We start from the raw sequence: 57,671 nt of genomic DNA, 5'->3' as shown, positions 1-57,671 counted from the left end.
GCGGCGTAGAATAAGGCTTCTTTGCTTGGGAAATATTGAAAGATGGTTCCAGCAGTCACTCCCACACTCTGCGCAATAAGAGCTGTTGTGGTATTAGAATATCCATTTTCTGCAAACAGGACAACGGCTTCTTTTAGGATACAACTACGCCGCTCCTGTCTTTTTTCTTCATTGATTGGTCTTGCCAAATTCATTCCCACTCTCTATAGATTTATTTGTAATTAATTAAATGATCAATCATTTAATTAATAATATATCTTTAATTACGAATTATTGCAAGCGTGAATTTCATCTTACTCATAAGTAGGATGAAACTTCACAAATAAAAACAAGCCAGAGCGCTGCCCAACATGCGCTCTGGCTTGTTTTTTTATATTACTTTGTACGAGTACACGCTCCGACTTCCTCGAACCGCAAGTCGATCAATTAGCGCACATCTAGATCCAATAGCACCTTCCAACTCGATATATCGTACATGCTCTAACACATCAAAAAAGCGACCCATTCGCGAAGTTATCTCCGGAATGGCCGCTTATTTTCAAATATAAAATATTAATTATTGCGCATTGAATGTATCTGTCAATACAGGTACGATCTGCGACTTACGAGATACAACGCCTTTTAGAACTGCTTTGTTGTCCGACAACGTTACGTTGTAAGCTTTCTCCACGATGTGTGCCGATGCGCCTAGGGCTAGACCAACGGAATCATTGTTCAAGATGTCTGTTACCACAAGCAGGAACAAGTCTAATCCTTTGTCCGCGATGATTGTGTTCAGCGCCGCTTCCAGCTCGACTTGACGACTAAGAACATCGTTCACATCAACCGCATTCACTTGCGCGATTTCGACTTTTGCATTACCCATTTGGAATTCTTTCGCATCCAGAGAGATCAGTTGCGCAATCGTCTTGTCGCTTAGGTCTGCACCAGCTTTCAACATTTCAAGACCATATGCGTCTGCATCCACACCTGCGATTTCAGCAAGCTCACGCGCTGCAGCTACGTCTTGCGCTGTGCAAGTCGGGGACTTGAACAACAAGGAGTCCGAGATAATCGCGGACAACATCAACCCTGCGATTTGCTTGTCGATGGCAATGCCGTTCTCTTTGTACATTTTGTTCAAGATCGTCGCTGTGCATCCTACCGGCTCAGCACGATAGTAGATCGGACCGCTTGTCTCGAAGTTCGCGATACGGTGGTGGTCGATAACTTCGATGACACGCACCTTCTCAATGTCGTTCGCACTTTGTTGACGCTCATTATGGTCGACGAGGATAACTTCCTTCGCTCCATCCGCAACATTCTCTACAAGACGCGGCGCTTCCACCTGAAAATGCTGGAGCGCGTACGCTGTCTCGCCGTTCACTTCACCTAGACGAATAGCCTCAACGTTCGCGCCAAGCTTCGTCTTCAAGTCTGCATAAGCAATTGCAGAGCAAATCGTATCTGTATCAGGGTTTTTGTGTCCGAAAATCAATACTTTTTCCATCATCGTACTCCTTATTGATCGAATTTTATTATGTTCAAAGTATAACGTACCACTTCCATTACAATCAAGATTATAACGTGAATCACCTTATATTCCAATCCATTTAATAGGAATAAATTGTGAGATTGCTAGGTTTGGGATGAGAATGCAAAAGAGCCGAATGAATCGGCTCTTTTGTTGTGCTTTTTATTATGATTGCGGTGGATTCACCGGATCAGGAATAGGAATCGAGTTCGGGTTGTTTGGCATCACGAACTTAAATCCATTGGAAGAAGTGGATAAGTTGTTAATTGACACGACTTTTCCGTTCGCAACCGACAACACGTAAGCCTGGTACTCGACACCATAGGCAAGTTTGTTGCCAAAAGCATCGTTATCCGCCATCGTTAGCGTAGCGGAGTTGCCTCCAGGATTGACGATTTTATAGTTGGCTGGACTGACTTGGTTCGCCACGGATAAGTTCCAGTTGCTGTTCACTGGTACCAACATCACTTCATAGTATGCAATGTTGCTCTCGTTGGCTGCGCGATCATAGGTTACTCGAACCGATTGTCCGTCTGCTTCAACGTTGCTGTATACTTTGCCTACTGCCGGAACCGACTGATCAATCAGCGTGAACTCTCTGGAAGGAGTAGACAGCACGTTATTCGCGCCAATCCTACTATCCGCCGTCGTAAGCACGTATACGCGGTAAGGTACCCCTTTGATCAATTGGTTGCCTCTCACATCTCGCGTTTGATCCGATATCAATTGTCTGATGTTCGAGTTTTGCTTCGTAACTCTTGTATAATTCGATGCATTCACATCATTGGCTGCCGATAAGTTGAAGCTGCTGGCCAAATCTACCGGCACGAACATAATGCGATATTCCGCCACGTTCGTCTCATTGGACGATTTCGTGAAGGTCACTTCAATGTCGCTGCCACCGCTTTGATTGTTCACGACATTGCCTGTCAAGTTCGATGCGCCGTCAATCGTTACGTTCGTTGCAAGCGTAATTTCCGAAGAGAACGGAGATAATGCGTAGCTACCTGTATAACTGCCTCGCCCTACAGCCAGCACGAAGATCCGATAGGAAACGCCGTTGCGGATGGCTGCGCCATCTACATCACGCGCATTACGATCAAGCGTCAAGCTATAGTTGCCGCCTGTCTTGCTTACGTACGTATAGTTCGAGCTCGAAATGGAGCTTGCGCGGGACAGAGTAAAGCTCGATGCATTACCAGCCTTCACGACCATCACGCGATAGTGATCAATGTTAGATTCATCGTTCGAACGGTTGAACACCACCTGCAGGTCGCGTCCATCGTTATAGTCCGCTACGTCCGTACCTACGACATATGTCGGCGCGGTAATATTGTAATTGTCCGCTAGGCGAATCGTCGAGGATGCATTCGATAACGTATTGTCGCCGTAGTTCCCTACCGAGAGTACGAAAACTTGATAATTCACGCCGTTGCGGATCGCAGCACCGTCCACGTCACGGGCATTGGAAGCCAGATTCGTGCTGATGTTGCGGCCTGTTTTGCTGACAGACGTGTAATTGGAGCTCGATACCCGATTCGCATCGGATAAACTGAATCGGCTAGCATCCGAAGATTTGACAACCAGAATCCGGTAGTGGTTAATGGAAGACTCATCCGTTGCACGCGTGAACGATACGGACATGTCGCGGCCGTCGTTGTAGTCGCTCACGTCGCTCGCACTGACATTCGTTGCACCTGCACCGACGTTATTCGATAGGCGAATCGTCGATGACGACGAAGATAATGCATTGTTATAGGCGTTCTTATCGTTCGAGATCGCCATGACGTAGACGCGGTAGTCTTCGCCATTGCCGATACTAGAGCCATTCACTTCTCTTGCATTCGACGGCAGCGTCGTGACGATATTGTAGCCTGTCTTCGCTACGTCATAGTATCTACCGGAAGCGACGGCATTCGCATCGGATTGCGAGAAGTTCAACCCATCTCTTACACGCACTATAAAAATGCGATAATGGCTGATCTTCGATTCATTCGATGATTTGTTGAAGCTCACTTGCAAGTCACGTCCGTCATTATAGTTGTTCACATCTGCAACGCTAGTAATGACAGGTGCACCAACAGTGCTGCCTAACGTGATCGAAGTCGATGCGGCAGACAATCGGTTCGTATTCTTCGAATTGTTGCCCTCCGCAAGCACGAACACCGTGTAAGACACACCGTCTTTAATATATTCGCCAGACGTATCGCGCGCTGTGGAGCTTAGTGTCGTCGATACGTTCTTCCCTGATTTGTCCACAAGGGTCGAGTTCTGCGAGGATACCGCATTCGCAGCCGTAAGATCGAATTTGTACGCGTCCTTCGTCTTCACTACAAGAATACGATAGTTCGCAATACTCGTCTCGTTGTCAGGCTTCGTGAAGCTAACGTATAGATCGCGTCCGTCGCCGTAGTCGCTCACATCGCTTGCTTTCACATTCGTCACGGCCGATACAGGCGTACTTGCCGTTACCGTAACCTTCTGTGAGCCGCTGGAGAGCGCGAATTGATTGCTCTTGCTAGCTGTTAGAACATAAGCAACGTATGATTGGTTCGCACGAATTAAATCGCCGTCCACATCCCTTGTTTGCGATGTTAGCGAGATATATTGATCCCCGCCAATACCGAGTACCGTCGTATAGTTTTTCGAAGATACAGATTGTGCCGTCGATGTTGAGAAATAACTGGATTTCTCTGACTTCACGAGCATGACACGGTAATGATCCACGTTCGACTCTTTCGCAGCTTTGGAGAAGCTCACCTCGATATCGCGACCGTCACCATTCTGCCCGGTAATCCGTGCATTGACGTTCGGTACAGACGTTACTCCGCCTGAAGATGTCTTGATGTATACTGCTTTGGACGAAGGGTTCCAATCCACCTCTTCCCCCATCGCTTCGCTGACGAAACGAACTGGGATCATTGTACGGTTCTTGATGCTCTGTGCGGGAACATCCAACGCTACCGACTCCCCATTAACCATCGCCGTTTTGGATCCTAACTTCAGAACGACTGTTGTGTCATCCCGTTTTGCCGTAACCACTTTGGTCCGCTCATTCCAATCGACACTAGCGTTCAATCCTTCAAAGATCGCCCGCAGCGGCAGCAGCGTTCTGCCCCCGATCGAGACGGGCGGCTGATCTGTATACAACTGATTCCCATCGATATAAATACTAATTGAATTCGTAGGCGCCGCTTTGACGTTTGCCTGTGGCGTGAACGTAACAACCAGCGCGCCAGCTAGTATTGCAGACAATAACTTTCTCACATTTTCATCCTCCCAATCACATTTCAAAACGACATGTCGAAACATGGTCTAAGAAGTTTGACGCAGTACACCCTGTAAAAGTTCCAAGAATTATATGAAAATTGTTTGTCATTTTTATAAAGATTGCAAAAAGATGGGAACCAAAACATGATATTCTGCATAGTAGAGTCAGAAAGGATGGTGGATACATGCTGCCCGATGAATTAGAGCAATGGGCTGATCTCTACGCTCAGCGCTTGGTTCGATTAGCTTATACATACGCGCGTGATTACGGACATGCCGAGGATCGTGTACAGGATGCCTTTCTCAAAGCGTATACGATGCAGCACCAATACAGATCGGAACGCGGCACCCTCTTCTCCTGGCTCGCCAAAATCGTCATTAATGAATGCCGAATGGCCTATCGCCGCAGCTGGCGCGAGAAAGTGATGGAGATCCTTCCTGAGCGCGCTACCGAGAGTACGGAAGAAATGTACCTATCGAACGTAAGCGCACAGCTTGTCTATCAAGCCGTTCTTGAACTGCCAGAGTTCCTAAGAACGCCTATCGTCCTGCACTATTATGAAGATTTATCCGTGGAAGAGATCGCATTCATTCTCGCCAAGCCCGCAGGCACCGTCAAATCCCGCCTATGGCGAGGACGTGCAAGATTACGTCATATGTTAGAGGAGGAGTACGATGAACAATCCCATTCGTCAATCGAAAAGCTGTCATGAAGAAGGAACGATCGATATGGTCGCGTTTAAGCAGCGGTTGGTGGAGCGCGTGCGGGCTGAAGGAGGGCGTAGGGGTGTTGGGCATTGGTCCACCCGTCGTAAAATGATTCTTACGACCCTAACAGCAGTTGTTCTTAGCGGCTGTATTATGGTGAGCAGTTTCCCTTCGATTGCGAGCTGGTTCTCGACCCTAACAGACCCAACCCTCCTCGATTCAGGTGTAACCTCTGCTGCTAAGGAAGGGTATAGCGTGAATGTCGACGCTTCTGTCAGCGACAACAATATCACCTTACATATTGTCGATGTATTAGCCGACTCGACTCAGTTAGTCGTATCGTATTACGTAGAACGGGATGGCGGGAGATTCGCAGATTATTTACATGGTGATCTATCCGTTATGGACGCTACAAGTCGTACCTTGACGAACAGATTCTCTAAATGGCAGCGTGATGTACAAAGCGAGTATGGCTATTTAACGTTTGACCTGCCTGAATCGCCCCAGAAGCTTACTCTTCAGCTTCATATCAATAAAATTCAAATTCCTGCGACTGGCAACAAATCGTATCAGTATCTGTATGGGAAATGGGATATTCGTATTCCTATCGATATTAGCGACAGTAAGTCCGCTACAAAGCATGTAGCAATCCCTCAGAACACGGATTTTACTATCCCGCAGGGAGATTCGTTTGCGCTTCAGCAGATTACATTCTCCCCTAGCATGACACGGTTTGAATTTGACGGTACAACCCAACGAATCCTGTCAATCGATTACATCATTAAAGATGGCGATGGAAATATCATTCTGTTGTATAATGCCAATTCTAAGCACAATAATATGCTCTCGTATGCTCCACAACCCCAGCAGCAGGCCAAGATTCATTCGAACAAATACTTTATTAGTATGGACCCACTTCAACAAGGAAGAGAATATGCCTTTCAAGCAAACGGCATATGGATCGTCGAACCTGTTCATTTTGCTTTTCCGATAGATAGAGGGGCGCTACAACAGAAGCCCTTGGAGAAGAAGTATGAGGAGACGACGTTTCAAGTCAAGCGTTTCGCACTTGAAAAGGATCCTGACAATCAGAAAGCTTATACTGCCAAGCTTCAAGTTCACGCTGACCGAATAACACATCCCTATATAGGATTGCGAAAATGGGAACTTGTAGACGATGAGGGCAATCATTACCTGATGGATGCGCATCCAGAAACCCCGCTTGGACTGAGGCAGACAGGTGAAGACGGGTTCTATGAACTAAATCAATCTATCGTTTTCCGCAATCTGCCGAAGGATTCGAATACGAAGCAATTTACGCTTGTTCTCTCCAGTTTCCCGCATTACTACAAGTTGAACTGGTCCATCCCTTTCACCGTACCAACGAAATAACAAGAAAAGCCAAGAGGGGCGCATTCGTCATGCATCCTTCTTGGCTTGTTTTATTGAAAAGCAACTAGAATGTCTGTGCACCGGCGCACCCGCCGCACGTCTACCCACCAGCTATAATGGATTATCGCAGTAACTTGCACCTCAAACGCCACACATCACAAGCTATCGTGGATATCTGTAGTAACTCTGCATAGTTCGGGCCAAAAAGCGAGAATTCTAGTCGGCTATCCTGCAAAAATCCACTATCGTGCGCCGAATGACCGATATTTCGCCAGCTATCATGGATGAAATCCAACATAGATACGAACTGCAGCCCATCACGAGGAACTAGCCGTTAGGCCACATGCCTCGCCACTACGCACACTACCGAATCTTGAACTCCACCATCACCGCCGCATGATCCGAAGGATAGCGAACCGCATGCGTGTTGATCCTCCGCGCGGCCTGCGGTTCAAGCTTCGCACCATGCGCATAGATGTAATCGATGCGGTCGCCGATGCACCCGCACTGCTCTTCTGCCGGCCACGTCACGCAAGGATTGGCCGCCGGATCCGGGCACACCTCGCGGTAAGAATCGCGATAACCCGCTTCCGCGAGCGCCATCGACTGCGGGAACGCAAAGACGTACCCATTGTGCAGCGCGCGCGTGGCGTCGATCCAGTCGAGGTGCGAGCCGCTGTTGAAGTCCCCGCATAAGAGCAGCGGCTCCTGCTCAGACTTCGCAGCGAGCGGGCCCAATGCCTTCATGATCTCCGTGAGCTCCTTCGTCCGTTCCTGCTCGCCCTCGAGTAATTGCGACTGAGACATCCCGGCATCCCGGTACAACTCACCCCAATAATCCGCGAGGTAATGAAGCCAGATCGAGAACACGTTGACGTGAAGATCCTCGCTCAGTTGCAGCCGCGCGCCTCCGCAATGGAACGCTTGATAGTAGGGATACGTGTCCCCAATAGGATACCGGCTCATAATCGATAGATTCGAGCTGCGCAAGTAGAAATAATAACCCAGCGCGTCGGCAATCATGGGCCCGGAACCATACGTCTCCTGCATCGTGATGACATCGGCGCCACTGTCGCGAATGACATCAATCACGCGCTGCACGCCAATCTGTGCGCCCATCTCGCGGCCGCCGTTCCAGATGTTGAAGGTCATGACCTTCAATGAAGATACATCCTCTGCCCACGCCAATGTCGGCTCCACAGCCCCGTTCTTCCGATAACGCTCACCGATCTCATCCGCCGTCAATGCCCGGTCGTCAATCCATACCTCATCGATCCAACCCGGGAAAGTCTCTCGGTCGCAATCGTTCTGGGGCTCGCCGCCGATCCACAGCGTATCCGCCCGATTCCATGCTCCGGTCGGCGGTAGCGATACACTATAGATCCCCACATTCAATCCATCATAATACAGCCGAACTTCCGGCTGCCGTGACGAGTATGTAAATGCGAGTAAATGCCATGCGCCATCCCGAATCGACTGCCTTGCTGCCGTTGGTTCATAGACATGGGATTCCTCACCTAACGTTCGCCAACTCCAGGCGCCGCTCGGCTGAACACTAAACTTCCAGCCTATCTCCCTGACGTCTTCCGTATACGCCGCCGATACCATATCATAGGATCTATGCCCAAACCCAAGCAATGGATCACCCTTCACCCATACGCTAACGGTAAAATCCCCCACATACGTCTTCAGCGGGTTCGGCTGAGCGACTGCTTTTCGGATCGCGGCATTCAGACTGAAGTCGAGCGCCTGCCCATGGTTCCCTTCTCCTCGTGTGGCCTCAGCTTGCTCATAAGTCACTTGCCAGCGAGGCTTTTCATTCCCGATTATTTCATCCCGATGGACCATATTTATCCCCCGCCCTTCTCGTTCACAACGATTGTCACCGCTATTTTAGCACATTTATCCAATCCTTCAACCGTTGTATTTATAGAGAAAACCCCTTGTAACTACAGGTCATTTCAAGAATTGCAGAACTTCTTAAACCATGCTTTCCTAAGGCAAGAATCCGGTCTATAATAGGGGCAAATACGACATCAGGAGGCACCAGACATGCTCAATGTACTGCTCGTCGATGATGAACCCGGCGCAATCAAAGCGTTAAAATATGCCATAGACTGGGAACGGGAAGGATTCCGCATTGCAGGGGAAGCGACGGATGGCGACCAAGCTCTTGAAATGATTAAGGAGCACAACTACGCCGTCATCCTCAGCGATATTCGTATGCCCGGAATGGATGGTCTCACACTCCTCAAAGAACTGCGATCCTATCCGCATACGCAGACCATCGCGATTAGCGGCTACGACGAATTCGAATATGTGAAGCAATGTCTCAAGCTCGGCGTCAAAGATTATTTGCTCAAACCCGTCAAAGAAGAAGACCTGTTAACCCTCGTCCGCAAATTGAAAACCGAAATTGAATCCGATCGGATGCTGGACAAGCAGCGTATCCTCGGCATTCAAGCCATTCGTAACGATGCAATCAAGCAATGGGCGCAAGGGCGAATCCCTTTTACAGAGGCAGATCGCATGCTCCGTTCCTGCGGTATCATCCTACCGTCCAGCGCCACATGGACCGCCGTGACCGTTGAGATGGATGCGCTGGATCTAGATGATTCAAGCTGGACGGCAAGGGAATGGCAGACCGCCACCTTTGCCATACGCAACGTGCTGGAGGAGCTCATCATGCCGGCAGGTGGCGTCTTCGAAGATGAACAAGGCCGCATCGGTCTCGTGCTCGCCTCAGGTCACGCATCGCTTACCCAGATTACTGAGTTAGTGCGCTCCTACCACGATACCGCGCTGAAATATACCAAGATCCCGCTCACCTTCGGCATAGGGACCCCCGTTCATCATCCGACAGAGGTACCCGTGTCCTATCAGAGCGCGTTGGCGACGCTGGAGCGCAAGTTTTTGCTCGGAGCACAATCCGTCATGACCCCCACGACGCTGCAGATGGATAGCGACGATATCAGTGATGCGAATCGGCAATTCGTCGCAGACATGCTGGAGGCCATTAAGCATGGGAAGAATGAATACGCTACGCTGCGTCTCCATGAACAAGCGGAGATCTGGAAGCGAAATGGGATGTCCAAGTCCGATGTCCAAGCCATCATCGTCGAATGGATGGTCGGCCTCTACCATTATGCAAGCCAATACGGCGAACAAGGCGAACTGTTCTTCCGCAGCAGAGCCGCTGCTTCCTACCGGAGTATCCTCGCCTGCCGCAATTTCGACCAGCTCATTCGTATTGCCCGTCAGACCGGTGAAGAATGGGTAGATTTCTTGGAGGCAGCCAAATGGAAGCAGCCTTCGAATCCCGTCTTCGAACTGAAACAGATTGTAGAAGCGCATTATTCGGAACAGATCAGCTTGAAGAGTATCGCCGAGCAAATTCATATGAACGCCGCGTATCTAGGCCAATTGTTCAAGGCTTCCGAAGGGACCACCTTCAACGACTATCTCCTGCATCTGCGGATGAACAAAGCCTGCGCCCTGCTCGCTAGCACGGACATGAAAGTCTATGAGGTCGCCTTATCCGTCGGGTACAAGCAGCTCGATTGGTTCTATAAGAAATTCAAGGAAACATTCGGTGTCAGCGCCAATGAATATCGCAACCAGTCCAGATGAATGAGAAGCGCCTCCAACGTCCTATGCGGACGGGAGGCGTTCTTTATTCATCCTTCATATGTTCTTGAACGGGATATTTCCGTAGTCGAAGCGTTACCTTCGTTCCAGCTCCAAACTCACTGTTCACTATCACGCCATAGCTCTCCCCATAAATCGAGAGTAGACGCTGATGTGTGTTCCGAATGCCGAGATGCAGCGCCTCCGCATCGCTTCGTTCTTCAATGTGCGTACGGACTTCCTCCAGCCGCTGCTCAGTCATCCCTGGACCGTTGTCCGTGACGGACAACATATAGTTCTCTTCATCATCTTCACGTGCTTCAAGCAGGATTCGTATCGGTGTCTTACTGCGATCTACCGCATGAATAACGGCATTCTCGACGACCGTCTGCAGCGCGAGCCTCGGGATCAACACTTCCTGTAGAGCATCCGGCATCTCAATCTCATATTGCATCCGCTCCCCATAACGGAACCGCTGAATCTCGAGGTATGTCTCCACAATGTTCCGTTCTTCCTTGAGCGGAATCAGATGTCCCGCTTGCCGCAGTACATTGCGGAACGAATCCGCGAGCAGCATGACGATTCGGGCGTTGTCGCGATCCCCGCGTTCGAGCAGATTGCCGCGAATCGCATTAAGCGTATTGAACAAATAATGCGGGTTCACCTGCGTCTGCAGCGCGTACATCTCGGCTTCTTTGCGCCGAAGCTCTAATTCCTTCTGATGGAGTTCCGCCACGTAAACATCCGAGATGAGACTTTCAATGCGACCCATCATATTGTTAAATCTCGTTCCCAGCACACTGATCTCGTCCCGTCCGTCGGTATCCGCCATCCGTTCCGTCAGCCGACCGTCATCCACCTTCTGCATATGCCTAGCCAGCGTCATCAGTCGCTTCGTCAGCCGTGAAGTACTCGAATAGATGAGTAGTGCCGATAATCCAATCGCAATGACACATAATACCACCGCGATCCGCTCCATCTCATGCACATTCGCTGATAGCTCTTCAAGCGGCGTCATGACGAGGATGCGCATGCCTTGGACACTGCCGCGGGAATGCAAGGTACGCTGCGACAGCCAAAAGCGATCACCGCTTGCAGGATCCGTATATTCGAAGCTGTCACCCTGGTTCTTCAGCGCCTGCTCGAGCTCCGGTTCATCCGTGAGCTCCCTAATATTGTGGGTTTGATCGAAGTTATCGACAGCAATCTGCCCATTCGGCAGCACCATCATGAACCGTTTGTTCTGGTTCTCCCAATTCGTGAGATTGTACAGCTCCTTCTCGCTCAAATCGATGGCGACGAATAGATTATGATCCGATTCCACCTTAATGCGCTTAATCAGTCGGAACGTCTTCAGCTTGAAAAATGTGTCGTAACCGTTATAAATCCACTCGCTATAAATGTCCATGTCGCTCTTCAGACTGCGGTCGTACCATTCGCTCTTGACCATTTCCGAATCAAGCAGCTTCACATCCGCGAATTGGAAGGTCGGATTATCCGTATAGATCGTTAACCGAATTAAGTTATGGTTCGCCTTGATCCATTTCGTAAACGGTACAAAATAATTAAAATACGCCTCCTGCGCCGCCAGCTGCGACGGGTAATGAATGAAGAACCGATGCTGAAGCTCCACATTCGAATACAAGGAGTCGACCAGTTGTTCATATGACAGCAGCATATTGTCCACATTCTGCGCCAGCTGCGAGACGGAGAAATGCACATCCTGTACGGTTTTATTATAAAAAGCCCGGCTCGTATAAACACTCAACCCATAGGTTAAGGAGCCGAGCAAGAGTGTCGCGATCAGTGCGTTCACCATAACCAATTTCGTTCGTATCCGCATATTCTCACCTGTCTTCTTCATCGATGGGAGCTCCTGATGTTCTCCAAGTGTTATGTCATCCTATCATAGCACACGGATTAGGACTCATTAGTTCTATAACTGCGCCAAACCCCTGGCAATTAGCACAATTTACGCCGATACCAGGGGTCAATGATTAGCTATTATTCTTTGACTGCGCCCACCGTTATCCCTTGAATGAAATATTTCTGCAGGAACGGATAGACGAACAGAATCGGGAACGTGACGATAATCGTCATCGTCGCGCGAATCGATTGTGGCGATGTCTGCCGCAATGTCTCATGATTGAGCGCAGCCTGCGCATTGCTCGTCACTTCGCTCGTCGACTTCGTCATAATTTTCATCAGCTCATATTGCAGTAGACTCAGGCTATCTTTACTATTGTAGAGATAATTATCGAACCACGAATTCCAGTGACCTACCGCTACGAATAACGTAACCGTCGCCAGCACCGGCAAGCTGCATGGAATAATAATGCGGAACAGCACACCGATGTCGCTCGCCCCATCAATCCGTGCGGACTCCACGAGCGCCTCCGGCAGCTGGTCGAAATAGGACCGCATAATGATCACGTTAAACACACCGATAAGCCCAGGAATGATATAGACGGCGAACGTATTCGTTAAGCCAAGATCCTTGATCAGCATATAGATCGGTATTAGACCGCCGTTCACATACATACTCACAACCAGGATCACATTGATCGGCTTGCGAAGCAAATATTCCCGGCGCGATAGCGTATAAGCCAGCATCGTTGTACATCCGACAGATAACACGGTGCCGATCACCGTACGGGCAATGGAGCGAAGTGCGGCGCCGAGCAAGGAATCATTCTGAAATATGATCGCGTAATTGTTCAGCGTGAACTCATTGGGCCAAAAGTACACCTGCCCCCGCATCGTATCGAGTGAATCATTGAACGAAATCGCGAGCAAATTCCAGAACGGATACAACGTTGCAAAGCCCAGGATGAACAGCAATACATAGTTGAGTAGTTGAAAGGTGACATCAGGTACACTTCGTCTTGGATTCATCGCGGTATCCCTCCTAGAACAGTCTCGTATCACTCAATTTACGAGCGATAAAATTCACAATGACGACGAGCATGATACTTACAAAGCCTTTGAACATACTAAGCGCGACACCGACGGAATAATCTCCCCCACCGAACGAAACCGACAAAGCATACAAATCCAATACTTCCGAATAGTCGATAACTAGCGGGTTACCCAGGAGCATCTGTGATTCATAGCCGGTATTGATCAAGGAACCTACCGACATGATGAGCAGCAGCGTCGCTGTAGGCATCAGACCAGGAATGGAGATATGCAGCATCTTCCGTAGTCGACTTGCCCCATCCACAGCAGCCGCTTCATACAGCTCGGAATTAATGCCCGCGAGCACAGCCAAATAGATGATGGTGCTCCAACCGAGCTCTTTCCAGAGGCCTGTGATTGTATGAATAACCCAGAACCATTCCCCTTTGCCCATGAAATAAATCGGCTTATCAATCCATCCCAAATTCATCAGTAAGTTATTAATAAATCCGCCGTCCGGCGACAGAAACATCAATACGATATTCGCGATAACGACCATGGAGACGAAATGCGGAATATACGTGACCGTCTGCACGATCCGCTTGAACCAGCGAACCTGAATTTCATTCAGAAATAGCGCCAGTGTGATCGCACCGACGAAGCCGGTAACCAGGCTCATACCGCTCATCACGAGCGTATTTCGCAGCACCACGAGGAAATGCGGGTCCGCGAACAGCACTTTGAAATTCGCAAGTCCTACGAACTCGCTGCCCGTCACTCCTTTGAAAGGCTTATAGTCTTGAAAAGCCGCAAGCCATCCCCAGAGCGGCACATAGTTAAATAGAATAACGAGCAGGACGAATGGAATCGATAGCAATACGAGCTGATATTGCCCCCCCAATCGCCGAATCCATGATTTGCGCTGGGTTTGTGTCTTCTTGACAGTATGAGGCGGAATTTGTACGGTTTGCTGCATCCTCAGCCCTCCCTTGATTGAACTTCGTGCCTATTATGGACAAGAGTCCGCCTGTCGGAAGCCAATCCGGTCCTTGAACCGATGCTTCGATCAGGCAGACTCTCCAGTTCCTGCTACTTCGATTGGACCGCCTTGTTGTAAGTCTCGAGATAGTTCTTCCACGTCTTCGTCCACAGATCTTCGGCTTTCTTCTGTCCCGCTTGATCCAGCTGCGTCACGAGCTCATTCCAAGACGATTCGAACTGAGCATCATTTTCCGCTAAAATAACACGCGGTGCGCCACGATACAGCACTTGCTCGATCTTCTTCCAGAGCCCTTTATATTCGCTCGGTGCATTCAGCTGCCATGTGTACGCTGGGATATACTCAGGTGCTGGCAAGAAATCAGCCCATACCTGCTTGCCATACTTGGCCAACACTTCCTTGGTAGCCGGGTTGTACAATTGCTCAACTGTATCCGGGTTCACAGGTGTAGCCCAGTCGCCATCCTCTAGCTTCGAACCGTTACCGAACGTGAACCAAGAGTATGAACCATATCCTTCTTGTGCATCCACGGTTGGATTCTCAGCGCGTTCTTTGGCATATTCCGGTTTGACGGCACGTTTGCCATCCACCTTCTCGAAATGCTTGCCTTCAATCCCCCAACGTGTCAGTTCTTGCCCTTTATCCGTGAAGAAATAATCGATGAACTGAATGATTTTCTCCGGATTCTTCACTTTATTCGTGATCGACCAGTTGTTCGTTGAGTTCGTTGGCGTAATCGTGTTCACATGATCCTCAATGCCATCTTGAATATGGATCGGGAACTTCGCATACAATTGATCGAACTTGCCAGCTGCTGTCAAGGAATTCTCAATTCCGCCCATAATCCATTGCGGAACGAAGCCTGATAAGATACGGCCTTGTGCTGCTTTGGCGGAGAAGCTCTCCCACGTCAAGCTGAACAATTCTTTATCGAGCATGCCTTCTTTATTTAAATTGTTTAAGAATTTGTAGAAGTCTTTCGTTAACGGTTCCGTCGCCGCCAAGTGAACGTTCTGATCCTTATCGATGATGAATTCGCCGTGATCCGGTTGACCTTGTGCCGCAATCGGTGCATTCAGGTACGTACGCGCCGGGTCCGGGCTGGAGAAAGGAATCACATCTTGTCCATCGAGCTTCGGATGCTTCTTCACGTAATCCTTCAGGATGGTGTGCAATTGATCCAATGTCTTGATTTCGGGATAGCCCGCCTCTTTCAATACCGCGTATTGAACGACGAAGCTTGCTTGAATATCTGGAATCTTCTCTACCAAATTCGGAGCAAAGATTGAATAGATGTGTCCGTCTGGATCGCGCAGCAGATCATAGAATTTACCGAATTTCTTCTTAATGTTCGGACCGTATTGATCGATCAAATCTTCCAGCGGAATAATAGCACCAGCATCACGGTATTTCGCCATAGAAGCCGGACTGAATGCGAGGACATCCGGGAAATCGCCAGAAGCGAGCCATACATCATACTTCTGAGTCGCTTCATCCGAACCGCCCACAACCGTCATATAATCAAATTTCACGCCCGTCTTCTCCGTAATGATCTTGCCGATCGGTGTGTCGAATGTAGCGTTAGGCGTCGTCGAGTTCATCGTAAATGTTGTAACCTGACCCGATGAAGCGGACTCTCCGTCTGTCTTCGAACCACCGCATCCCGATAGTAATACGAGCACCATCACGAGGGATAACAGCATTGCTGTATACTTTTCCATTTTCTCTAGCTCCCCTTTCGATTGTTCAGGTAAGCGATTTCATTACGATGCCCCCAAGATCGACTCGTTCATGTATCGCTACTATTTATTGTAAAGGGATCAGAAATTCATCCAACCCTTCGATGTATGGAAGAAGACCGTCTAAATTATGGAATCCCCATGCGAGCCCCTTATGAGCAGAAAAAAGCACGAGCCGAAAGAGTTCCCTCTCTTAGCCCGTGCCCGTTGCACGTTATGACGTTTACGGTATAAGTAATATTTTTCCCGTGCTCATGCGACTTTCGAGTAGTCGATGCGCTTCCGCACCCTTGGATAAGGCGAATCGCTTCGGCTCTTCGAGATGCAGCCGACCTTTGCTGATTTCTTCGAACAAGGCATTTGCCCGTCGAATCCGGTCTTCCCGCGACGTCACATGATTCCACAAATCTCCGCCAGTCAACGACTTCGACGTATCCATGAGCATCCGAGGATCGACAGGTACCGGATCGCCACCAGCCATACCGTAGAAGACGACATGCCCTTTAATCTGTACCGCCGCGAAGCTGTCCATTAAGGTCGAACCGACGGAGTCGTAAGCCACTCGAACGCCGTTCCCCCCTTGCGACCAACGGATCGCCTCCTCCACCCAGTCGGTGTCATACAGCAGGACTTCATCCGCTCCTGCTTGCAGCGCGATCTCACGTTTGGCAGCCGAGGAGGTCAGTCCCAAGACGCGCGCCCCTTTGCTGACACCCAATTGGATGAGGAGCTGCCCCACACCGCCTGCAGCCGCATGGACCAGCATGTCATCGCCCGGCTGTACCGCATAGCTGTCATTCACCAGATAATGCGCTGTCATCCCTTGCAGCAGCACGGATGCTGCTTGATCGAAGGTAATATCGGAAGGCAGCGGAATCGCTCGATCCACAGGAACTTGAACCAGCTCCGCATTGGCATAAGGTACATCAGCGAAAGCGATTCGGTCACCGGGCCGAATGCCCTGCACATCGTCAGCCACACGTTCCACGATTCCGGCTCCCTCGTAGCCGAGTATATAGGGCGGCTGCCCTGCCAGATGATAGTTCCCGCGCCTGCGATAGACGTCTGCGAAATTCAGACCAACAGCACACGTCCGCACGATCACCGTTCCCGGCGACAACACCGGATCCGCAATCTCTGCATAATGCAAGACCTCTGGTCCGCCAAATTGCTCAAATACCAATGCTCTCATGCTGTCTATACTCCCGTCCTATCGAATAATGAGGTCTTGATAACGCTCGTAATCCACCGTACGACATTCTAGGACTAACTTCGTCCCCTCGTTCTCATAGCTGGTCTCCAGAATATTCGCATGCTCATTGAAGTAGGACACCAGATTTCCTTTATCATAAGGAATGACCATTTCGCACTTGATGTAGTCTTTGAAAATATGCTGACGGATCACCTGCACCAGCTCATCAATCCCAATCCGCGGCTTGGCAGCAAGGTATATACGATCTTCTTGAACGCTTGGAATCGGGAAGTCAATCAGATCGGATTTGTTATACGCATAAATGGTTGTAATGTCTTGCACGCCGATGTCTTTGAGCGTATTGTTCGTAATCTCGATATGCTGCTCATGATTCGGGTTCGAGTTATCCACGACATGAATGAGGAGATCTGCCTCGGCCACTTCCTCCAAAGTCGATCGGAACGCCTTGACGAGATGATGCGGCAGCTTGCTGACGAACCCGACAGTATCCGTAAGCAGGAACGACTTATTATCCGGCAGCGGAATGTTCCGAATGGACGTTTCCAAGGTTGCGAACAGCATATCCTTCTCGAAGACCTGCTTCGCGGCGGTTGGATTAAACCGTTCCACGAGCGCATTCATAATCGTCGATTTCCCCGCATTCGTATACCCTACGAGCGAGACGACCGGCACATCGTTCTTCTTCCGCTGCTTGCGCTGCGTCTGACGGTGAGCGACTAATGACTCTAGTTCTTTATTAAGGACATTAATCTTCTCTTCAATCCGACGACGATCCAGCTCGAGCTTCGTCTCCCCGGCCCCTTTATTCTTCGTACCGACACCGCCGCCGCCCTGCCGACCTAGCGATTCACGCAGACCAACTAATCGCGGCAGCATATATTGCAATTGTGCAACTTCAACCTGAAGCTGCGCTTCCTTCGTTTTGGCCCGCTGGGCGAAAATATCCAGAATGAGAATCGTACGGTCAATGACCTTGCACTGCAGGTCCGCTTCCAGATTCCGAATTTGCGATGGCGATAGTTCATCATTGAAAATCACCATATTGGCCTCATGTGCTTCCATGTGCGCGATAACTTCTTGGATTTTACCTGTACCAATGTAATGGGAAGACGTAACCCTCTGCAAATTCTGCGTGACTAAACCTACAACCTCGACATCACATGCCTCGGCCAAGTTCCCGAGCTCTTCCATGGAATATTCAAAATCTGTCTGGTGATTCAAATTGACTCCGACCAAAATTGCTCTTTGAATGAGTTGTTCCATATATTTATTCCTCCATTATTCACACAAAATAAAAAACACAGACTCATCGCCTGTGTTCATCGCTAACGGGTGGAGTTCAGCAAAGAAACCGATCGGAATCTCAGGACATGCGCAAAAAAGCACATCCCTGGTTCACAACCAGCACATTTGCTCCTCGGGTAAGGATTATTGATTTGTCCATTGTTGTTACAATTGATTCCCTGTTACAAGGCAGACCAATCCCGTTCGCTCTGCACACACGCAGAGTCTTTGAGCACTATTCAGTTAGCGGCACAAAGCATTGAAACGTAATCTGACTGCGTAAATATTGTTCACAGGAAACCCTCCGTTCATTATTCGTTAATTTCGATTGTAGCATACACCTCTCACAGACACAAATAAAATCTGAAACCCTTGTCCCGTAAGCCTTTCGATAGCAGCGTAGTAGAACTTTATATTTCTAGTAATTATAGGAGGGCTATCTGGAATCCAGTAAACTCGTATTAAGACACAACAAGGGCTGCCGCAAGTCAATTTTCTGGAATGACTTGCGGCAGCCCTTTACGATGTCTCAGCTTCTCTCAAACCTTCGCATGCCGAAGCGATAGAAGGATGTGCTCATAACCGTAATCACCGCCATGACCGTAAACAAGGTTGCACCGCCGAAATACATGAGCAGCATCCCGCCCACCCATGGTCCAAGGAAAAATCCAAGACTATTAAACGATTGTGCCCCATAATAAGCTCCTCGCATCTCATCCGGTGCCAATTCGTCCACGAGTAGATTTGAAGATGGGAAATTCAATACTTCGCCAAGCGTAAATACGGCCATAGACAGCAAGAACGTTACGGCATTCCATGAGAAGGCGAACCCGATATCGCCAAGCGCGAAGAGAATATTGCCCGCCGTGATAGCAACAAGTGGAGAGCGTTTCTCCGCCCACTTCGCCAGCGGAAGCTGGAAGGCGACAACAACAATCGCATTCACGCTCATGAGTAGCGCGAACAGCGTCACCCCATTCGCAACGCTATTATTCACGTACTGTGACAACGTAACGGTCATCTGTGAATATCCGATTGCGCCGATTATTCCACCAATCAAGTAGTATCTCAGCGTAACGTCTTTCCTAATAACATGCCATGTTGCCGTAATTGTGACCTTCGGTTTCTTGTCTCCTTCAATCTGCTTAATACCAAAAGTCATGAGCAATCCGTATAATACCACCGCATAGATGAAATAAATAAATCCTGTAATCAGAAAAGGTGTTGTTCCGCTGCGCATGCCGAAATATGCTCCCAGCAGAGGCCCCACCGCAACACCGATATTAATAGCTAAATAGCGAAGCGAGAACATCTGGAACCGTCGTTCCTTCGGTGTCAAATCAGCCATCAACGCCTGAGAGACCGGTTCATAGAACGATCGGCATAATCCGTTCACCATATTTAACAACATAATAATGAGCGGTGTCTTGAAGATGGAGAACCCGACGAACGCGAAGACCCAGCCAAATAAAGCAGCCATCATAATGACCCGTCTCCCGAATCGATCGGATAATGCACCGCCAATAAAACCGCCGAACATGCCGGCTAAGGATCCGGCACCGATGACGAGTCCAATCATAACAGCACTCATGGACGTTGTTTTCGATAAATAAATCGCCAGGAACGGCATACTCATGGATGAAGCCGCTCGTGCTAAGACCGTTCCGACAAGCAATGAATTGACGATGGGATGCTGCGAACGAAGTGTGTTATAACTATTGGTCAATAATTGAATGATTCGATTCACACGATCCCTCCTTATAATGATAAGATTCTATTAAACTGTGGTAATCTATTATTTCCACAAATTGTTATCATAATTTATCAGAATTGGGATAGGGGTTCAAGTGCTTTTCGAAAAATCCAGAGATATTTTTGCTACTTTCAAGTAACATGGTGGAAGATAGAGCCTAATGGAAAGAAGCGATAACAATGGCATTTGGCATAAAAAGAAAAGAATTGGAGCAATGGAAAGCTTCTGTCTCGCGTGGTGAGATAGCGTATATCACCCATTATTGGGTGGAGCCGCGTTTCCCTGGGATCACGACGATCACGAAGGTCGGCTGTGCGGATCTGGATCGATTGCGGGCATGGTGTATAACGCACAAATTACCGCCAGAGCGTATTCATCAACGGGATGCCTTCCCGCATTTCGATCTGATTGGACCAAGACAATACGAAATTCTGAAGCAGGAGCAGCTATGGGATCAAATCGAGCGCTTCAAGCTGCAGGAATGGTACGAACAGAATCAGTAGCTAACGAATCGTTGCGTGCTTATTTGCGAAAAAGTGACCCGTTTTTCGAACTAACGAACCACAGCAGCGTTATTGGGCCTAAATTGGGTAGTTTGAGGTGCTTTTTCTAGAAATAACGATGCTGAAGTTCGTTAGATGAGATAAGGCCTCATTTCTCGAGAAATAAGAACCGTACGATTCGTTAGCGAAATCATGCGAATAGGTAATCCGCTCGAACATTAAAATGAGTGATTACTCACTTCTCAAGATGACAGAAGTAACATATAATAGGGGTGTATTGAAAATGAGTGATCACTCACTTTTATGAGGAGCGTGAATTCCTTGTCCAACATCTTAGAAATTCGCGATATATCCCGTTCTTTTCACGGGCGAACCGTCCTGCAGTCGATCCATCTTCAGGTCGAGCGCGGCGAGCTTTTCGGCTTACTCGGGCCATCCGGCTCCGGGAAGACAACCTTAATCAAGTTAATGACCGGCATGGACCGTTCCGACAGCGGGGAAATTCATATCCTTGGCGAGAAAGTCCCGAAGCTCTCCCTCCTGAAGCGTATCGGTTACATGGCGCAATCGGATGCACTGTATAATGAGCTAACCGCTCGTCAGAATCTGCAATTTTTCGCCTCCCTCTATGGACTGAGCGGGGTTAGACGGAACGAACGGATTGATGCGGTACTGCGTGTCGTCGATTTGCTCGATCATAAAGATAAGACCGTTGCAGCGTACTCCGGCGGAATGAAGCGGCGGCTATCACTCGCGATCTCTCTCCTGCATGAACCAGAATTGCTCATTCTGGACGAACCGACAGTCGGTATTGACCCCGTGCTTCGGCAATCGATTTGGCAAGAGCTGCTCGCCTTGCGCGATCAGGGAACGACGATTATCCTCACCACACATGTCATGGATGAGGCAGACAAATGCGACCGTATTGGCCTCATTCGTGATGGTCACTTAACCGCTGTCGATTCACCTGCAGCACTCAAAGAACGAAGCGGTACAACGACGCTCGAAAATGCGTTCATTGTCCTTGGGGGAGGTGTCCTCGCATGAGAACGCGTGCATTAGCCTTACGAATCATTCGCCAGTTCCTTCGCGACAAGCGGACACTCGCGCTTATTTTCCTAGCGCCGCTGCTTATCTTAACGCTGCTGAACTTCATCTTCAACGGTCAACCGATTACACCGAATATCGGTACTGTCCAGCTTCCCGCCCCGATCATCGAGCGGTTAAATAGCACAGATGCGAATGTTACAACCTATACCAATCAAGCGGAAGCGAAGCAAGCCCTAGAAGCTAGAGATCTCGATGCGATCCTATCGCTTACAGACGGCAAGCCTGACTTGATACTCGAAGGCAGCGACCCCTCTATGAATCAAGCGATTCTCCTTCGGCTTCAGAAGGTGATGCAAGCGAACACGCCGACCATACAACCGAACATTACCTATTTGCATGGAAAAGAAGGCATGTCCTCCTTCGACTACTTCGGACCTGTTCTGATCGGATTCTTCTCCTTCTTCTTCGTATTCATGATCGCCGGCGTCTCCTTCCTGCGCGAACGCACCACAGGAACGCTTGAACGGCTGCTCGCTACACCGATTAGGCGCTCTGAAGTCGTCGGCGGTTATCTATTAGGGTTCGGCATATTCACCTTGCTGCAAGCCACGCTTATCACGTGGTTCGCCATTGAAGTGCTCGGCATGTATATGGTCGGCAATTTTGGGCTCGTGCTCCTGATTAACCTGCTGCTCACCTTGACGGCACTGACACTCGGCACGCTGCTCTCCTCTTTTGCCAGCAGCGAGTTCCAGATCATTCAGTTCATTCCGCTCGTCATCGTCCCGCAAGTGTTCTTCTCCGGACTCTTCAATCTGGATGCAATGGCGCCTTGGCTGCAGAAGCTGAGTTATATCATGCCGCTCTATTACGGGGCTGATGCCATGCGAGGGATTATGATTCGCGGGGAAAGTATTGGCGACATTCAGCTTGATATCTATATCCTGCTTGGATTCTCGATCGTCTTCGCACTACTCAATATCGCAGCGCTGAAGAAACAGCGCGCGATCTAATCTAGCAAGGAGTTGACCTATATGACCAAATCGCTGGAGCCATGGATGGAGGAGCTCTTGCAAGGCGATCCTACCGCTCCACGAACCGCCAAGCAAGCGCGAATCTTCGAAGCAGCGATTGAGATATTCGCGGAAAAAGGCTATGCGGCATCTTCAACGAGCGAGATCGCCCAGCGGGCTGGCGTCGCAGAGGGAACGATATTCCGCCACTTTAAGACCAAGAAGGACCTGCTGCTCTCGATCGTCACGCCGGCCATGGTGAAGCTGCTCGCCCCCTTTCTCCTCCGAGAGTTCAAAGATGTACTCTCCAGAGATTACGATAGCTTCGATCAGCTCCTTCGGGCACTGATCGACAATCGCATTACTTTCCTGCAGCAGAATCGCAGGTTGTTCAAAATTGTGGTACAGGAATTGCCCTTCCACCCCGATCTCCAGAAGCAGCTACAGCAGCTCGTATTCAACGAGATGAAGGGACGATTCGAGAGAATTATTCATAAGCTGCAAGGCGAAGGAAAGCTGATTGATCTCCCCTCCTTCACGATTATGCGGCTCAGCGCCTTCTCTATCTTGGGTTATGTGCTGTTCCGTTCCATTTTGGAGCCCCAAGCAGGATCAGACTGGGATGATGCTCTCGAACGTGAAGCCACGATCCAATTTATTATGAAAGGGTTGGCACCTTAACAAAAGACGGGCCGCTTCCCAGCATCACGCTGAGAAGCCACCCGTCTTTTCTTTTCCATTTACTATGATGTTATTGGTTCACAGCCTTCATCGCTGGCTGCGACGCCGCCGAACGGCTTGCCTTCTGTGGGAATTGCGGCAGCTCATTCACCGAGACAATCGCATCCGTCTTCTTCTTCGGCTTCTTCCAATACGCTTCATTCCCCGGCAAGTCATCGAACCATGATGCATCCTTCGGACAAGGCAGCACCATAAATTTACCGTAATGGTCATCTCTCGATTGATGATACTTCAAGTAGGCTTTCCCATTCTCAATCGCGAGAATTTCAATTTTACCAGACGTATGACTCATCGATAGTCGGATTCTTTTGCCGAGGCCGGATGTCTTCGCTTTGGCTTCTTCAACGAGGCGATACACCTGTTCGAGCGGCAGGACAAAATCCCGATTGCCCGCAACAGGGCGGTTAATGAAGAAGTAATATGGCGTGACCCCCGCCCAAGACAACTTATCGAGCAATTCCGCTAAGACATCAGCGTTATCATTAATGCCCCGAAGGATCGGGGTCTGATTCACGACGATCGCTCCAGCTTGATGTAACGCCTCAAACCCTCGTCTTGCTTCAGGCGTTATTTCACGCGGATGATTGATATGGGCCATCACATAGATCCTGCGATCACTGTTCGAGAATGTCCGAATGGTATCGAGCAGTTCCTCATCCTCATAGATGCGCATCGGGTTGAACACGGGAATTTTGGAGCCAAGCCGAATAATCTTCACATGTTCAATGTCTCGCAATTGCTCAATAATCATTTTCAATTTGGGTGTTGCCAGAATCAAGCTATCTCCGCCTGTCAGGAGCACATTGTTAATCTCCGGATGCTGCCGAATATATTCGATGCCCGGACTCACATCCGACATCGCTTCTTTTACATCATTACGGAACAGACGTTTACGGAAGCAGTACCTGCAGTACGCACCACATACCTCGGATACGATGAGAAGTGCCGTCGTCTTATACTTATGCTGACAACCCGGAACCACGTAATTCGTGTCCTCATCGGACGCATCCCATCTACCGTATTCGGACAATTCTCCCTCATTCGGGATTACCAATTTCTTAATCGGGTCATTCGGGTCGTTCCAGTCAATCAGCTTCAAGTAATAATCATTCACGCGAAATACGAACTTCTCCGTTATTTGCTTCAACTTCGCCCGTTCTTGCTCCGGGATCTCCACAATTTTATCGATATTCGTGATATATTTCGGCTGTGCCATATTGTTGTTCCTCCTTGAAAGTCAGATTTATGGTAACGCTGTGTCCCTCCTCTCGCTCATCAACATAAAAAATGACCCGCAGTCTGCAAGCGTAAGCATGTGCTTCGTCCTTGCAGGCAACCGGGCCTCTCTCGATTAGACGCAAAAAGACCCGGTTCAACGGGTCAGGGGTGCGGCAAAAGTGTCTATGATTGACCCATCCACTGCTGACGAGGTTAGCTGTCGGGCTCGGGAAAGATGGTTCCCTACAATACATCCTTGATTCGCCCCAAAAAATTGGTTCCCCCGCTTTCCGATCTCATATCCGGAAATTAAGCGTATTTCCATTTTACAACAATTTATCTTAGATAGTCAAATATTAAATTATCGTATATTTCAAGAAGTCACATTTCAACCTAATTGGCGCCGGAAATGCTGCGGTGTCGCATGGTAGACCTTCTTGAACATTTTCGCAAAATAGGAGAAGTTGCTGTATCCAAGCGATTTGGCAATATCCGAAATCGGCATCGACGAAGTCGCGATCAATTCCTTTGCTACTTTCATTCTTTCATTCAGAATGTAATCCGTGATCGATTCGCCCACTTCGCGCTTGAATAGCCTGGATAAATACGCAGGATTCAGATGCACATACTCCGCGAGCTGTTCTCTTGTAATCACTTCGCTCAGATGATCGGCGATGTAACGTTGAACCTGTTCAATTACTGAATCGTTCTGATGCAAGGAATGGGACACCAGCCCGATGAGCTTCAATGCCCAAGCATGCATCTGATCCAGCGTTCGAGGTGCGGCCCCGTTCAATTGCCCCTGCCCCTCATACAGCAGTTCATGGGCGGACAATCCGTTCTTATGAAGAATGTAATGAATCATCTGAAGAAATCCATGATTGAATGCCTGCAGTGCGTTCGCAGATAGTCTTGCGTCCGACCGGAACGCTGCAATACACCGCGCCAGCTCCCTCTCGATCTCTTCCCGCTTCCCCTGCTCGATCAGAATCGTCCAAGCAGAGAAGAGCGGCAGCTTCATCATGCCGGTCTTCTCCCGGTTGCGCAAGAAGTACACTTGATTGGATTTATGCAAGTTGTTGTATTCCAGCTCGAGCAATTCATGATACATCTCGCTCACGTTAAATAACGAAGTGACTTCCCCAATATAGCAAGAGATTTGACAATTGAAGTACTGCTGACAAGACTGAATATACTCCTGGCACGACTCGGACAGCCCTGCAATTCCGCGATGCCCCTCGTCCAAATAACGAATCACGACATTCACGCCCTGACGTGTCTGAATGACAACCCCATTCGCCTCATGCAGCAGCAGCTCGGACGCCCCCTTCCGAATCGCATACTCCATCATTTCTTCATCTCTTGTACTGAACTCCCGTTGCCATGCTTCAACACTAATAAGAAGAGGTAAAATCTTGATATCCGGTTTGATCGTCAGATCATGCTCCTCGAGCAAACTCTGCACATTGGTCGGTGTACAGGTAATGCGATTGGAGAGCACGTCATTCCAGAATTTATCGGCAATGAGCGGCTTCTTCTTCGTCCAGAGATCATAATAGGGCTTGTATTGTTCGCGCAGCTGCAGCAATTCCTTCTCCTGCTCAATCGATTGCAGCATCTTGGCCAAGGTCGACTGCAGCACTTCATACTCCACAGGCTTGAGCAAATAATCGAAGCTATCGAGCTGGACCGCTCGTTTCACGAAACTGAAATCGGCATGTGCTGTCAAGAACACCGTCTCGGTCACAGGCGAGTGTGCATTCACCCATTCAAGCAGCTCAATACCCGTCCCCTTCGGCATCTCGATATCGCAGATGAGAATATCGATCGGTGTACGTTCGAATACCTTCATCGCTTCCCGCATGTTATAGGCTTCATAGACTTCCGATACTTGTAGCTCCTCCCAATTCACACCGCTCTTAATCCCCAGCACAGCATAAATCTCATCATCCACGATCAGCGCTCTATACATCGTTACCCCTCCCAAGGTTCACTATCATAAGAACTGAACTGCGTAAGCGTGCGATAAGGAAGTACAAGCCTCACTTTCGCGCCGGCACCCGGCTCATTTGCGAATTCAAGAACTGCCACTTGCCCGAAAATATGTTTCAATCGATGATGCACATTCCAGATGCCGAGATGCTCATCCTGCGGCTGCGTGAAGTAACTTCCATTCTGCAGCGATTCAAGCGCCTCTTCAGGAAAGCCGCTTCCATTATCCATAATGACGATTTCATATAAATCTGGCTCTGCTAAGGGAGCTATACGAATCTCCATGTGAAACGGACGATCCATAAAATCAAACCCATATTTGATCGAATTCTCAATGAAAGGTTGGATTAGCAGCGGCGGAATACAGGCTCTCTCCAGCCCCTCCGCAATATGGTACGAATACGTAACCCGCTCAGGGAAACGCAGCTGCTGAATCCGGATATAGCTCTCCATATGCTCCATTTCCTCCGCAATCATCACAACGACCTGATTCGTCTTTGTCGCGAATCGGAAATATTTCACCAGATTCACGCACATGACCTGAATCAGCTTGTAATTCTTAATCTCAACCAAGTTGTAGATGATGTTGATCGAGTTCAGCAGAAAATGCGGATTGATCTGGAGCTGTAGATGCTTCAATTCTGCCTTATGCGCCTTAATTTGCTCCTCGTAGACGTTAATCTTAAGCGCCTGAATTTCAGAAGCCATATCGTTATAAGCATCATTAATAATCGTGAACTCTCTCGTCTTCGGATTATGCAAACGGAAGGACCACTCGCCTTGCTTGATCTTACGCATCCCGCGGATGAGGTTATTCATCGGCTTCAGCATGATGTCATTCAGGTAGATCAGATAAATAATCAACAGGAATCCGGCCAGAATCGGGATAATAAAAATAAAACTGCGGAACTTCGTTAGATTCTGCAATAGTTTCTCTTCCGGGATAAAGGCGCTTAACATCATATCCGTATCCTTAATTGGATTGCTGACGACGATATAATCCTCTTGCTGCAGCCGAAACCGTTGATAGGTGTCATTCATCCCGGCAAGGAGCGAGGCATCTAGCTTGGCTTGCTGAATGCCCTCTTTGTTCGTCATAATGTCGCCTTGTTCTGTCAGGAATGCCGAGAACCCCTCTTGTCCGAGGCCAATGAAGTCTAGCGGAATCATCAGGTTTCGTAATCGTACACAGGCTCCTAGATAGACACCCGACCCCGTATCCACAATGCGGACCAATGCATATTCGTTAAGAACCGGGATGACTTTCCATTCACGAAAATATGGACTGTCGGGCTTGGCATCCTGCAGCAGGCTGCCTAACGTCGATTGCAGCGCTTCCATTTCCTCATAGCTGGTCGCCTTCATCGCCGTATTAAAGAAATCTTTGTTCTGAATCGTATAGATAAATTCAAAATCAACGCCACTATTGAACCGATGGTCACGGTTCAATATATTCAGAACACGTCCTTTATTGAGGAAATATTCATCCGGGTCATGAATCGACCGAGGCAGCGCGATAATATTCGGATCTTCAATCGCAAGGTTATAGAGCAAATTTACCTCACGGTTAAGTAGCGTCTGAATCTGATTCGAATAGAGAATAATCATATTCTTATTCGATTCAGCGACCTGCTCTCTCACTGTATTGGATGCATAGAAATTGTTATAGAGCAACAGCACCATCAACGGAATCGCGAGGGTAATAAATCCGATAATTAGCTTAAATCGAAGAGATTGGCGTATACTCATAGATTTCCTCCCGCTTCGGTCATGGATCTTCTTCATTAGACACGTAATCGATACTAATGTGATGATAGCACATAAGGAACCCCTCTCGGTTCACTTTTGCAAGCGCCCCGTGAAGGATTCCCTGTTATATTGTTAATTCATGCTTATTTTTGCGCGGCAGCCCACTCTTGCAACTGCTTGTCGACCTCGGCTTTGACTTTGTCAAATCCAGCCGCATCGCGCTTTTCTTTCCATTTCGCAATCGTCTTCTCTGCATCGACCGCACCGGTTCCAAGCGATGCCTCGAACTCCTTGTTGACGTTCTCGATCGCGGCCATCTCGGCTTTGACAGGCTCTTGATTGAAGGCAAAGCCTAGAATAATGGAACGCTCTGCGCTGTCATTGAACTTCTGGAATTGCTCCCATTTCTGTGGATCTTCATTAGCCCATAGGAAAGAATTGAATTGGTTCCCGAACATCCAGCCGCCTGGGCTTGGGTAAGCTTGTGTATCAGCCGTGACGCCTTCTGGGTAATCAATGACATTCTCAGATTTCTTCACGTAGTGCTTGCCTTCCACGCCCCAATCGAGCATATTCAGGAGCTTCTTATCCGTATAGAGCAAGTTCAAGAACATCATCGCTCTTGCTGGATCTTCTGAAGTACGGGAAATGCCGAGCATCGCGCCTTGTGCATCCCCTGTTGTTGTGAACGGACCGGCTGTCTCCATTTGGACAACTTCAGTCCCCGACGTGAGGCTCATCTCTTTATCTTTGCCAGGCTTGAGGGATGATGCAACGGCGAACCCTTTACCAGCTTTAATCATATTCATCGCTTGATCCGTGTCGGATGTCAGAATATCTTTGTCGAACCATCCATTCTTATACCAGACATTCATCCGTTTGTAGAAATCGATATACTTCGGATCTTCCAGCTTATCGATCGCTTTGATCTCTTTGCTGCCGCGCGCCACAGCGATGTGCGCAATAATATTGTCGTAGTTAGCCGCTTCCCAGACATTCGTGAATTTACGGCTAATGATCGGTGTTACGCCTGGCTCATTCGCTTTGATTGTGCCGAGCATTTTCTCTACATCTTCAATCGATTTAACCCCGTTAACATCGAATTTATATTTATCGACCAGCTTCTTGCTGAGTAAGAGTCCGAAGCCTTGTCCGAATTCTTTCTTGGTCGGCAATGCGTACAATTTACCGCCGATGCGCGAACCTTTGATGAAATCCGGGCCAAGCACGTCTGGAATATCTTTACCGTATTGATTCATCAAGTCATCCAGCTCAAGATATTGGCCTTTCGCCGCATCCCGAGGATAGTAGTACCAGCTCGCCGTGAACATCAGGTCGAACGGTTCATTGGAGATTTTCATCAAATTCGTTTTATCGTCCCATGAACCCCACTCAATCGGCTTCAGTTCAATCGTTGCATTGATTTTCTCCGTCAAATATTTGCTCATCTCTTCTTGCACGACTGCTAGATCCTTCTGCGCTGTACCTGGGTAGACGAGCGTAATTTTGTATGGTTTTAACTTCCCGTCTTCCGACTTGCCTCCTGCTGCTGCTTGCTCATCCGTCCCCTTCGCACCACAGCCTGCGAGTGCAATCATACTAACTAACATCGTTAACATCGCGATTTTAAAAGATTTCTTCATAGCTTATGAATCCCCTCTCATCTGATCATTTCTATAGCAAGGCTCGAAATCGATTCGCATTTCCTATTGCTGCAAAATTGTTCATAGCGCGCTATCTTGCTGCGCACCATCCCCTCCTTTCAGCGAACTCGTTGTGAACTGTCTTACCCTTTGACAGCACCACTCGTTATGCCGCTGATGTAATATTTCTGGAAGAACGGGTATGCAAATAGTAATGGCGCGATCCCAACGATGGCAAGTGCCATTCGAACCGTCTCTCGCGGCATCTTGGCGAGCAAATCTCCGGCCTGTGCCGAACTGCTTGATTTCATAATCAGATATTGAATATTGGTGAGTGTCTTCGTCATGAGGTATTGGATGTTATAGAGCTCCGGCTTATCGATGAAGAGCATGCAATTATACCAATCATTCCAATACGACAGTGTATTGAATAGACCAATCGTCGCCATGATTGGGAGTGATAGCGGTACGACAATTTTGAAGAAAATCATAATCTCACTGGCCCCATCAATCGTCGCCGACTCTACCACCGATTCCGGGATCGAATTCGCGAAGAAGCTTCGCATGAGCAGCACGTTAAATGCGCTTAATAACAGGTTCGGAATAATCATCGAGAGCAATGTATTTTTCATATCGAACATATTCACGTAGGTCATGTACCAAGGTACCATACCACCGCTAAATAACATCGTAAAGAAAATGTAAAAGGACAATGTACGTCTAAAGGGCAGGCCCGATCTGGACAGCGGGTAAGCGAATAGCGCTGTAATCAGCAAGCTTACTGCCGTTCCAATCACCGTCGTGATCATCGTGACCCCATACGCCTTCGCGATCTCAGAGAAATCATTGAATAAGAACGTATAGGCGGCAAAGCTGATTTTACTCGGAAATAAGGAATAACCATTCATGGCAATCGAATCTTCATCAGTAATGGAGACCATAAAGATCAAGGCAAAAGGAATCAATGATACGATCGTAAAGAGCCAGAAGAACAGATGAATCATCGAGGTGCTAAATATATTTTTCTGCTGCAAGATAGATCCGTCCCTTCTCCTAGAATAGTGCATCCTGTTTATTCACACGCCTTACGGCTGCATTCGCAACCAAGATCAAGACAAAGCACGCAGCCGATTGATAGAATCCTGCCGCCGCTGACATCCCTATATCGCCAGAACTAATCATCGCCCGATACACGAACGTATCGATCGTATTCGTCGTTGGAATGAGCGCACCCGTATTCATCGGCACTTGATAGAAAAGTCCGAAATCGGAGCGGAGAATGCCGCTGACCGAGAGCAATGTCATCGTCGTGATGATCGGCGCAATGAGCGGCAGCGTAATGCGAGTCATCTGCTTCCATTTGCTCGCCCCGTCAATCGTGGCCGCTTCGTAGAATTCCTTGTCGATCCCGATGATCGATGCGAAATAGATAATCGATAAGTAACCGACGTTTTTCCACGCATTTACAATAATGAGGATATACGGCCAGTAGCCTGCCTCGCTGTACCAAGAGATCGGATCGACGTGGAACCATTTGACCAGAAGTCTGTTCACGAGGCCGCTCTCGGCATTTAAGAAGCTATACACCAAATAAGCAACCACAACCATCGAGATAATATGCGGCAGCAAAAATGTACTTTGATAGAAACGAGAGATGACTTTATCTTTAATCTCGTTAATCGTCAATGCCACGAATAATGCAAGAACTAGATTTAAGATGATAAAGGCAAAGTTATACAGGAATGTATTCCTCGTAATGACATAGGCCGTGTCCGAGTTGAATAGGAATTTGAAGTTATCGAGTCCCACCCAATCGCTTCCCCAGATGCCCTTCGCATAATTCAAGTTCTTAAATGCGAGAATGACGCCATACATCGGAATATAGTTATTGATGAATAAATACACAACCCCTGGGAGCGTCATTAGCAGCAGCCATTTGTATTTTTTCAGGCTTCTGATGAAATGACCTTGCTTCTTAGCCACCGCTTGGTGTGCTGACTTGTTCAGTAACGGAGCCGTCTCTGCAGCTTTCATGACCTCACCCTTTCGCTCATCTCAATCGTATACTCCGTCATTGTAATCCTCCGATAGACCTGCTCACCACTAGAATGGTGACTTCCTTTTGCAACAATGGTGACATGTTGTAACGGCCATCGATTGTTGTATTGACAGCGGTTACGCGACTCATTATGCTATAGGCGAAATAGATTACATCCAGATTACGGAAACACGAAAACACTTACAGTAGAAGCGAAGCTACACGAATCTCTATTCATCAAAACAATAAAAGGAGGCCAATTGCCATGTTAAACTATCAAGTCGTTCGTACGAATGAATGGTTGTTCTCGGATAGTGAAGTATCGAGCGATGGAACCCGCAGCATTTCCCTGATAGCTGCGCGCGGGAGCCGTGCCAGCTGCCAGATTCTCATCAATCACGTACCTGCGGAGACAGAGATTCGTTGGATCTATAGACCGTCGTCTCAGGCTGGACTCGATGTGGAACTCTACCAAATGATCGATGTCCTCGTGAACGAGAATACAGGTCCGGATGTCTCAACAGTACCGGTGGGCACCCCTGCGGATTACGCGACTCGCCTCGCTCCGTTCCGCGTCTATGATGCGCTGCAGCCTGTCGGTCCTGCGTTCTCGTCACGGTCGGCTACGGAAGTGCTTTATGTTAGCTGGGACATTCCTCTATCGCTAACAGCAGCGGACTATTCGGGTGTAATAGAATTGTGGATTGGCGATGAACGGCTCACGATTCCCGTGACGCTTCAGGTTGTTCATGCGAGCGTTCCCGTGCAAGCTACACTCGCAACGACGAATTGGATGTCAATCCATAATATCGCGAAGAAGCATCAGCTCGAATTATGGTCAGAGCCCTTCTGGGCGATGGTTCGCAAGTACGGAGAAGCCATGCGCAGAGCCAAGCAGACCCACTTCCTCGTGGGCCTCGAATTCATTCAAATTCATGCCGCAGATAGACAATATACCTTCGATTTCTCACGTGCTGAGCGGTTGATCCGCCTGTTCCTCGAGCTTGGATTCACAGGCATCGAGGGCGGACATGTCGCCGGACGGACAGATTGGAATGCGCCGAATTTCGTCTTGTCCTATGACAACAAGATCGACGCGACGGGAACCGAAGGATTCGCCTACCTCGCGCAGTTCTTGACAGCATGGTATCAATTCCTAAGCGAGCATGGCTGGTTGGGGCTGACCATCCAGCATATCGCGGATGAGCCGATCGAAGAATCCGCTGCCGATTTCCGGATATTGTCCGGCATCGTACGCAAGTTCATGCCAGGGGTCCCGCTGATTGAAGCGATGATCTATCCGGCGATCGAAGGCTCCATGGATATTTGGGTGCCGACGAATGAGGGCTTTGATAAGCACCGCGAACACTTCGAACGCGTTCAGAAGCTAGGCGATACCGTCTGGTTCTACACCTGCTGGAATCCAGGCGGCAACTATTTGAACCGCTTCATGGACCTGCATCTCTTGAAGACGCGCTATCTGCACTGGGGGAATTACAAGTATGGCCTAACAGGCTATCTCCATTGGGGCTTCAATCAATATTTGGGTGACCAAGACCCGTATGAATTGACTTGTCCATTCCTTGCGCCGAGCGTCCATTCGCGCCGCGTCCCTGCAGGGGATACGCATATTGTCTATCCTGGTGCAGACGGGCCGCTGCTCAGTATGCGTCTCGAAGCGATGCGATCGGGTGTTGAAGATTATGAGTTGCTCCAGCAGCTTGCGGCATATAACCGCGAGGCGGCCGATGAAATCTTGAACACCTGCATGACCAGCTTCACGGAAGTGAATACCGATTTGTTCGTGTTCGATGAGGCCTATCGGAAACTCCTCGAGACACTGTCCTCCTATATTCAGCAGGATTCTAATGTGGAGGAGCGAGTGTAATGCGCAAACAACTCAAGTTCCGCGAGGACGGGACTTTCAAAATTGTACAGTTCACAGATACCGAGTTCTGTAATGGCGGTGAAGACGAGATCAAAATGGAAGCCATGATGCGGCGGGTATTAGCAGATGAACAGCCGGATCTGGTCGTCTATACCGGTGATGTCATTGCAAGCGGAGGATGTGCGGATGTCGCTCAAGCTTTTCGCAATGCTGCAGCCATTCCCGAGGAGATGGAGATTCCGTGGGCAGCTGTGTTCGGCAACCATGATTCCGAAGCCGCGAATGTGACGCGCGAGCAGCTCCATGCGCTGCAATTGACACATAAATATTGTTACGCCAAGCCAGATCCGCCGAATGTGCACGGCGTAGGCAATTATGTCCTGACGGTTCACGATGATACCCAGCAGCCTGCTGCTGCGCTGTATTTTCTCGATTCCGGCAGTTATTCGCCGCTCGAGTATTCGCGCCTTGGCTTCTACGATTGGATTCGCCGCAGCCAGATAGACTGGTACACGAACGAATCGTATCGTTTAACCGCTCAGCATGGCGGCGAACCGCTGCCGTCACTCGGATTCTTCCACATCCCGCTTCCGGAGTACAACGACGTGTGGGACTTCTCGGTATGTTACGGCCAGAAGCTGGAAAAAGACATCTGTGCGCCATGGATCAATACGGGCTTCTTCGCCGCAATGATCGAGATGGGTGATATCATGGGTACGTTCGTCGGCCATGACCACGCCAATGATTTCTGGGGGACGCTGCACGGCATCCGGCTCTGTTATGGTCGTACTTCACGCTACGCCGATCTGGATCAACCATTCTTGACCGGTGTGAGGGTGATTCAATTGACTGCTGGAGCGCGTGCGTTCGATACGTGGCTGCATTTGGAGGATGGCTCGATTGTACGCAATCAGCCTGCACATCAACCGGAAGGACGCCAGGTACAAATCGGAACGAAATAACAACAGAGATCGAAGAACCCCACGTGATCGTGAAGTTCTTCGGTCTTTTTGGTGCGCTTGACAATTCCATCCAATCGTCCTATGATCTTTTTATGAATATAAAATAAAATTATTCACAGAATCATAATTTGAGGTGAAATTCCATCTATGCCTAAAAAATTCAATGATCAAGAAAAAGAGCTCATCCAACAGAAGCTGCTCAAGGCAGGGCAAACCAGCTTCCAAACCTTAGGTCTCAAAAAAACAAGTGTTGAAGATTTAACGAAGGCATCCGGGATTGCTCAGGGATCTTTTTATCTATTCTATAAATCCAAAGAAGAGCTCTGCTATGAGATTCTGCTGATGGAAGAAGCCACGATTCGAGAACAGCTGCTTCAATCGATCGCTTCGAATCCTGCGGTAACCAAAGAGAGTATTCGCGACTTTATGTTAGACGGATTTCGCCTCATGAGCGAGAACCCGCTCATTCGCCAAATGTATCTCGAAGGAGAATTCGAATACCTCATCCGCAAGCTGCCGCATGAACTGCTCGAGCAGAACTATCGCGATGATCAAGATGCGATGATGCCCGTCGTTCAGAAATGGCAGGATAGCGGCATTCTAACGGATGTAGAGCCTGAACTCATCGTCAGCATGTTCCGGGCGATTGTTCTCTTATCCCTGCATAAGAAGGAAATCGGCGAGCACAGCTATACCCCCACCATTGAGCTTCTTGTGGACGTATTAGCGGAAGGCATGGTTGCGAGACGTGCAAGAAAGGACGGATCACAAGATGATTGACGTCGAACAATTGGAATACAGCTATCCGGGGACCAGCAAAAAGACCCTGCAAGGCATCGATTTTTCGATTGCCCGTGGTGAAGTTTTCGGATTTCTCGGGCCTTCCGGGGCGGGCAAGAGCACAACCCAGAAAATATTAATCGGCGCGCTGCGCAACTACACAGGGAGCGTGCGAATCCAAGGTCAAGAAATACGTCATCTAGGTTCCGATTATTATGAGCGGATCGGCGTCGCTTTCGAATTCCCTAATTTCTACAGTAAATTTACAGCACTTGAGAATCTGAAGCTGTTCCAATCGTTGTACCGAGCATCCAAAGACGATCCGATGGATTTACTGGGTAAAGTTGGACTCGATCAGGCTGCCCATATGAAGGTGTCCCAATTCTCGAAAGGCATGAAAATGCGGCTGAACTTCTGCCGTTCCATTCTCCATCATCCCGATATCCTATTCCTTGATGAACCGACTTCGGGGCTCGATCCGCTCAATGCCAAGATCATGAAAGACCTGATCCTAGAGCAGAAGGCTGCTGGGACTACGGTGCTGATCACGACGCATAACATGCATGCGGCCGAAGAACTATGTGATCGAGTGGCTTTTATCGTGGATGGACAAATTCCGCTCATTGATTCGCCGCGAGCTTTGAAACTTCATCATGGGCAGCAGCGGGTTCGGCTCGAATACACGTCTTCAGAAGAGAAACATATCGAGGAATTCCCGACCCATAATCTAGGGAATAATGAACGATTCCTACAGTTGATTCGACAGCATCCCATTGAGACGCTGCATTCCCTGGAAGCAACACTCGATCAGATCTTCATTGATGTGACTGGGAGAACATTGGTATGAGATGGGGCAACGCACTTGCACATGATATTCGGTTCCAATGGCGGCACGGGTTCTATGGGGTATACATTCTCATTTGCCTTCTTTACCTGCTACTGTTGCATTTCGTTCCTGCAGATAACCAAGCATCCATCGTGGTTCTGCTCACCTTCTCGGATCCAAGCGCAGTCGGTTTGATTCTAGCTGGGGGCATCATTTTACTGGAAAAGGATCAAGGCATACACCACCATCTCTTCGCCACCCCACTGCGGCTGCAGGAATATTTGATTGCCAAAGCCCTGTCCATCTCGGTCTTATCGGCCAGCGCCGCATGGGTGATTCACGGCTTCTCGATCGGTGTACCCGCGTCACCAATCCTATTCACGCTAAGTATTCTACTCTCATCCAGCTTCTTCACCTTCTTATCCATCGGCGTCGTCTCGCGTGCTCGATCCATTAATGGGTTTATCCTGCTCTCGCAAGTCTATGTCCTGCCATTTGCATTGCCGCTGCTCTATTTCTTCGGCATCGGCCGAGAGATCTTGTACTTGATCTTCCCGACGCACGGATCGCTTCTTCTGCTTCAATCGGCGCTCAGGCCGCTATCATGGCGGGAGATCGTCTATGCCCTAGCCATTCTGATCGTATGGAATGGGATCGCCTTCCTCTGGGCGCAGCGATCCTTCGAACGCCGGATTTTGCTAAGAATAGGCGAAAGGAGGGATAGACGATGAGGAACTATTATCCGCTGCTCGTTCAGGATACCCGGCAGACGTTCAAGGACCCGATGCTGATGGCTAGTCTATTCGGCCCCCTTGCCGTCATCTTATTCGCTCGATTTGGCTATCTCCCGTTATCAGAGTGGATTGAGCTGAACTATGACTTTCGCTTAACGGACTATACCGAATTCATTGCGACATTCCTGGTCGTCGCCATTCCGCTCTTGCCCGGCACGATGGCAGGGCTGCTCATGCTCGATGAACGCGATGAGAACATGATCAGTTACTATGCCGTAACGCCGCTTGCCCGCCAAGGCTACTTCATCTATCGCTTATTCCTGCCCAGCCTATTGGCATTTGCGTTGACGGCATCCTTCTATCTATTCTCCAGCCTCGCAGACAAGGGACTAGGCAGTGTATTCGCTCTGATCCTGCTTACCCTTGAGGCGCCATGCCTTACGTTATTCCTCGCCGCCTTTGCTGCGAATAAAGTGGAAGGGCTGGCACTCTCCAAGCTGTGCGGGCTGTTATTCGCCGGACCTGTCGTGGTCTCGTTCGTTCCACTCCCGTGGCAGTACGCTGCCGCGTGGCTACCGACATTCTGGCCAGCCAAAGCGCTGCTCACAGACCTCGCAGGCGAACCCGTTCGATCCACGATCATCTTCGTCATCGGGCTGGCGCTGCATCTGATCCTCCTACAAGGCTTAGTTCGCGCCTTCCTGCGACGAATAGATTAAGCTGCATACAGAAAACGACCGCTCCCTTGATCCAAGGAGCGGTCGTCTGCTTATTCGTCCCATTGTACACGCTGCAATAATCGATATCTCATCAGCGCCAGTATAAACTCCTCGTAGAAGTCCTGCCGCACAATGAATTGGTACTCGTGATTTTTGTACACATAAGAATACACATCACTCAATATCTCATTCTGCTCGAATCGTTGTTGAACCCGTCTGATCGCCGCATCAATCGCATCGCCGCCTAAGGCCCGAATGCGGAATTCCATATCCTGTTCATTTGCACTCTCACGAATCTCAATGATGCTCGAATCGTACGTATAGGTTAACACATCGAATCCGTCCTTTCGCTACATTAAATATCTGACGTATAAGTAAATACTCGATAGCACAATCGATAGAATCATCAGCGGGAAGCCGATCTTCAAATATTTCATGAATGAAATTGGATAACCTTCTTTGCCTGCAAGCCCTGCCACGATTAGATTGGCGCTAGCACCGACCAATGTACCATTCCCGCCGAGGCAAGCTCCGAGCGCTAGACTCCACCATAACGGCTCCAGATTCGTAATCCCCATTGTCCCCATATCTTGAATCATCGGAATCATCGTGGCGACGAATGGGATATTATCGAGGAAGGCCGATGCGATGGCGCTTAACCATAAGATGAGCATTGATGTCATCAACGGGTCTCCTCCGGTCAGTTCAATCGCTTGCTCCGCTAACTTCGCAATCACCCCTGTCTCGACAAGGCCAGATACAAGCACGAACAATCCGATGAAGAAGAACAGTGTCGTCCATTCCACATGCTGCAAGGCTTCTTCGAGCATATGCTCGCCCGTGATCAAGAGGAGCAAGAACGCCCCGGCCAAGGCAACCGTCGCGGATTCCAGATGAACCAGCTGATGCAGGAAGAATCCAATAATCGTCAACCCAAGAACCGTCAGACATTTATAGAGCAGCTTCCGGTCCGTAATCATGGTCCGTTCATCCATCTCCATAATGCGCTGCTGAAGTTCAGGCGTTGATTGAATCTTCTTCCCGAACATCCATAGGAAGATGGGCAGATAAGCAACTAAAATGATGATGGCAATCGGTGCTAAGTTGCTGATAAACGAGACGAACGTTAACTCCTTCACCGCACTCCCGATCATGATATTCGGTGGATCCCCGATGAGCGTAGCCGTCCCCCCTACGTTCGACGCAATAATCTGCGTGATGAGGAACGGAAGCGGATTGATCCGAAGCTGTCTTGTAATGCTAAGCGTCACAGGAACCATGAGCAATACGGTTGTGACGTTATCAAGGAAAGCGGAACTCACCGCCGTAATCACGGCGAGCGCAATCATAATTCGTTTCGGTTTCCCTTTGGAGACTTTGGCCGCCTTGAGTGCAATATACTTGAACAGCCCTGTCTTCGACGTAATACCGACGATAATCATCATACCCACCAATAACCCCAGTGTGTTGAAATCAATATGATGGATCGCCGTATCCTGGTCCACAATCCCGAGCGTGATCATGAGGATGGCCCCAATCATCGCCAAGATCGTACGATGAATTTTCTCGGAAATAATAAGTGCATAAATCACTAGGAAAATACCGATAGCCCAAATCGCTTGTTGCTCCATGTCTTTCTTTTCCCCCTATCCATGATTATGTTTTACATAATTTACCATTCTATGCACACAAAAAGAGCCTGTTGGTGACAGGCTCCTCCGAACATTCCTATGTGCAATTTAAGTCTTTAGATTTATTAAATATACATGGTTTCGATTCACGTGTAAAGAATTTCCCAAAGATTCGGACATAAGCATCATTCACGCACGAAACAATATACCCCATTTATTTTCCCCTTGGCTTGGCCTGAACTCCCTAACTTCAACGCATCCCGAACTGGCTTGGCTGGGCGATTCACCAAGGTAATGCCGATCCCTGTGCAGAGCCCTCCCGCAATGACATACCAATGAATCGTCTCGCCTAGAATGAGTGCTCCCGACAGTATACCGAACAGCGGGACAAGGAACATAAACGTGCTTGCCTTCGAAGGGCTGTAATGCTTGAGCACGTAGAACCAGGGCAAGAACTGAAAGATCGAGCTGAAGCAGATCATCCAGATCAGCACGGTCAGGGTTAACCCCCATGAGTTACCGTTGCTCGTAAGGTGCAGGTAAGGCTGTTCAAGAGTCAGACTAGCCAATAAGAGTACGATCCCTGCGAACAGCATTTGATAGGCCGTTAATACCCAGGTGTCCATCGCTTTGCTCCATCGAGACGCTACTAATGTGCCGAAGCCCCAGAACACCCCGGCGAGCAGTGCATAAATCGTCCCTTCATTCATCTGCATGTTGAAGTTCTGTGTAACGATGACGCCCATAAACCCGATGACAACTCCCGCCCATTGCACCACCCGATAACGTGCTCCGAAGAAGAGAAACGCGAACAGAATCGTCCAAATCGGGTTCGTCGACGACAGAATCGCCGATGTGCTCGCGGAAATCGTGTGCAGACTGAGATAAATAAACGTCATGACCAAGATCGTCTGGAAGAGACTTACCCCTGCCACTTGCAGCCATTGCTTCGCGGCCCGCGGATGTCTCCGGCGAATGACGAAGGGCAGCAAGAGTAGACCCGAACCAATGAACCGGATCGCGAGCAGGAGGAACGGAGAAGCTACATGCAGTCCCAGCTTCGCCATCGTATAATTCAATCCGCCGACCACCGTAGTTAGTAGAATACATATCGCAATCAATCCTTTATTCATTAACACTCCTCATTTCTGTTCCATCATTTTTCTTGATTTTACAAGCGAAGAACCATCATATAAAATGAAAATAAAAGATGTTAAAAAGCACTTTTTCTGATGGATGAGGAGAGATCAGACAGATGGAGAGCGGAGATTTGCGAATATTTCAAGCTGTAGCACGCGAAGGAACGATTACGAAAGCCGCCAGTTCACTCGGCTATGTGCAATCGAACGTTACCGCCCGCATTCAACAGCTGGAACAGGAATTGAATACGTCCTTATTCCATCGGAGCAAGCGCGGGATGATCTTAACAACAGCTGGCCAGACCTTGCTGGGCCACGCTGACAAAATTCTATCGCTGCTCGATGTGGCACATAAACAAATGTTAGATAACGATATTCCGAGCGGCTCGCTGAAGCTGGGTTCCATTACGACGGCAGCTGCCGTCCATTTGCCTTCCCTGATGCTGAACTACCGCAGGCAATACCCGGATGTGAAGCTATCGCTGCTTAGCTCGAATACGAATGATCTGATCGAGAAGGTCCTTCGCTATGAGCTGGATGGAGCCTTCGTGAACGGACCCTTGCCCCATGCCGAGCTGGAACAAATCCCGGTTTTCCCCGAGGAGCTTGTCCTCATCTCCGAGCCAGGCGCTAACAAACTTAGCGATGTGCTGATGGAGCCCATGCTATTCTTCAGCGTGGGTTGTTATCATCGCGGTACGATGGAGAGTTGGCTGCGGGAGGAAGGGCTCCCTGTACCCGAGATCATGGAATTTGGAACCTTGGAGGCGATTCTTGGCGGCGTAGCTGCAGGCCTCGGCACAACCATCGTCCCTCGATCTGTCATTCGTCGCAAGGAAATGGAAGGCTCGGTGCATGTCCATCCCCTTCCCGATCATTACCGCCATGTGACCGTACAGTTCATCTATCGACGGGATCATTTCAAGACAAGCGCGTTCCATAAATTTATCGAATTATTGCAGCAAAAAGCCTGAAGACTCATATGATAAGTTTCTTCAGGCTTTTTTACATGGCACCGTAATGATCACCCGTGCGCCGCCTTCGACACGGTTTCCTGCTTCGATACGCCCTCTGTGCTTCGCAATAAGCAACTGTGCTGTATACAATCCAAGCCCGGAATGACCTTTGTCTAGAGATCTAGATGGATCGCCCGAGTAGAATTTATCGAACATCCGCTGCAAATCGAGAGCGCTGAACCCCTTCCCCGTATCCTTCATGTCAAAGGTAATCTGCGTCTCTTCTACGATGACCGTCCACTCGATCCTTCCCTCCGCTGGCGTAAATCGTAAGCTATTGGTAATCACGTTATCGATTACTTGCTCCAACCGTGATGTATCCAGAAGGAACTGCTGTTCTTGATCGCATCGCCTATTCACATAAGAGAAGTCAAAAGCAATCCCCTTCTCACGGCATAACAATGCGTATTCTTCTTTTTTCCGCTCAGAGAAGGCGAGTAAATCTGCTCTCATATACTGGAGGACAAAATCAGGCGTATCGATTTTATTCAGGAACAGCAATTCCGTCAGCATTTTGTCCGCACGCTGCGTACTGTTCTGAATGGTTAACAAGTACTTCTCCAGCCGTTCGGGACGGCGTGCACCGCTCTCGACTAAATTATCTACATGACCTTGAATGATCGTCAGCGGCGTCCGCAAATCATGGGCAATCGCAGAGATCATGTCGCGTCTCTCCTGCTCCAGCTTCCACTCCCGCTTCAAGGATTGCTCCAGCGCGATCCGCATCTCTTCGAAGGCATCGGAGAGCTCGATCAGCTCCTTCGACCCACCCGCTCCTGCGACGGAGAAATTCAAGTCATTCTGCTGGATTCGTCTAGCTCCCCCGATGATCCGTGCGATCGACGGCTCGAGCCGTTTGCCCAATTTTCTCGCGAAAATAAAGGAGAACAAGACGATGAAGAAGAACGGTGCGATCAAACTGCTCAAAATAAGCATAACGAGCAGCCCGTTTCCAGGGTTATTCGCGGACACACTCAGACTGTACCGCAGCACCAGCATCCCCTTTAATTTTTTCTGCGAATCAAGAATCGGGTGGTAGTTAATATATTTCCCGCCCTGTTTCTCGTTCTTGTTCAGCTTGCTTAGCACGTCCTCCGGGCTGTTGACGAAGGTCTGCCCCTCCCAGCCGTAGACGATTTGCCCCTTCAGATCCACGATTTGATACTGCATACCTTTCGTCGGAATAACATGTTCCAGCGCATTCTGCATCGAGGGAGATAATAAGGCGTCTTTTTGCTGATCCACATAACCTAGAATCTGGGGAATTTGCTGCTCATAATAATTGGCTGGTAGAATGCTCTTGTCCGTTTGATTAATCAATACATAAAGCGTACTGCCCCATACCAGCATCGAGCCGATGAAGCTATAGAATAGGACGAGTGTAAATGCGCCCATAAACTGCCTGCGCAGCGGTTTTCGACTTGCCTTTACTTCCTTTCGAATTTGTATCCTACCCCCCATACCGTCGTAACAAAGGTCTTCTCCGGTGCTGCGCACGCCAGCTTCGCCCGGATATTTTTGATATGTTCGGTGATTGTGGCTGCGTCTCCCTCCGCATCGAATCCCCAGATCTTCTCATAGATTTGTTCCCGCGAGAATACTTGATTCGGATGCATGAAGAGGAGTCGGAACAATTCGAACTCCCGGCTGGTCAGCGGAATCGGGAGGTTCTGATAAAATACCTGCTGGCTGTCCAGATCCATCGTGAGATCGCCCTGATGCAGCAGCTTCGGCTGATGATCAAGATGGCTCCGCTGCTCCCGGCGAAGATGCGCTCTTATTCTCGCCTTCAATTCTTGCATGCTAAAAGGCTTCACGATATAGTCATCGCCACCGACGGCGAGTCCTTGGATCCGATCCGCTTCATTGGAGCGCGCGCTTAAGAACAGAATCGGACACGAGACCCGGTCACGTATCGCTTGGCATACTTCGAGCCCATCGAGATGCGGCATCATAATATCCAGGATGATCAAGTCAGGCGTCTCTCCCAGTCGATCGAACACTTCCTTGCCATCATAAGCCACCGATACCTCATACCCATCATCCTGCAGCGCATCGCGCATAAATTCGACGATTTCTCGCTCATCATCGGCGATTAATATCTTTTCTCTCATCTCTTGGATTTCCTTTCTCGTCTATCAATCTAGCAGCTTTATCCCCTCATTGTACCTTCTTGCGTGGCAAAAATCCCCCTGCAGCGTAACACACGGTGTTCACGACAGGGGGAACAAATAAATTTTCAGGTATAGCCGGGTTAGAACTTCGTTGTCGGTTCTTTGACTTTATCGAAGACGATGATCCCGTCATATTGCTCTTTCGGAATGAAGCGCATCGACATCGGCATAATGATCTCGGACGTCATGCCATCCTCGGCTGCATAGATCGGCTTGAACATCCAAGCGTTATTTTGGTTCGGAGACTTGTGCTTGGATAGATCCGCAAACGCAATCTTATAACCGCTCTGCATCATCAGCTGTTCCAGACTCCCCTTCGGCATCGGCTGAATATCGAAGGTCTTCTGTGTCGTAATTGTACTCGCCTTACCGCTGTTCATGTACAGACCCATCACATAGACCTTATCCTTCAGCTTCTTATGCAGCAATTCTCCCATACTCGTAAAGCTGTTGATCCATTTCCCTTGTTCTTTCGTTTCGATTTTGGACGTATTCTTCGCCAGATGATCGTTATGCGCCCATAAAATCACTTTTTTGCCGGGATACATCACCTTCATTAACCACTCCACGTTGTCAGCCATGATCCGATCGCGGAATTCATAGCTTTCCTTCGTATCGTACATCCCCATCTCGATGAATTTGACCCGATCTTCCAACGTCTTGACAGCGATATCCACCATATGCGGGTTCGCAGGGTAGGCCGCCGCAAGTTGTTCTTTGTTCTCTTGGATGAACTGGATCAACGCCTTGTATTTCGGTTCGTACGCATCCTTCACCTTCTTGATTTCTGCCTTCGCCTCCGGATGACTATCGTCCATGCCATATTCGTTGAGCACCTTATAGAAATCCGTCATCGCTTGCATTTCGAAGTTGAAATAATTCTCGCCCTGAACCTTGTCTACCTTGGCAATCCAACCAGCAATAAATTGCGTTAAGTATCCTGATGTGAACTGCATGTCATAACCTGCTAGATATAAGGGATCGTTCGTCCCCTGCTTCTTCTTGATGTAATCGAATAAATTCAGCGTCTCCTTGGAATGCCAGATGGGAAAAATGGAACGCTCCATCATTTGTTGCGATGTCCATGTTCCTGCATTCTCATACGTCATGAAGGAATCCCCAAGGCCTGACTCAAATGCAATCACGTCAAAATCCAGCTCTTCGTGTAAATATTTGATCAACCTTGTCTTCATGCTGCTGTATTCTGCGACACGGTGGAAGTTCTCGCCAAGGCTAACGACCGTCTTATCTTTCAAGATCGGCTTCAGAAACGCTAAATCTTTATAGTCCGATGACGTCAAAGATTTAATCTCTTGGATATTCTCCTTCGACCCCGTATTCTTCTGCGCGGCCGCCGAGGCGCCCACTGGCGATAGTAATAGTGAAAATGCTAGGCCCAGGGCCATGATACCTGTTAATCGTTTCGTTGCTTGCATGTTGAATGTTCTCCTCCTTCGAAATCCGTTATTACGTCGTTCTCTTACCACGCAGAGACATCGTAACAGGAACTTCTAAGGAATCTATAAAGATAAGAGAATCATTCTTCAATGCGCGTGACATACCCGCTTCTTCACGAATCTCACTGCCATATATAAGACGAGCAGGATCATCCCGATATTGATCGCATAATCCGCTAGATTGAGAATACCTCTCCCCGATCGAGACATGATAAAATCCGTGACCTGACCAAACACCAGTCGATCAATCCCGTTGCCAACCGCACCGCCGACCAAGAAACCAGCGATCATATCCGCCAATCGACCTTTCCAGGCACCCATGCTGCGATAATAGAACACACCGATGACGAACAAGATGGCGATCACCCCGAATAACCACGCGTAACCTTGGAATAAACTGAATGCCATCCCGCTATTCTCATAATGCGTAATCTCCCATCGTCCGAAGAACAAGCTATCTCCGATATCCAGGTTCATCCGAATCCAAATTTTCGAGACCTGATCGATCAAGATGACGACCATCGCGATCATATAAAACCACATGAAGCCACCCTCTTTCTTCTCAGCCTATAAACAACCATGTAACTGCCTTGTGCTCATCATACTACAAAACATGTGGCATCGAAAAATAAAGGCACGCCCGAAGGGCGTGCCTTATTCCTGTTCTATGATTACTCATCTTCCTTGAAAATCGGACGAATGACGAACTCGCATGTGAATTCCTTCTCATCAAGTCGATATTGCTTCATCAGCTCCGGCCCACAAGACCTTGATCCCACACCGCTTACTTTATAATCCAGATGAACCGTCGTCTCTTCGCGCCGTACAAGATCATACGTATGACGCGCAGCCGTCAGATCCGCTGGCGTGTAATGGGAGGCATTGAAGGAGAACGGCTCTGCGGAGGCAAAATGTAGCCCCATCCCCAGTTCATTCGACACCGCTGCCCATTCGGTGCCGTAACGTGATCCATGCTCTTGCGGCATGACATAGGCCTCATACATGTCATCCACCGTAAGCAGATATTTCCCTTTGCGTACGCTCTGACGCTTATCGATATAGCTCTCATGCGGTCCATGACCGAAGTATTCGACTTCTTCCGAGCCTGCTGGCATCGTCAGTTCTAGTCCGAAGCGAGGCAAGAACGGCAGCTCTTCGCGAACCTTCACCTTCACCGCCACGGTTACTTCACCTGTACCCTCTACCGTCCACAGCGCTTCTCCATGGAGGAATGGCGTACGAATAAATGCGCCTAGCGAGAAGGATACTCGCACGGTCACTTGTGATGGCTCCGGTTGTTCCCATGTGCTGCTGTATACCTTCATCTGCACCTTATCGAAGCCTTCACGGATCCATTCATGGCGCGGATCGTTGTCTATAGGTGCTCTCCAGAGATTATACTGCATAGGCTTCGATAGCAGCTTCGCGCCATGCTTGCTCATTGACTGCATTACGCCAGCTTCAAGATCGAAGCCATGCTCGAAATGAAGGCCGCGGATGGACAAGCATCCTTCTTCCTCGATGACGGTGATCGGACCCGATTGATGCGCCGGCAGCATTACAGCTGGAGCAGACGTATCGCTGAACGCGAAGGATTCAAAGGTCACCTCATAGCCCATCGGCGCCCATGCATTCTCTTGGTTCTGCCAGACGGACACGGATAGATATGTCCCGCGATCCGCATGCTCCGGCATCATGTAAGGGAGCTGCACGTCAACGGTCGTCTGCGGAGCAGCCTCCAACTGCCAGATCTGGCCTTGCTCTAAGACGCGGCCTTCTTGTTCGACTTTCCAATGCAGCGCAAGATGCGATAGGCCCATGAAATCATACCGGTTCGTAATCTTCAGCATCCCTTTGGCTACATCGACGGCTTCAATCGATACGGGCGCAAGAACCTGCTTCAATTCCAGCAGCCCCGTATGCGGCTTGCGATCTGGGGTTACCAAGCCATCGATGCAGAAGTTGCCGTCATTCGGTCGATCTCCGAAATCACCGCCATAAGCATAATACGGCTGTCCATCCGGCGTCACTGCCGCAATCCCATGATCACACCATTCCCAGACGCAGCCACCCATCAGCTTTGGATATTGATAAATCAAGTTCCAGTAATCCTTCAAATCGCCCGGCCCGTTGCCCATCGCGTGCGAGTATTCACAGAGGAAGAACGGTTTTGTCTTCGTCTCATCGAGCGCATACGCTTCCGTATCCTGAATTGAAGGATACATGACGCTCTTCACGTCCAGGCATTCAACACTCGTATGGTGATCCCCGAATGGAGCCTCCCCTTCATAATGGACGAGGCGCGATGCATCCCTTGCCTTCGCCCATTCTGCCATTGCAACGTGATTCACGCCATACCCGGATTCGTTCCCGAGGGACCACATAATGATCGATGGATGGTTCTTATCCCGCTCCACCATGCGAACAACGCGATCCACATATGCATCTCTCCATGCGGGGTCAGCCGACAACCAATGTGGTTTGCCTACGGCGCCCACCCCATGGGCTTCAAGATCCGCTTCATCCACGACGTAGAATCCATATTGATCACAGAGCTCGAGGAATCGCGGGTCATTCGGATAATGCGACGTTCGAATCGTATTCACGTTATGCTGCTTCATCAGCTTCAAATCTTGAATCATATGGTTGATTGGAATGGTCTGTCCCAGCTTCGGATGCGAATCGTGGCGATTCACCCCTTTGAGCTTGATCGCTTGGCCATTGACCATGAAGATGCCGTCACGAATTTCAACGTTACGGAAGCCAACGCGAATAAGGATTGTCTCCGTTCCATCTTGGATATACAACTCATAGAGATGCGGCTGTTCCGCGTTCCAGAGCGTCGGATGTGCTACTTCCAGTGCCAATGTTCCTTGCCCGTTCATATTCGACTCGCCGGAAGCGACAAGTGCACCGCTTGCATCCTGCAATTGCGCACGGACCACGGCGTCTCCCGTCGTCTCCATTTCAATGCGAAGTGTGGCATGCGAGAAATCGGATGAGAGATCCGTATTCACGAAAACATCGCGAATGTGCGTCTTCTCTCGAGACAATAGATACACATCCCGATAAATTCCTGAATAACGCCATGCATCTTGATCCTCTAGGTATGTACCGTCACACCATTTCAAGACGAGCAATGTCATACGGTTCTGACCCGGTCTCACGTATTCCGTCAAATCGAATTCCGCTGGAATACGGCTGCCTTGGCTGTAACCTACGAACGCGCCGTTCACCCACAGATAGAAGCAAGAGTTAACACCCTCGAATACGACATACGTCTCCTTCTGTTCCCACTGTGTTGGCAATTGGAAATCTCGTACGTAGACTCCTGCCGGATTCTGATCTGGTACAAAGGGTGGGTCACATGGGATCGGATAATTTACGTTCGTATAATGCATCTGATCGTAACCGTTCGTCTGCCAGCAAGAGGGGACGATGAGATCATCCATCCCGTTCACATCAACATCCGTCGCATAGAACGCACCGTTCACATCATGAACGCTGCGATAATATTGAAATTTCCAGCTTCCATTCAAAGTTTGATAGAAAGCGGAATGTCCGCGTTTTCCTTGCTTGGCGCCATCTGTATCGGGGTAAGGGATATAATGAGCCCGGGCAGGCTGCCGGTTGATCTGCAATACATCAAGGTTTTCCCAGTATTTTGTAAGCGATGTCATAAGAGCACTCCTTCGATTCGATTTGCTCTTATTATAGAGGTGAGGTACCATCAATTCATAGGAACCAAAACAGACAAAACATCGTACAAAATGGACATAACAATAACCCTATAAGGAGGAATCCCATGCAAACACTGCCTTTACGCAGCAACATGCGACGGGACATTGAATTCGATATCCCCTTTTCCGTCTATACAATCGGCACAGATATTCAAATTCCGATTACACGGCTTAGTGGATTCTCTGCCAAACAAATTCTATTCACCTTCTCAGGCTCCGGCCGTTTCCGTAGACTCGGACAGGACAAATGGGACATTCTTGATCCCGGTTCTTGTCTGTACATTCCGGAAGGCTTGCCGCATGAGTATGTATCCCTGAAGGGAGAAACTTGGCATGTTGGGTATGTGACTTTCGTAGAGCGACGCGAGGGGATGCTGGCAAGCTGGGGGTTCGGGGCGTCACCTACCTATTCCCGTCTAGCGGATATCGCCACGATTTTCCCATTGATTGAGCAAATCTGGGCAAACTCTGGCACGCATGAAGATCCATGGTTAACGACGGAGGTATTATTCTCGCTCTTCCTGGAGATCAAACGGCAGAACCAATTGTTCCAGGTCGGCGATACGCCGATGTTCCACAGCAGACTGAATCGCTATCGGGAATCTGCCGTCGAGAGCGCCGTGCGATTTCTGCATGACCACTTGAACCGTTCCATTACGATGACGCAGCTGGCAGCCCATGTTGGCTACTCACAAAAACAGCTCACCCGCTTATTTCGCGATGAGCTGGGTCAGACGCCCTTGCAATATTTGCAGCATATTCGAATGCAGACGGCACTAACCTTATTAAATGAGCACACAGATATTACGATTCGCCAAGCAGCGGCCTATGTCGGAATGGAGCCCACCTATTTTACGAGGCTCCATCGCCGCATGTATGGCTACGTCCCGTCGCAACGCTAGGATCATTTCGGAAGCCAGACTTGAAACGTCGTACGTTCGGAATCGCTGCTGACGTGGATCTCTCCTTCATGGAGATCCATAATACTTTTGGCAATCGCAAGCCCAAGGCCTGAACCCCCGGAATATTCGGACCTAGACTTCTCCACCCGATAGAATCGATCAAAAATATGAGGAAGATCAATCGCGGGAATCCCTTCGCCGTAATTCGTAATTTCGACGATGACGGATCGTTCCGTATCCCGCAGGAGAATATCCACGTACTTGCCTTCTTTACCATAATTCAGCGCATTGGAGATGAGATTCTCGAATACACGGACAAGCTTCCGTCCATCGGCCGGGACGATCGGATGTACCACTTCATATTGCTGCCGGCATTCCATCCCTGCCTGCTTGAGCTGAGGATCGAACTGAACGACCAGTTGATCGAGCATTTCGGCCAAATTGATCGGTTCTTTATTCAGGATCATCCCTTTATTCTGCATACGCGTAAACTCGAACAAATCATTGATTAGCTCGTGCAGACGTTTTGCTTTCTCATGCACAATTTGGGTGTAATATCGAAGTTCCACCTCATCCCGATATTTATCGCCGTTAATTAAATTGAGATAACCAAGAATCGACGTCAGAGGGGTACGCAAATCATGGGAGACGTTGGTTACGAGATCATTTTTGATTTTCTCAGCCATCCGTTCTTCTTCCATAGACTTCTGCGCTTGAACGACAATGTTGTTAATGCTCATGGCTAGATCACCCAGCTCATACGAATCCACAACTTCTACCTGCTTATGAAAATTACCTGCGGCGATATGACGGATCTCCCCGATCATATGATGGATTCGCATCGTAATATATCGTTTTTTCTCATGGCGGTAACATAGGAATAAACAGAATCCGATGAGGAGAATGAGGACAAGCATGAAAATAAAACTCCTCGGAACAAAGCGCAGGAACACATCCGCAACACCTTGAAAGACACCCAAATGATTATAGATATAGTATAAGAAATAGTATAGGGCACCCGCAAAGAACAACGAACTGACTACATAAAACAGTATTCTATAAATGGACATATTCCGTAGGACGGCTATTGGACTACTTCTCAATTTTATAACCTACTCCCCATACGGTCTGGATGAATGTCTCGCCAGGCGCAGCCGCTTCCAGCTTATCGCGAAGGTTGCTGATATGTACCATCACCGTTTTGTTCGAACCTACCCCTAATTCATCCCACACGCGTTCAAAAATTTCTTCGGAACTAAACACACGGCCCGGATTGCTCGCGAGCAAATACAGAATATCGAACTCGAGCGACGTTAACTTCACAATCTTCCCTTCTACGCTTACCGTATGACTTTCCTTGTTAATCTCGAGCGACTGAATCTGAATCGCGCTGCCTTCGATCTGCGCAGATTGTTGGTAATTGGCTCGCCGCAGCAACGCCTTCACACGCGCTGTTAATTCGAGCGGATTGAACGGCTTAATCATATAATCATCCGCACCGGTCATAAGACCAAGAATTTTATCCATATCCTCCACCTTCGCGCTGAGCATCAGGATCGGGATATTACTCTTCTTGCGCACCTGTCTGCACACTTCCATCCCATCCATTTTGGGCATCATAATATCAAGGATTAAGAATTGAAACGTCACGCTCTCCATTTTCTTCATGGCCTCTACGCCGTCATGCGCTTTATGAATGGTAAAGCCTTCGTTGCGAAGGTACACTTCGATGAGCTCTGCAATTTCTTTGTCGTCATCGACGATTAATACGGTTGTACTCATACCCATTGCTCCTTTATCGCTTTGACTTTTACTAGTATGGAACGAATAGTTGGGATATAGACGGAGTCGAATCCCAAGGCCATTAACTTCTGGGTCTCTACGAATCGCGTATCCGAATCGTTCGTTCCCATGACGACCGAGATGAGCCGACGCCCATCGCGTGATGCTGTCCCTGTGAAGCAATAACCTGCCTTATTCGTATAGCCTGTTTTCAACCCATCCATTCCTTCGACCGTTAATTCCGGCTTCAACAGCATGTGATTGGTGCTCTGAACTTTCTCTCTGCTAAATTTTAATGTGTACGCGGGTAGGCTCGTTGTCTTGAGCACCTCCGGGTAATCACGCAGCAATGCCTGGGCCAACTTCCCAAGATCCTTGGCCGTCATCTGGGAAGCTTGGTCCCCTTCCGTTAATCCCGTTGCATTGATGAAATAAGAATTCTCTAGCCCCAACTCAAGCCCTTTTTCATTCATTCGTGCAGCAAAATTAGCCTCAGACCCTGCAATATGCTCAGCTAACGCGACGGCCGCATTATTCGCTGAAGCAATTAACATGGCGGCATACAAATCCCGCACGGTCACGCGATCTCCAACCCTTAGATCAATTTTTACCCCGTCGGTAATCGCCGCATCAGAGCTGATCGAAACCTCATCGTTCCAACTTATCTTCCCTTGATGTAATTGTTCAAGTACCAGATATTCCGTCATCATCTTCGACATGCTCGCTGCCGGGAGCGACATGTCCGCATTTTTCTCATACAGAACTTCACCTGTCTTCGCATTGATTAGCAATGCGGCTTGTGCTTCTATAGTAGGTTCTACGATATGTTTAAGGAACAGTACGGTACAAATGGCCGAAACGACGGATATTCCTGTGATCACTCTAGTTTTAATCATTTTCATGCACTCCTATCTAACAGATTACTGCTAGTATAAAGAGCGGATTCTAAGAGAACAGAAAGAAAAGATTAAGAATTTCTAAGGAATTGTTCAAAGTTGCATTTACACGCATTTCCCCTTCATTCTATCATGTACCCATCCTCCATGCCGCCAAAACGATGGAACCATTTAACACATGCAAAAACCCACCTTGTGAACGGTGGGTTCATGATTCCTTACTGCTAGTGACAGTGTCACCCCTGCTGAACATGCACACGAGGAACGCGTGCCGAAATACTGCATACCAGTTCATTGGTGATTGTTCCAGCTAATTCCGCTAGAGAGGATAGCGTTACCGTATTTCCCTGATCCTCTCCCACGAGAACGACCGCGTCGCCAAGACGGACATCATCTATGTCCGTGACATCCACCATAAGCTGGTCCATGCACACCTTGCCAATTTGCTCAGCATATTGTCCATGAATAAGGACTTGTGAGCCTTTCCCCGACACACTTCGCGGATACCCATCCGCATAGCCAATCGGTATCGTCGCAATCTTCATATCCCGTTGTGCTACATAATCCCGTCCATACCCGATCTCAGCTCCCTTAAGAACATGCTTTACCATTACAATGGTGGCCTTGAGCTGCATCACAGGCTTTAACTGGAGGTCTTGACTCATTTCTCCAGAAGGAACACCAAATAGCAGCATTCCCGGACGAACCAAGTCATAGTGGAAATCCGGATAATTTACGATCCCAGCACTGTTCTGGATATGGGTCATCCCTACGGGATACTCTCGCAGCTGGTACAAGCACGTATCGAATCGATCCGCTTGCATCCGCGTATAGGCCTCATCTTTAGGATTCAACTGATCCGCAACAGAGAAATGGGTGAACACCCCTTGAACATGTAACCCTGGATACGCAAATAAGGCCTTCACCGCATCCATGTCGTCATAAGCGAATCCAATCCGGTACATACCTGTATCTATTTTAATATGAATCGGAAACCGAATTTGATGATCCAGCCCGTATTGATTCAGCTGTTCAGCATACTCTGGTGAAAATACCGTCTGCGTAATCTGGTAGGCTGCCAGCTGTTCGAATCCTTCCTGTGGCGTAGCACCAAGAATCAAGATCTCACCTCTAATGCCGTACTGCCTTAGGGAGATCGCTTCATCCAGATTGGATACCGCGAACCTCGCCACACCTAATTCCGTCAGCAATTGAGCGGTTCGCCTTGCCCCATGCCCATAGGCATCCCCCTTCACAACAGCCATGATCTGTGTCTTCGCCGGGAGGATGGACCGGATTTGTTCCAGATTATAAGCGATATGATCTAGATTAATTTCAGCCCAAGCTCGTCTTTGCAGCATAACGTTTCCTCCTGACCCATAGATGTGATAAGGCGAATGATAGGATGAAGATGACGAAAAAATATAATAGACTACTCGCTTTTAAAATCGGAAGCTGAAGAGATAGGACCCTGACGGCGAGGATCACCGCAGGGTGGATCAAATACAATACCATGCTGATCTCAGAAGCATATCGATAGAATGATTTTTCTCGAATATCGAGCCTCAGCAGGTAAATGAATCCCAAACTTACCACTGGGACGAGCATGAGATACATACTGTCATGATGCGGCCACCCTAAGATCCGAAGCAACGCTGCTTCGAAGACCATCCACCCGAATGCGAAAAGAAGACCGAACTCACAGAGTGCATCTGACAGCCTCCATTGTGGTAATTCCTTGGCAATCAAGGCGCCTAGCGCAACGAAAGGGAGCCCGAAAAAGAGCCCATTTCGACTATACTCAAATACAGCCAGATACCCATTAACGATGTCTTTCAGCACTGGAGCTTGGACGGCTAGTCCATAATAGGAATCAGCTAACAAGCCTATCGTATAAAGAAGGATTGAAATCGCTGCGATCCATCGAAGCTGCATCCTCTGCTGTAAGAAATAGACGATGGCAATGGCGCACATAAGAGCGGGTAGGAACCATAAATGATAATAGGTACCAATGAAGATCACTTGCTTGATATAGTGCAGAAGCCATTCCTTCGTAAAGCCTTCGTTCATCCAGACATACATATTCACCGGAAGGTAAATGGCACTCCACAGCACGTAGGTGACTCCGAGCTTCTTCATATACTGCTTGAATTGCGACATCGATCTTGATTTCACGAAAAAATAATAACCCGCAGTCATAAAGAAAAAGGGAACCGCCACCCGTGCGATCACCCTCGTTAGAATAAAATTACCTGTATCGGAATACGATTCCAGCGGGTCCGTATGGATACAAATCACCAAAAAGGCCATGATAAGCTTGGTAAGATCGAGTGCATGGTCTCGTTGCTTGGTCATTTCCTACGACTCCCTTGCCAGCTCGATCAACCGATCAATCAATTCGCTATAGGATAGGCCTGCAGCTGCAATCATGGCAGGGTAACGACTAGACGCGGTGAACCCCGGCATTGAATTAATCTCATTAAATATAATTTCGCCTGCTGGCGTGATGAAGAAATCTACACGTGCTAGTCCTCTGCAGCCTAAGACGCGGTATACTTCCATACCACGCTGCTTCACCGCTTCGAGCACTTCCGGATGAACTCTAGCGGGTACATGCTGCTTGATCTCTCCAAGCAGATACTTATCGTCATAATCCAGGAAATCGCGACTAGGCTCAATCTCCCCAATCACACCCGTGGACAATTCCTCATTGCCATAGACCGCACAGCCCACTTCAATCCCTCGAACTTCCTTCTCGATAATGACTTTACGATCGAACGTAAATGCATATTGGACCGCCCGATCCAATGCTTCTGCATCACGCACCTTCGTTATGCCGACCGAGGAACCGGAGCTCGAAGGCTTCACGAATACCGGGTAACCGAAGTTCTCATGGATGTACATATCGATACGCTTCGCATCATATGTAGCCTGCGTGACATACATATACTCTGTCGTAACGATTCCCGCACTCTTGACGAGATCTTGCGTGAATGCCTTGTCCATTGAGACCGCAGACGAAGCCGTATCACACCCTACATAGGGGATCCCTGATAATTGAAGTAAGCCTTGAACTGTACCGTCTTCGCCGTTCTTGCCATGTAAGACAGGGAACACGCAATCGACATGAACATGTTCATATTGCCCGTTATCGTCTAATAACAGAATCCCTGGTCGGGTCGGATCAACGAGAATGCTAGCCGGACGACATGTCGTATGTTGATGCCAGCTGCCATCCCGAATCTGATCGATGCCACCGATATAATGAAGCCATTTGCCCTCCTCTGTAATGCCGATACACATCACTTCATACTTGTCATGCGGTATATGTTCAATCACTGCCGCTGCAGATTGTAATGACACCTGATGTTCTGTGGACATGCCACCAAATAAAACTACTACCTTCGCTCGCTCCATTTTCATCTCTCCCATTCTTTTTCTTGTTCGTATCGATAGTATAAAGAACGGAAACTAAGAGAAAAGAAAGAAAAGGTAAAGTTTTTCATAAGAAATAACGTTGAGGATAACGAAAAAAACTTGCAGCCTTCTCTGTGTTAGAGCGGAGCTGCAAGCTTGGATGATGTTAGGTGATGATTTAAGCTGGGGCAGGTCGTAGGCCGAGTGGTGCTTCGAAAGGTAACGAACACTAGTAACCTTATTGGTGGTAATGACGTACAAAATGACCTATTCATGGTCCAATAGGGTGTCTGGAATTCGTTAGCTGCGATAACAAAAAAAGCTCTAACGACATTTCATGTCATTAAAGCTTTATCTTATAAATAAATGGTCGGGATGACACGATTTGAACATGCGACCCCCTGGTCCCAAACCAGGTGCTCTACCAAGCTGAGCTACATCCCGACAAAAAAGAAATGGCGCGCCCTAAGAGATTCGAACTCCTGGCCTTTTGATTCGTAGTCAAACGCTCTATCCAGCTGAGCTAAGGGCGCATATAAAATTGTAATGGAGCGGACGACGGGAATCGAACCCGCGACCCTCGCCTTGGCAAGGCGATGCTCTACCGCTGAGCCACGTCCGCATATGAAGTTGATCAAGAATAAAAATGGCGGAGCTGACGGGATTCGAACCCGCGGTCTCCTGCGTGACAGGCAGGCATGTTAGGCCTCTACACCACAGCTCCACAGTATAAACTCGGTAATAATTTGGTTGCGGGGACAGGATTTGAACCTGTGACCTTCGGGTTATGAGCCCGACGAGCTACCGAACTGCTCCACCCCGCGATAATCTTCATGGTGACCCGTAGGGGATTCGAACCCCTGTTACCTCCGTGAAAGGGAGGTGTCTTAACCCCTTGACCAACGGGCCATGTCTAACTTTCGTTATGTGAACCATCTGATGGGCAAAAAAAAACCACAAAAGTGGTATCCGCTTGGCATCGTCCTACTCTCCCAGGACCCTGCGGTCCAAGTACCATCGGCGCTAGAGGGCTTAACGGTCGTGTTCGGGATGGGTACGCGTGGAACCCCTCCGCCATCGACACCAAACGGATTATGTTCAGAGTTTGATCTCTGAAAACCGGATGCGAAATAAATTTGCGTTTTATGTTTAGGATAAGCCCTCGACCGATTAGTATTGGTCAGCTCCACACATTGCTGTGCTTCCACCTCCAACCTATCAACCTCGTCGTCTTCAAGGGGTCTTACTAATTGGGAAATCTCAT

General features: G+C 48.8%; 46 protein-coding genes, 6 tRNA genes, 1 rRNA gene and 1 riboswitch (1 of these 54 cut by a window edge). Of the genes, 15 read left to right on the top strand and 38 right to left on the bottom strand.

All coding sequences use genetic code 11. From position 1 onward, the window contains the following. The 3 genes from C558_RS0116425 to C558_RS31230 form a co-directional block, all read right to left on the bottom strand. Window positions 1-194 carry the 5' portion of a TetR/AcrR family transcriptional regulator gene (locus C558_RS0116425; RefSeq protein WP_018757377.1) on the bottom strand. Its footprint begins 442 nt before the window's first position, so only the first 194 of its 636 coding nucleotides appear in the window; the start codon lies at window positions 192-194; the stop codon falls past the left edge of the window. A 362-nt stretch (window positions 195-556) separates the two neighbouring features. Beyond that, on the bottom strand, window positions 557-1,489 hold the full coding sequence (locus C558_RS0116420) for a manganese-dependent inorganic pyrophosphatase (protein ID WP_018757376.1): 933 nt from the start codon (window positions 1,487-1,489) through the stop codon (window positions 557-559). Between the two features lie 189 nt (window positions 1,490-1,678). Then, entirely contained in the window at window positions 1,679-4,780 is a 3,102-nt protein-coding gene (locus C558_RS31230; protein ID WP_018757375.1) for a copper amine oxidase N-terminal domain-containing protein, read from the bottom strand. Window positions 4,781-4,968: 188 nt separating this feature from the next. Here C558_RS31230 and C558_RS31225 point away from each other — a divergent pair, with 188 nt between their 5' ends. Together C558_RS31225 and C558_RS0116405 are read left to right on the top strand one after the other, a co-directional pair. Beyond that, the gene (locus tag C558_RS31225) at window positions 4,969-5,496 is read left to right on the top strand and encodes an RNA polymerase sigma factor (RefSeq protein WP_018757374.1); all 528 of its coding nucleotides are present in this window, start codon (window positions 4,969-4,971) and stop codon (window positions 5,494-5,496) included. Further along, a complete protein-coding gene (locus tag C558_RS0116405) occupies window positions 5,459-6,883 on the top strand; it encodes a DUF4179 domain-containing protein (protein WP_018757373.1) in 1,425 nt (474 codons plus the stop codon). The genes C558_RS31225 and C558_RS0116405 overlap by 38 nt, the downstream gene beginning before the upstream one ends. A 363-nt stretch (window positions 6,884-7,246) precedes the next feature. Here C558_RS0116405 and C558_RS31220 read toward each other — a convergent pair whose 3' ends face one another. After that, window positions 7,247-8,731, bottom strand: a complete 1,485-nt coding sequence (locus tag C558_RS31220; protein ID WP_018757372.1) for a LamG-like jellyroll fold domain-containing protein — start codon at window positions 8,729-8,731, stop codon at window positions 7,247-7,249. 204 nt (window positions 8,732-8,935) lie between these two features. Between C558_RS31220 and C558_RS0116395 the strand changes: the two genes are divergently transcribed. Then, on the top strand, window positions 8,936-10,513 hold the full coding sequence (locus C558_RS0116395; protein WP_018757371.1) for a response regulator: 1,578 nt from the start codon (window positions 8,936-8,938) through the stop codon (window positions 10,511-10,513). 43 nt (window positions 10,514-10,556) lie between these two features. Here the strand turns inward: C558_RS0116395 and C558_RS0116390 are convergent, their stop codons facing one another. From C558_RS0116390 to C558_RS0116360, 7 genes are all read right to left on the bottom strand, one after another. Further along, window positions 10,557-12,374 (bottom strand): sensor histidine kinase, encoded by a 1,818-nt coding sequence (locus C558_RS0116390; protein ID WP_018757370.1) that lies wholly within the window; start codon window positions 12,372-12,374, stop codon window positions 10,557-10,559. Window positions 12,375-12,514: 140 nt separating this feature from the next. Beyond that, window positions 12,515-13,405, bottom strand: a complete 891-nt coding sequence (locus tag C558_RS0116385) for a carbohydrate ABC transporter permease (RefSeq protein WP_018757369.1) — start codon at window positions 13,403-13,405, stop codon at window positions 12,515-12,517. Between the two features lie 13 nt (window positions 13,406-13,418). Beyond that, entirely contained in the window at window positions 13,419-14,384 is a 966-nt protein-coding gene (locus tag C558_RS0116380; protein ID WP_018757368.1) for an ABC transporter permease, read from the bottom strand. Window positions 14,385-14,497: 113 nt separating this feature from the next. Beyond that, complete coding sequence (locus tag C558_RS0116375; protein WP_018757367.1) at window positions 14,498-16,129, bottom strand: extracellular solute-binding protein; 1,632 nt, start codon at window positions 16,127-16,129, stop codon at window positions 14,498-14,500. A gap of 241 nt (window positions 16,130-16,370) precedes the next feature. Beyond that, entirely contained in the window at window positions 16,371-17,339 is a 969-nt protein-coding gene (locus tag C558_RS0116370; protein ID WP_018757366.1) for a quinone oxidoreductase family protein, read from the bottom strand. Between the two features lie 18 nt (window positions 17,340-17,357). Continuing rightward, window positions 17,358-18,623, bottom strand: a complete 1,266-nt coding sequence (gene hflX / locus C558_RS0116365; RefSeq protein WP_018757365.1) for a GTPase HflX — start codon at window positions 18,621-18,623, stop codon at window positions 17,358-17,360. 550 nt (window positions 18,624-19,173) lie between these two features. Continuing rightward, complete coding sequence (locus C558_RS0116360; RefSeq protein ID WP_018757364.1) at window positions 19,174-20,391, bottom strand: MDR family MFS transporter; 1,218 nt, start codon at window positions 20,389-20,391, stop codon at window positions 19,174-19,176. Between the two features lie 185 nt (window positions 20,392-20,576). On the opposite strand from C558_RS0116360, the gene C558_RS0116355 reads away from it, so the two are divergent. The 4 genes from C558_RS0116355 to C558_RS0116340 all read left to right on the top strand — a co-directional run bounded on the left by C558_RS0116355 (window position 20,577) and on the right by C558_RS0116340 (window position 23,644). Further along, window positions 20,577-20,900 carry a hypothetical protein gene (locus tag C558_RS0116355; RefSeq protein WP_018757363.1) on the top strand — a complete coding sequence of 108 codons (324 nt, stop codon included), beginning with the start codon at window positions 20,577-20,579 and terminating at the stop codon, window positions 20,898-20,900. Between the two features lie 303 nt (window positions 20,901-21,203). Next, window positions 21,204-21,947 carry an ABC transporter ATP-binding protein gene (locus tag C558_RS0116350; RefSeq protein ID WP_040675223.1) on the top strand — a complete coding sequence of 248 codons (744 nt, stop codon included), beginning with the start codon at window positions 21,204-21,206 and terminating at the stop codon, window positions 21,945-21,947. After that, window positions 21,944-22,963: an ABC transporter permease gene (locus C558_RS0116345; protein ID WP_018757361.1), complete on the top strand. Its 1,020-nt coding sequence runs from the start codon at window positions 21,944-21,946 to the stop codon at window positions 22,961-22,963. Before C558_RS0116350 ends, C558_RS0116345 begins: the two co-directional genes overlap by 4 nt. 21 nt (window positions 22,964-22,984) lie before the next feature. Further along, window positions 22,985-23,644 carry a TetR/AcrR family transcriptional regulator gene (locus C558_RS0116340; protein ID WP_018757360.1) on the top strand — a complete coding sequence of 220 codons (660 nt, stop codon included), beginning with the start codon at window positions 22,985-22,987 and terminating at the stop codon, window positions 23,642-23,644. 70 nt (window positions 23,645-23,714) lie between these two features. Here C558_RS0116340 and C558_RS0116335 read toward each other — a convergent pair whose 3' ends face one another. From C558_RS0116335 to C558_RS0116310, 6 genes are all read right to left on the bottom strand, one after another. Then, window positions 23,715-24,920 (bottom strand): KamA family radical SAM protein, encoded by a 1,206-nt coding sequence (locus C558_RS0116335; RefSeq protein WP_018757359.1) that lies wholly within the window; start codon window positions 24,918-24,920, stop codon window positions 23,715-23,717. A gap of 189 nt (window positions 24,921-25,109) precedes the next feature. Continuing rightward, window positions 25,110-25,248, bottom strand: a riboswitch (cyclic di-AMP (ydaO/yuaA leader). A 62-nt stretch (window positions 25,249-25,310) separates the two neighbouring features. Then, window positions 25,311-26,894, bottom strand: a complete 1,584-nt coding sequence (locus C558_RS0116330) for a response regulator transcription factor (protein ID WP_018757358.1) — start codon at window positions 26,892-26,894, stop codon at window positions 25,311-25,313. 2 nt (window positions 26,895-26,896) lie between these two features. Then, the gene (locus tag C558_RS0116325) at window positions 26,897-28,663 is read right to left on the bottom strand and encodes a cache domain-containing sensor histidine kinase (RefSeq protein WP_018757357.1); all 1,767 of its coding nucleotides are present in this window, start codon (window positions 28,661-28,663) and stop codon (window positions 26,897-26,899) included. A 143-nt stretch (window positions 28,664-28,806) separates the two neighbouring features. After that, window positions 28,807-30,306, bottom strand: a complete 1,500-nt coding sequence (locus C558_RS0116320; protein ID WP_018757356.1) for an ABC transporter substrate-binding protein — start codon at window positions 30,304-30,306, stop codon at window positions 28,807-28,809. Window positions 30,307-30,449: 143 nt separating this feature from the next. Continuing rightward, a complete protein-coding gene (locus tag C558_RS0116315; protein WP_018757355.1) occupies window positions 30,450-31,340 on the bottom strand; it encodes a carbohydrate ABC transporter permease in 891 nt (296 codons plus the stop codon). A 19-nt stretch (window positions 31,341-31,359) separates the two neighbouring features. Continuing rightward, window positions 31,360-32,340 carry an ABC transporter permease gene (locus C558_RS0116310; RefSeq protein WP_018757354.1) on the bottom strand — a complete coding sequence of 327 codons (981 nt, stop codon included), beginning with the start codon at window positions 32,338-32,340 and terminating at the stop codon, window positions 31,360-31,362. 269 nt (window positions 32,341-32,609) lie between these two features. Between C558_RS0116310 and C558_RS0116305 the strand changes: the two genes are divergently transcribed. The 6 genes from C558_RS0116305 to C558_RS0116280 all read left to right on the top strand — a co-directional run bounded on the left by C558_RS0116305 (window position 32,610) and on the right by C558_RS0116280 (window position 38,253). Then, a complete protein-coding gene (locus C558_RS0116305; protein WP_018757353.1) occupies window positions 32,610-34,232 on the top strand; it encodes a DUF4091 domain-containing protein in 1,623 nt (540 codons plus the stop codon). Then, complete coding sequence (locus C558_RS0116300) at window positions 34,232-35,194, top strand: metallophosphoesterase family protein (RefSeq protein ID WP_018757352.1); 963 nt, start codon at window positions 34,232-34,234, stop codon at window positions 35,192-35,194. The genes C558_RS0116305 and C558_RS0116300 overlap by 1 nt, the downstream gene beginning before the upstream one ends. A 147-nt stretch (window positions 35,195-35,341) precedes the next feature. Then, window positions 35,342-35,974 carry a TetR/AcrR family transcriptional regulator gene (locus C558_RS0116295; RefSeq protein ID WP_018757351.1) on the top strand — a complete coding sequence of 211 codons (633 nt, stop codon included), beginning with the start codon at window positions 35,342-35,344 and terminating at the stop codon, window positions 35,972-35,974. After that, window positions 35,967-36,821: an ABC transporter ATP-binding protein gene (locus tag C558_RS0116290; protein WP_018757350.1), complete on the top strand. Its 855-nt coding sequence runs from the start codon at window positions 35,967-35,969 to the stop codon at window positions 36,819-36,821. The genes C558_RS0116295 and C558_RS0116290 overlap by 8 nt, the downstream gene beginning before the upstream one ends. Next, window positions 36,818-37,531, top strand: coding sequence for an ABC transporter permease (locus C558_RS0116285; protein ID WP_018757349.1), 714 nt, complete (start codon window positions 36,818-36,820; stop codon window positions 37,529-37,531). Before C558_RS0116290 ends, C558_RS0116285 begins: the two co-directional genes overlap by 4 nt. Then, window positions 37,528-38,253: an ABC transporter permease gene (locus tag C558_RS0116280; RefSeq protein ID WP_018757348.1), complete on the top strand. Its 726-nt coding sequence runs from the start codon at window positions 37,528-37,530 to the stop codon at window positions 38,251-38,253. The genes C558_RS0116285 and C558_RS0116280 overlap by 4 nt, the downstream gene beginning before the upstream one ends. A 50-nt stretch (window positions 38,254-38,303) precedes the next feature. Here the strand turns inward: C558_RS0116280 and C558_RS0116275 are convergent, their stop codons facing one another. The 3 genes from C558_RS0116275 to C558_RS0116265 all read right to left on the bottom strand — a co-directional run bounded on the left by C558_RS0116275 (window position 38,304) and on the right by C558_RS0116265 (window position 41,017). Beyond that, entirely contained in the window at window positions 38,304-38,585 is a 282-nt protein-coding gene (locus C558_RS0116275; RefSeq protein WP_018757347.1) for a hypothetical protein, read from the bottom strand. A gap of 18 nt (window positions 38,586-38,603) precedes the next feature. Further along, window positions 38,604-39,884, bottom strand: a complete 1,281-nt coding sequence (locus C558_RS0116270) for an ArsB/NhaD family transporter (protein WP_018757346.1) — start codon at window positions 39,882-39,884, stop codon at window positions 38,604-38,606. Window positions 39,885-40,069: 185 nt separating this feature from the next. Beyond that, window positions 40,070-41,017, bottom strand: a complete 948-nt coding sequence (locus C558_RS0116265; protein ID WP_018757345.1) for a DMT family transporter — start codon at window positions 41,015-41,017, stop codon at window positions 40,070-40,072. Window positions 41,018-41,139: 122 nt separating this feature from the next. On the opposite strand from C558_RS0116265, the gene C558_RS0116260 reads away from it, so the two are divergent. Further along, window positions 41,140-41,997 carry a LysR family transcriptional regulator gene (locus C558_RS0116260; RefSeq protein ID WP_018757344.1) on the top strand — a complete coding sequence of 286 codons (858 nt, stop codon included), beginning with the start codon at window positions 41,140-41,142 and terminating at the stop codon, window positions 41,995-41,997. A gap of 21 nt (window positions 41,998-42,018) precedes the next feature. Here the strand turns inward: C558_RS0116260 and C558_RS0116255 are convergent, their stop codons facing one another. The 5 genes from C558_RS0116255 to C558_RS0116235 form a co-directional block, all read right to left on the bottom strand. Continuing rightward, a complete protein-coding gene (locus C558_RS0116255) occupies window positions 42,019-43,500 on the bottom strand; it encodes a sensor histidine kinase (RefSeq protein ID WP_156826153.1) in 1,482 nt (493 codons plus the stop codon). Then, the gene (locus C558_RS0116250; protein ID WP_018757342.1) at window positions 43,467-44,153 is read right to left on the bottom strand and encodes a response regulator transcription factor; all 687 of its coding nucleotides are present in this window, start codon (window positions 44,151-44,153) and stop codon (window positions 43,467-43,469) included. Before C558_RS0116250 ends, C558_RS0116255 begins: the two co-directional genes overlap by 34 nt. A 140-nt stretch (window positions 44,154-44,293) precedes the next feature. After that, a complete protein-coding gene (locus tag C558_RS0116245; RefSeq protein WP_018757341.1) occupies window positions 44,294-45,649 on the bottom strand; it encodes an erythromycin esterase family protein in 1,356 nt (451 codons plus the stop codon). 108 nt (window positions 45,650-45,757) lie between these two features. Beyond that, window positions 45,758-46,213, bottom strand: a complete 456-nt coding sequence (lspA, locus tag C558_RS0116240) for a signal peptidase II (protein WP_018757340.1) — start codon at window positions 46,211-46,213, stop codon at window positions 45,758-45,760. 128 nt (window positions 46,214-46,341) lie between these two features. Continuing rightward, window positions 46,342-49,350, bottom strand: a complete 3,009-nt coding sequence (locus tag C558_RS0116235; protein ID WP_018757339.1) for a glycoside hydrolase family 2 TIM barrel-domain containing protein — start codon at window positions 49,348-49,350, stop codon at window positions 46,342-46,344. A 125-nt stretch (window positions 49,351-49,475) separates the two neighbouring features. Here C558_RS0116235 and C558_RS0116230 point away from each other — a divergent pair, with 125 nt between their 5' ends. Continuing rightward, the gene (locus C558_RS0116230; RefSeq protein ID WP_018757338.1) at window positions 49,476-50,312 is read left to right on the top strand and encodes a helix-turn-helix domain-containing protein; all 837 of its coding nucleotides are present in this window, start codon (window positions 49,476-49,478) and stop codon (window positions 50,310-50,312) included. 2 nt (window positions 50,313-50,314) lie between these two features. On the opposite strand, the gene C558_RS0116225 is transcribed toward C558_RS0116230, so the two are convergent. From C558_RS0116225 to rrf, 13 genes are all read right to left on the bottom strand, one after another. Beyond that, complete coding sequence (locus C558_RS0116225) at window positions 50,315-51,229, bottom strand: HAMP domain-containing sensor histidine kinase (RefSeq protein WP_018757337.1); 915 nt, start codon at window positions 51,227-51,229, stop codon at window positions 50,315-50,317. A gap of 175 nt (window positions 51,230-51,404) precedes the next feature. Continuing rightward, the gene (locus C558_RS0116220; RefSeq protein ID WP_018757336.1) at window positions 51,405-52,094 is read right to left on the bottom strand and encodes a response regulator transcription factor; all 690 of its coding nucleotides are present in this window, start codon (window positions 52,092-52,094) and stop codon (window positions 51,405-51,407) included. Beyond that, on the bottom strand, window positions 52,091-52,990 hold the full coding sequence (locus tag C558_RS31215) for a D-alanyl-D-alanine carboxypeptidase family protein (RefSeq protein WP_018757335.1): 900 nt from the start codon (window positions 52,988-52,990) through the stop codon (window positions 52,091-52,093). The genes C558_RS0116220 and C558_RS31215 overlap by 4 nt, the downstream gene beginning before the upstream one ends. Window positions 52,991-53,226: 236 nt before the next feature. Beyond that, a complete protein-coding gene (gene alr, locus C558_RS0116210; RefSeq protein ID WP_018757334.1) occupies window positions 53,227-54,351 on the bottom strand; it encodes an alanine racemase in 1,125 nt (374 codons plus the stop codon). Next, window positions 54,326-55,345, bottom strand: a complete 1,020-nt coding sequence (locus C558_RS0116205) for an acyltransferase family protein (protein WP_018757333.1) — start codon at window positions 55,343-55,345, stop codon at window positions 54,326-54,328. Before C558_RS0116205 ends, alr begins: the two co-directional genes overlap by 26 nt. 3 nt (window positions 55,346-55,348) lie before the next feature. Then, window positions 55,349-56,407, bottom strand: a complete 1,059-nt coding sequence (locus C558_RS0116200; protein ID WP_018757332.1) for a D-alanine--D-alanine ligase family protein — start codon at window positions 56,405-56,407, stop codon at window positions 55,349-55,351. A gap of 367 nt (window positions 56,408-56,774) precedes the next feature. Further along, window positions 56,775-56,851, bottom strand: a tRNA-Pro gene (locus tag C558_RS0116195). A 12-nt stretch (window positions 56,852-56,863) separates the two neighbouring features. Then, window positions 56,864-56,940: transfer RNA gene (locus C558_RS0116190), tRNA-Arg, on the bottom strand. A 14-nt stretch (window positions 56,941-56,954) separates the two neighbouring features. Next, window positions 56,955-57,029, bottom strand: a tRNA-Gly gene (locus tag C558_RS0116185). A 25-nt stretch (window positions 57,030-57,054) separates the two neighbouring features. Then, window positions 57,055-57,131 (bottom strand) — tRNA-Asp (locus tag C558_RS0116180). A gap of 23 nt (window positions 57,132-57,154) precedes the next feature. Then, a tRNA-Met gene (locus C558_RS0116175) sits at window positions 57,155-57,231 on the bottom strand. A 10-nt stretch (window positions 57,232-57,241) separates the two neighbouring features. After that, window positions 57,242-57,316: transfer RNA gene (locus tag C558_RS0116170), tRNA-Glu, on the bottom strand. A 62-nt stretch (window positions 57,317-57,378) separates the two neighbouring features. Continuing rightward, a 5S ribosomal RNA gene (gene rrf, locus C558_RS0116165) occupies window positions 57,379-57,495 on the bottom strand. Window positions 57,496-57,671 lie beyond the last annotated feature (176 nt).

Origin of the sequence: Paenibacillus terrigena DSM 21567, assembly GCF_000374845.1 — a bacterium.
In the GTDB taxonomy this organism is placed as follows: Bacteria; Bacillota; Bacilli; order Paenibacillales; family Paenibacillaceae; genus Paenibacillus_K; species Paenibacillus_K terrigena.
The sequence above is the reverse complement of the archived record's forward strand: the minus strand, read 5'-3'. Positions and strand labels throughout refer to the sequence as shown.

Excerpts from the sequence above, each read along its gene's own strand:
- C558_RS0116420 (WP_018757376.1), bottom strand. The coding sequence starts at position 1,489 with ATGGAAAAAGTATTGATTTTCGGACACAAAAACCCTGATACAGATACG.
- C558_RS31225 (WP_018757374.1), top strand. The coding sequence starts at position 4,969 with ATGCTGCCCGATGAATTAGAGCAATGGGCTGATCTCTACGCTCAGCGC.
- C558_RS0116405 (WP_018757373.1), top strand. The coding sequence starts at position 5,459 with ATGAACAATCCCATTCGTCAATCGAAAAGCTGTCATGAAGAAGGAACG.
- C558_RS31220 (WP_018757372.1), bottom strand. The coding sequence starts at position 8,731 with ATGGTCCATCGGGATGAAATAATCGGGAATGAAAAGCCTCGCTGGCAA.
- C558_RS0116395 (WP_018757371.1), top strand. The coding sequence starts at position 8,936 with ATGCTCAATGTACTGCTCGTCGATGATGAACCCGGCGCAATCAAAGCG.
- C558_RS0116390 (WP_018757370.1), bottom strand. The coding sequence starts at position 12,374 with ATGAAGAAGACAGGTGAGAATATGCGGATACGAACGAAATTGGTTATG.
- C558_RS0116385 (WP_018757369.1), bottom strand. The coding sequence starts at position 13,405 with ATGAATCCAAGACGAAGTGTACCTGATGTCACCTTTCAACTACTCAAC.
- C558_RS0116380 (WP_018757368.1), bottom strand. The coding sequence starts at position 14,384 with ATGCAGCAAACCGTACAAATTCCGCCTCATACTGTCAAGAAGACACAA.
- C558_RS0116375 (WP_018757367.1), bottom strand. The coding sequence starts at position 16,129 with ATGGAAAAGTATACAGCAATGCTGTTATCCCTCGTGATGGTGCTCGTA.
- C558_RS0116370 (WP_018757366.1), bottom strand. The coding sequence starts at position 17,339 with ATGAGAGCATTGGTATTTGAGCAATTTGGCGGACCAGAGGTCTTGCAT.
- hflX (WP_018757365.1), bottom strand. The coding sequence starts at position 18,623 with ATGGAACAACTCATTCAAAGAGCAATTTTGGTCGGAGTCAATTTGAAT.
- C558_RS0116355 (WP_018757363.1), top strand. The coding sequence starts at position 20,577 with ATGGCATTTGGCATAAAAAGAAAAGAATTGGAGCAATGGAAAGCTTCT.
- C558_RS0116350 (WP_040675223.1), top strand. The coding sequence starts at position 21,204 with ATGAGGAGCGTGAATTCCTTGTCCAACATCTTAGAAATTCGCGATATA.
- C558_RS0116345 (WP_018757361.1), top strand. The coding sequence starts at position 21,944 with ATGAGAACGCGTGCATTAGCCTTACGAATCATTCGCCAGTTCCTTCGC.
- C558_RS0116340 (WP_018757360.1), top strand. The coding sequence starts at position 22,985 with ATGACCAAATCGCTGGAGCCATGGATGGAGGAGCTCTTGCAAGGCGAT.
- C558_RS0116335 (WP_018757359.1), bottom strand. The coding sequence starts at position 24,920 with ATGGCACAGCCGAAATATATCACGAATATCGATAAAATTGTGGAGATC.
- C558_RS0116330 (WP_018757358.1), bottom strand. The coding sequence starts at position 26,894 with ATGTATAGAGCGCTGATCGTGGATGATGAGATTTATGCTGTGCTGGGG.
- C558_RS0116325 (WP_018757357.1), bottom strand. The coding sequence starts at position 28,663 with ATGAGTATACGCCAATCTCTTCGATTTAAGCTAATTATCGGATTTATT.
- C558_RS0116320 (WP_018757356.1), bottom strand. The coding sequence starts at position 30,306 with ATGAAGAAATCTTTTAAAATCGCGATGTTAACGATGTTAGTTAGTATG.
- C558_RS0116310 (WP_018757354.1), bottom strand. The coding sequence starts at position 32,340 with ATGAAAGCTGCAGAGACGGCTCCGTTACTGAACAAGTCAGCACACCAA.
- C558_RS0116305 (WP_018757353.1), top strand. The coding sequence starts at position 32,610 with ATGTTAAACTATCAAGTCGTTCGTACGAATGAATGGTTGTTCTCGGAT.
- C558_RS0116300 (WP_018757352.1), top strand. The coding sequence starts at position 34,232 with ATGCGCAAACAACTCAAGTTCCGCGAGGACGGGACTTTCAAAATTGTA.
- C558_RS0116295 (WP_018757351.1), top strand. The coding sequence starts at position 35,342 with ATGCCTAAAAAATTCAATGATCAAGAAAAAGAGCTCATCCAACAGAAG.
- C558_RS0116290 (WP_018757350.1), top strand. The coding sequence starts at position 35,967 with ATGATTGACGTCGAACAATTGGAATACAGCTATCCGGGGACCAGCAAA.
- C558_RS0116285 (WP_018757349.1), top strand. The coding sequence starts at position 36,818 with ATGAGATGGGGCAACGCACTTGCACATGATATTCGGTTCCAATGGCGG.
- C558_RS0116280 (WP_018757348.1), top strand. The coding sequence starts at position 37,528 with ATGAGGAACTATTATCCGCTGCTCGTTCAGGATACCCGGCAGACGTTC.
- C558_RS0116270 (WP_018757346.1), bottom strand. The coding sequence starts at position 39,884 with ATGGAGCAACAAGCGATTTGGGCTATCGGTATTTTCCTAGTGATTTAT.
- C558_RS0116265 (WP_018757345.1), bottom strand. The coding sequence starts at position 41,017 with ATGAATAAAGGATTGATTGCGATATGTATTCTACTAACTACGGTGGTC.
- C558_RS0116260 (WP_018757344.1), top strand. The coding sequence starts at position 41,140 with ATGGAGAGCGGAGATTTGCGAATATTTCAAGCTGTAGCACGCGAAGGA.
- C558_RS0116255 (WP_156826153.1), bottom strand. The coding sequence starts at position 43,500 with ATGGGGGGTAGGATACAAATTCGAAAGGAAGTAAAGGCAAGTCGAAAA.
- C558_RS0116250 (WP_018757342.1), bottom strand. The coding sequence starts at position 44,153 with ATGAGAGAAAAGATATTAATCGCCGATGATGAGCGAGAAATCGTCGAA.
- C558_RS0116245 (WP_018757341.1), bottom strand. The coding sequence starts at position 45,649 with ATGCAAGCAACGAAACGATTAACAGGTATCATGGCCCTGGGCCTAGCA.
- lspA (WP_018757340.1), bottom strand. The coding sequence starts at position 46,213 with ATGTGGTTTTATATGATCGCGATGGTCGTCATCTTGATCGATCAGGTC.
- C558_RS0116235 (WP_018757339.1), bottom strand. The coding sequence starts at position 49,350 with ATGACATCGCTTACAAAATACTGGGAAAACCTTGATGTATTGCAGATC.
- C558_RS0116230 (WP_018757338.1), top strand. The coding sequence starts at position 49,476 with ATGCAAACACTGCCTTTACGCAGCAACATGCGACGGGACATTGAATTC.
- C558_RS0116225 (WP_018757337.1), bottom strand. The coding sequence starts at position 51,229 with ATGCTTGTCCTCATTCTCCTCATCGGATTCTGTTTATTCCTATGTTAC.
- C558_RS0116220 (WP_018757336.1), bottom strand. The coding sequence starts at position 52,094 with ATGAGTACAACCGTATTAATCGTCGATGACGACAAAGAAATTGCAGAG.
- C558_RS31215 (WP_018757335.1), bottom strand. The coding sequence starts at position 52,990 with ATGATTAAAACTAGAGTGATCACAGGAATATCCGTCGTTTCGGCCATT.
- alr (WP_018757334.1), bottom strand. The coding sequence starts at position 54,351 with ATGCTGCAAAGACGAGCTTGGGCTGAAATTAATCTAGATCATATCGCT.
- C558_RS0116205 (WP_018757333.1), bottom strand. The coding sequence starts at position 55,345 with ATGACCAAGCAACGAGACCATGCACTCGATCTTACCAAGCTTATCATG.
- C558_RS0116200 (WP_018757332.1), bottom strand. The coding sequence starts at position 56,407 with ATGGAGCGAGCGAAGGTAGTAGTTTTATTTGGTGGCATGTCCACAGAA.